Annotated in this window: 56 protein-coding genes (1 of these 56 running past the window's edge); 16 read left to right on the top strand and 40 right to left on the bottom strand. The window is 42.0% G+C overall.

All coding sequences use genetic code 11. From position 1 onward, the window contains the following. From ACA086_RS00280 to ACA086_RS00260, 5 genes are all read left to right on the top strand, one after another. A protein-coding gene (locus ACA086_RS00280) for a LacI family DNA-binding transcriptional regulator (protein ID WP_371001200.1) crosses the window boundary here: on the top strand, window positions 1-601 show its 3' portion. It extends 434 nt beyond the left edge of the window; 601 of the gene's 1035 nt are visible here — the last part of the coding sequence; its start codon lies beyond the left edge, outside the window; it ends in the stop codon at window positions 599-601. A 132-nt stretch (window positions 602-733) separates the two neighbouring features. Beyond that, window positions 734-1390, top strand: coding sequence for a beta-phosphoglucomutase (gene pgmB / locus ACA086_RS00275; RefSeq protein WP_371001199.1), 657 nt, complete (start codon window positions 734-736; stop codon window positions 1388-1390). 3 nt (window positions 1391-1393) lie between these two features. Then, the gene (locus ACA086_RS00270; protein ID WP_371001198.1) at window positions 1394-3703 is read left to right on the top strand and encodes a glycoside hydrolase family 65 protein; all 2310 of its coding nucleotides are present in this window, start codon (window positions 1394-1396) and stop codon (window positions 3701-3703) included. Window position 3704: 1 nt separating this feature from the next. Then, window positions 3705-5612, top strand: a complete 1908-nt coding sequence (locus tag ACA086_RS00265) for a glycoside hydrolase family 13 protein (protein ID WP_371001197.1) — start codon at window positions 3705-3707, stop codon at window positions 5610-5612. Between the two features lie 6 nt (window positions 5613-5618). Further along, window positions 5619-7505 (top strand): alpha-amylase family protein, encoded by a 1887-nt coding sequence (locus ACA086_RS00260; RefSeq protein WP_371001195.1) that lies wholly within the window; start codon window positions 5619-5621, stop codon window positions 7503-7505. 20 nt (window positions 7506-7525) lie between these two features. Here ACA086_RS00260 and ACA086_RS00255 read toward each other — a convergent pair whose 3' ends face one another. Then, complete coding sequence (locus ACA086_RS00255) at window positions 7526-7954, bottom strand: hypothetical protein (protein WP_371001194.1); 429 nt, start codon at window positions 7952-7954, stop codon at window positions 7526-7528. A 248-nt stretch (window positions 7955-8202) separates the two neighbouring features. On the opposite strand from ACA086_RS00255, the gene ACA086_RS00250 reads away from it, so the two are divergent. Both ACA086_RS00250 and ACA086_RS00245 read left to right on the top strand, forming a co-directional pair. Then, window positions 8203-8895: a glycerophosphodiester phosphodiesterase gene (locus ACA086_RS00250; RefSeq protein ID WP_371001193.1), complete on the top strand. Its 693-nt coding sequence runs from the start codon at window positions 8203-8205 to the stop codon at window positions 8893-8895. Beyond that, window positions 8895-10178, top strand: a complete 1284-nt coding sequence (locus ACA086_RS00245) for an NAD(P)/FAD-dependent oxidoreductase (RefSeq protein ID WP_371001192.1) — start codon at window positions 8895-8897, stop codon at window positions 10176-10178. The genes ACA086_RS00250 and ACA086_RS00245 overlap by 1 nt, the downstream gene beginning before the upstream one ends. Window positions 10179-10186: 8 nt before the next feature. On the opposite strand, the gene ACA086_RS00240 is transcribed toward ACA086_RS00245, so the two are convergent. The 3 genes from ACA086_RS00240 to ACA086_RS00230 all read right to left on the bottom strand — a co-directional run bounded on the left by ACA086_RS00240 (window position 10187) and on the right by ACA086_RS00230 (window position 13041). Continuing rightward, the gene (locus ACA086_RS00240) at window positions 10187-10918 is read right to left on the bottom strand and encodes an MIP/aquaporin family protein (protein WP_371001190.1); all 732 of its coding nucleotides are present in this window, start codon (window positions 10916-10918) and stop codon (window positions 10187-10189) included. Window positions 10919-10927: 9 nt separating this feature from the next. Continuing rightward, a complete protein-coding gene (gene glpK, locus ACA086_RS00235; protein ID WP_371001189.1) occupies window positions 10928-12424 on the bottom strand; it encodes a glycerol kinase GlpK in 1497 nt (498 codons plus the stop codon). Between the two features lie 143 nt (window positions 12425-12567). Continuing rightward, entirely contained in the window at window positions 12568-13041 is a 474-nt protein-coding gene (locus tag ACA086_RS00230; RefSeq protein ID WP_371001188.1) for a TspO/MBR family protein, read from the bottom strand. Window positions 13042-13135: 94 nt separating this feature from the next. Here ACA086_RS00230 and ACA086_RS00225 point away from each other — a divergent pair, with 94 nt between their 5' ends. The 4 genes from ACA086_RS00225 (at window position 13136) to ACA086_RS00210 (ending at window position 17026) form a co-directional block, all read left to right on the top strand. After that, a complete protein-coding gene (locus ACA086_RS00225; protein ID WP_371001187.1) occupies window positions 13136-14218 on the top strand; it encodes a diphosphomevalonate/mevalonate 3,5-bisphosphate decarboxylase family protein in 1083 nt (360 codons plus the stop codon). 61 nt (window positions 14219-14279) lie between these two features. Next, the gene (locus ACA086_RS00220) at window positions 14280-15218 is read left to right on the top strand and encodes a mevalonate kinase (RefSeq protein ID WP_371001185.1); all 939 of its coding nucleotides are present in this window, start codon (window positions 14280-14282) and stop codon (window positions 15216-15218) included. Between the two features lie 10 nt (window positions 15219-15228). Further along, on the top strand, window positions 15229-16134 hold the full coding sequence (locus ACA086_RS00215) for a geranylgeranylglycerol-phosphate geranylgeranyltransferase (RefSeq protein WP_371001184.1): 906 nt from the start codon (window positions 15229-15231) through the stop codon (window positions 16132-16134). A 49-nt stretch (window positions 16135-16183) separates the two neighbouring features. Further along, a complete protein-coding gene (locus ACA086_RS00210; protein WP_371001183.1) occupies window positions 16184-17026 on the top strand; it encodes a pseudouridine synthase in 843 nt (280 codons plus the stop codon). A 1-nt stretch (window position 17027) separates the two neighbouring features. Here the strand turns inward: ACA086_RS00210 and ACA086_RS00205 are convergent, their stop codons facing one another. The 15 genes from ACA086_RS00205 to ACA086_RS00135 all read right to left on the bottom strand — a co-directional run bounded on the left by ACA086_RS00205 (window position 17028) and on the right by ACA086_RS00135 (window position 33272). Continuing rightward, window positions 17028-17468: a BLUF domain-containing protein gene (locus ACA086_RS00205; RefSeq protein WP_371001182.1), complete on the bottom strand. Its 441-nt coding sequence runs from the start codon at window positions 17466-17468 to the stop codon at window positions 17028-17030. Window positions 17469-17525: 57 nt separating this feature from the next. Then, on the bottom strand, window positions 17526-18818 hold the full coding sequence (gene argH, locus ACA086_RS00200) for an argininosuccinate lyase (protein WP_371001180.1): 1293 nt from the start codon (window positions 18816-18818) through the stop codon (window positions 17526-17528). A 14-nt stretch (window positions 18819-18832) separates the two neighbouring features. Then, on the bottom strand, window positions 18833-19915 hold the full coding sequence (locus ACA086_RS00195; protein ID WP_371001179.1) for a M20 family metallo-hydrolase: 1083 nt from the start codon (window positions 19913-19915) through the stop codon (window positions 18833-18835). Next, window positions 19912-20691, bottom strand: coding sequence for an acetylglutamate kinase (gene argB, locus ACA086_RS00190; RefSeq protein ID WP_371001178.1), 780 nt, complete (start codon window positions 20689-20691; stop codon window positions 19912-19914). The genes ACA086_RS00195 and argB overlap by 4 nt, the downstream gene beginning before the upstream one ends. Further along, complete coding sequence (locus tag ACA086_RS00185) at window positions 20688-21629, bottom strand: N-acetylornithine carbamoyltransferase (RefSeq protein ID WP_371001177.1); 942 nt, start codon at window positions 21627-21629, stop codon at window positions 20688-20690. Before ACA086_RS00185 ends, argB begins: the two co-directional genes overlap by 4 nt. Next, on the bottom strand, window positions 21626-22753 hold the full coding sequence (locus tag ACA086_RS00180) for an aspartate aminotransferase family protein (protein WP_371001175.1): 1128 nt from the start codon (window positions 22751-22753) through the stop codon (window positions 21626-21628). Before ACA086_RS00180 ends, ACA086_RS00185 begins: the two co-directional genes overlap by 4 nt. A gap of 1 nt (window position 22754) precedes the next feature. After that, window positions 22755-23549, bottom strand: coding sequence for a pyrroline-5-carboxylate reductase (gene proC / locus ACA086_RS00175; RefSeq protein WP_371001174.1), 795 nt, complete (start codon window positions 23547-23549; stop codon window positions 22755-22757). A gap of 29 nt (window positions 23550-23578) precedes the next feature. After that, window positions 23579-24553 carry an N-acetyl-gamma-glutamyl-phosphate reductase gene (argC, locus tag ACA086_RS00170; protein ID WP_371001173.1) on the bottom strand — a complete coding sequence of 325 codons (975 nt, stop codon included), beginning with the start codon at window positions 24551-24553 and terminating at the stop codon, window positions 23579-23581. Next, the gene (locus tag ACA086_RS00165; protein WP_371001172.1) at window positions 24546-25757 is read right to left on the bottom strand and encodes an argininosuccinate synthase; all 1212 of its coding nucleotides are present in this window, start codon (window positions 25755-25757) and stop codon (window positions 24546-24548) included. The genes argC and ACA086_RS00165 overlap by 8 nt, the downstream gene beginning before the upstream one ends. Before the next feature lies 1 nt (window position 25758). Then, entirely contained in the window at window positions 25759-26376 is a 618-nt protein-coding gene (locus tag ACA086_RS00160) for a GNAT family N-acetyltransferase (RefSeq protein WP_371001171.1), read from the bottom strand. A gap of 187 nt (window positions 26377-26563) precedes the next feature. Continuing rightward, window positions 26564-27952, bottom strand: coding sequence for a mannosyltransferase (locus tag ACA086_RS00155; protein ID WP_371001169.1), 1389 nt, complete (start codon window positions 27950-27952; stop codon window positions 26564-26566). A gap of 137 nt (window positions 27953-28089) precedes the next feature. Next, complete coding sequence (locus ACA086_RS00150; protein ID WP_371001168.1) at window positions 28090-29574, bottom strand: cellulose synthase family protein; 1485 nt, start codon at window positions 29572-29574, stop codon at window positions 28090-28092. Between the two features lies 1 nt (window position 29575). Then, entirely contained in the window at window positions 29576-30262 is a 687-nt protein-coding gene (locus ACA086_RS00145; protein ID WP_371001167.1) for a glycosyltransferase family 2 protein, read from the bottom strand. A gap of 68 nt (window positions 30263-30330) precedes the next feature. Continuing rightward, window positions 30331-31911, bottom strand: a complete 1581-nt coding sequence (locus tag ACA086_RS00140; RefSeq protein ID WP_371001166.1) for a 4Fe-4S binding protein — start codon at window positions 31909-31911, stop codon at window positions 30331-30333. Window positions 31912-31925: 14 nt separating this feature from the next. After that, complete coding sequence (locus tag ACA086_RS00135; RefSeq protein ID WP_371001165.1) at window positions 31926-33272, bottom strand: NAD(P)/FAD-dependent oxidoreductase; 1347 nt, start codon at window positions 33270-33272, stop codon at window positions 31926-31928. Between the two features lie 113 nt (window positions 33273-33385). On the opposite strand from ACA086_RS00135, the gene ACA086_RS00130 reads away from it, so the two are divergent. Beyond that, complete coding sequence (locus tag ACA086_RS00130; protein ID WP_371001164.1) at window positions 33386-34390, top strand: glycoside hydrolase; 1005 nt, start codon at window positions 33386-33388, stop codon at window positions 34388-34390. A gap of 24 nt (window positions 34391-34414) precedes the next feature. Here ACA086_RS00130 and ACA086_RS00125 read toward each other — a convergent pair whose 3' ends face one another. Genes ACA086_RS00125 through ACA086_RS00100 form a run of 6 tightly spaced genes read right to left on the bottom strand, consistent with a single transcriptional unit; the run spans window position 34415 to window position 38900 of the window. Continuing rightward, window positions 34415-35125 (bottom strand): TIGR04283 family arsenosugar biosynthesis glycosyltransferase, encoded by a 711-nt coding sequence (locus ACA086_RS00125; RefSeq protein ID WP_371001162.1) that lies wholly within the window; start codon window positions 35123-35125, stop codon window positions 34415-34417. Then, on the bottom strand, window positions 35112-35840 hold the full coding sequence (locus ACA086_RS00120) for a DUF547 domain-containing protein (RefSeq protein ID WP_371001161.1): 729 nt from the start codon (window positions 35838-35840) through the stop codon (window positions 35112-35114). Before ACA086_RS00120 ends, ACA086_RS00125 begins: the two co-directional genes overlap by 14 nt. A gap of 10 nt (window positions 35841-35850) precedes the next feature. Continuing rightward, window positions 35851-36816, bottom strand: a complete 966-nt coding sequence (gene arsM / locus ACA086_RS00115; RefSeq protein WP_371001160.1) for an arsenosugar biosynthesis arsenite methyltransferase ArsM — start codon at window positions 36814-36816, stop codon at window positions 35851-35853. Next, window positions 36813-37628, bottom strand: coding sequence for a purine-nucleoside phosphorylase (locus tag ACA086_RS00110; protein WP_371001158.1), 816 nt, complete (start codon window positions 37626-37628; stop codon window positions 36813-36815). The genes arsM and ACA086_RS00110 overlap by 4 nt, the downstream gene beginning before the upstream one ends. Beyond that, window positions 37625-38245 (bottom strand): TIGR04282 family arsenosugar biosynthesis glycosyltransferase, encoded by a 621-nt coding sequence (locus ACA086_RS00105; RefSeq protein ID WP_371001157.1) that lies wholly within the window; start codon window positions 38243-38245, stop codon window positions 37625-37627. Before ACA086_RS00105 ends, ACA086_RS00110 begins: the two co-directional genes overlap by 4 nt. Further along, window positions 38235-38900, bottom strand: a complete 666-nt coding sequence (locus ACA086_RS00100; RefSeq protein ID WP_371001156.1) for a rhodanese-like domain-containing protein — start codon at window positions 38898-38900, stop codon at window positions 38235-38237. The genes ACA086_RS00105 and ACA086_RS00100 overlap by 11 nt, the downstream gene beginning before the upstream one ends. On the opposite strand from ACA086_RS00100, the gene ACA086_RS00095 reads away from it, so the two are divergent. After that, window positions 38899-40416: a glycoside hydrolase family 32 protein gene (locus ACA086_RS00095; protein ID WP_371001154.1), complete on the top strand. Its 1518-nt coding sequence runs from the start codon at window positions 38899-38901 to the stop codon at window positions 40414-40416. The two genes, ACA086_RS00100 and ACA086_RS00095, sit on opposite strands and share 2 nt — an antisense overlap. Here ACA086_RS00095 and ACA086_RS00090 read toward each other — a convergent pair. Then, window positions 40413-41018 (bottom strand): aminotransferase class IV, encoded by a 606-nt coding sequence (locus ACA086_RS00090; protein ID WP_371001153.1) that lies wholly within the window; start codon window positions 41016-41018, stop codon window positions 40413-40415. The two genes, ACA086_RS00095 and ACA086_RS00090, sit on opposite strands and share 4 nt — an antisense overlap. Continuing rightward, complete coding sequence (locus ACA086_RS00085; RefSeq protein ID WP_371001152.1) at window positions 41002-41958, bottom strand: aminodeoxychorismate synthase component I; 957 nt, start codon at window positions 41956-41958, stop codon at window positions 41002-41004. The genes ACA086_RS00090 and ACA086_RS00085 overlap by 17 nt, the downstream gene beginning before the upstream one ends. 134 nt (window positions 41959-42092) lie before the next feature. Here ACA086_RS00085 and ACA086_RS00080 point away from each other — a divergent pair, with 134 nt between their 5' ends. Continuing rightward, window positions 42093-42797 (top strand): hypothetical protein, encoded by a 705-nt coding sequence (locus tag ACA086_RS00080; protein WP_371001151.1) that lies wholly within the window; start codon window positions 42093-42095, stop codon window positions 42795-42797. Between the two features lie 39 nt (window positions 42798-42836). Here ACA086_RS00080 and ACA086_RS00075 read toward each other — a convergent pair whose 3' ends face one another. From ACA086_RS00075 to ACA086_RS00035, 9 genes are all read right to left on the bottom strand, one after another. After that, window positions 42837-43793: a c-type cytochrome gene (locus tag ACA086_RS00075; RefSeq protein ID WP_371001150.1), complete on the bottom strand. Its 957-nt coding sequence runs from the start codon at window positions 43791-43793 to the stop codon at window positions 42837-42839. Between the two features lie 44 nt (window positions 43794-43837). Beyond that, window positions 43838-46672, bottom strand: coding sequence for an ATP-binding protein (locus ACA086_RS00070; protein ID WP_371001149.1), 2835 nt, complete (start codon window positions 46670-46672; stop codon window positions 43838-43840). Between the two features lie 78 nt (window positions 46673-46750). After that, on the bottom strand, window positions 46751-47521 hold the full coding sequence (locus tag ACA086_RS00065) for a DUF5602 domain-containing protein (protein WP_371001147.1): 771 nt from the start codon (window positions 47519-47521) through the stop codon (window positions 46751-46753). A 345-nt stretch (window positions 47522-47866) separates the two neighbouring features. After that, window positions 47867-48478, bottom strand: a complete 612-nt coding sequence (locus ACA086_RS00060; protein ID WP_371001145.1) for an acyloxyacyl hydrolase — start codon at window positions 48476-48478, stop codon at window positions 47867-47869. 205 nt (window positions 48479-48683) lie between these two features. Next, entirely contained in the window at window positions 48684-49547 is an 864-nt protein-coding gene (locus ACA086_RS00055; protein ID WP_371001144.1) for an alpha/beta fold hydrolase, read from the bottom strand. Between the two features lie 10 nt (window positions 49548-49557). Beyond that, window positions 49558-49806, bottom strand: coding sequence for a hypothetical protein (locus ACA086_RS00050; protein WP_371001143.1), 249 nt, complete (start codon window positions 49804-49806; stop codon window positions 49558-49560). After that, window positions 49796-50338 (bottom strand): DUF4287 domain-containing protein, encoded by a 543-nt coding sequence (locus ACA086_RS00045; protein ID WP_371001142.1) that lies wholly within the window; start codon window positions 50336-50338, stop codon window positions 49796-49798. The genes ACA086_RS00050 and ACA086_RS00045 overlap by 11 nt, the downstream gene beginning before the upstream one ends. Before the next feature lie 47 nt (window positions 50339-50385). Further along, a complete protein-coding gene (locus tag ACA086_RS00040; protein WP_371001141.1) occupies window positions 50386-51249 on the bottom strand; it encodes a hypothetical protein in 864 nt (287 codons plus the stop codon). Window positions 51250-51251: 2 nt separating this feature from the next. Continuing rightward, complete coding sequence (locus tag ACA086_RS00035; protein WP_371001140.1) at window positions 51252-51620, bottom strand: fructose 1,6-bisphosphatase; 369 nt, start codon at window positions 51618-51620, stop codon at window positions 51252-51254. 151 nt (window positions 51621-51771) lie between these two features. Between ACA086_RS00035 and ACA086_RS00030 the strand changes: the two genes are divergently transcribed. Beyond that, window positions 51772-52053 (top strand): hypothetical protein, encoded by a 282-nt coding sequence (locus ACA086_RS00030; protein WP_371001139.1) that lies wholly within the window; start codon window positions 51772-51774, stop codon window positions 52051-52053. 5 nt (window positions 52054-52058) lie between these two features. On the opposite strand, the gene ACA086_RS00025 is transcribed toward ACA086_RS00030, so the two are convergent. From ACA086_RS00025 to ACA086_RS00015, 3 genes are all read right to left on the bottom strand, one after another. Then, window positions 52059-52253 (bottom strand): helix-turn-helix transcriptional regulator, encoded by a 195-nt coding sequence (locus ACA086_RS00025; protein ID WP_371001138.1) that lies wholly within the window; start codon window positions 52251-52253, stop codon window positions 52059-52061. Between the two features lie 2 nt (window positions 52254-52255). Further along, window positions 52256-52711, bottom strand: coding sequence for a hypothetical protein (locus ACA086_RS00020; RefSeq protein ID WP_371001136.1), 456 nt, complete (start codon window positions 52709-52711; stop codon window positions 52256-52258). 162 nt (window positions 52712-52873) lie between these two features. Continuing rightward, window positions 52874-53122, bottom strand: coding sequence for a hypothetical protein (locus ACA086_RS00015; protein WP_371001135.1), 249 nt, complete (start codon window positions 53120-53122; stop codon window positions 52874-52876). Between the two features lie 251 nt (window positions 53123-53373). Between ACA086_RS00015 and ACA086_RS00010 the strand changes: the two genes are divergently transcribed. Beyond that, window positions 53374-54969, top strand: coding sequence for a M81 family metallopeptidase (locus ACA086_RS00010; protein ID WP_371001133.1), 1596 nt, complete (start codon window positions 53374-53376; stop codon window positions 54967-54969). A gap of 37 nt (window positions 54970-55006) precedes the next feature. Here ACA086_RS00010 and ACA086_RS00005 read toward each other — a convergent pair whose 3' ends face one another. Then, window positions 55007-56971 carry a T9SS type B sorting domain-containing protein gene (locus tag ACA086_RS00005; protein WP_371001132.1) on the bottom strand — a complete coding sequence of 655 codons (1965 nt, stop codon included), beginning with the start codon at window positions 56969-56971 and terminating at the stop codon, window positions 55007-55009. Window positions 56972-57671: the final 700 nt, after the last annotated feature.

Here is a 57671-nt window from a genome sequence, read left to right as displayed (position 1 = left end):
AGGTATCCCACTGGTGCTGTTCGATAGGGTAACCGATGAGATTCAATGCGATAAGGTTATCATCAATGATGAGGAAGCTTCCTATAATGCGGTAAAGAAACTCATCGCATCCGGACGCAAGAAAATTGCACTAGTGACCACTGAAAATTATCTTAACGTGAGTGCAAAAAGAGCTGAAGGATATAACAGGGCTTTAAAAGAGGCAGGGATTCCTGTTGATAAAAGCCTGATCCTTCAATTACCCTATCAGCAGCAGGACGAAAGTATGAGTGAGAATTTCTTTCGAAAGCGCGAAATAGATGCCGTATTATGTGTCAATGAAATTTTTGCAGTTAAATGCATGGGGATCGCTCAGAAATTTGGCAAACGTGTTCCTGAAGACATTGCATTTATCGGATTCACAGACGGTATCTTGTCAAGACACTCAACTCCTCCTTTAACATCCGTTGATCAACACGGGGAGCGCATGGGAGAAATTGCGGCACAAATGCTTATCGATAAGATCGAAAGTGATCATGGAGAACAGGATGAAGAGCATTATGAAACAAAGGTCATAAATGCGACCCTGATTGAAAGAGGATCCACACTATCTGGTAGTTGATTAGGACATTTGAAAACGAAACGTCGTCAGTCCTGCTTTATTCTTACTACAACTTTGTATCTTGGCAGCTGTTTAAAATTAAACCTTCTGAGTACCCAAGCTCTCTAAAAAAGATCAAATACCAAGCTCCAAATGCATAACAAAGGCTTTATATTCGACCTGGATGGTGTTATAGTTGATACCGCCAAATATCATTATCTGGCATGGAAACACCTCGCCGATGAATTGGGGATTCCCTTTACCAAAGAACAAAATGAGCAATTTAAAGGTGTGAGCCGCAAACGATGCCTCGAAATTCTGCTCGATTGGGGAAATCTAAAAGTTTCCCAGGAACAATTTAATAACTGGCTGGCGGAAAAAAATGAAGATTACCTCAGTTACATTGACACAATGACTGAGGAGGAAATTCTTCCGGATGTAACCAAAGTACTCAAATATCTCCAAAAACACCGGGTGCCAATGGCATTGGGATCGGCTAGTAAAAATGCACGCGCAATATTAAAAAAAGTGGGACTTATTCCTTATTTTAACACCATTGTTGACGGTACCCAGGTCACAAAGGCAAAACCAGACCCGGAAGTTTTTTTAATGGCCGCGAAAGAGCTGAACATCACACCGGCGAACTGCGTTGTGTTTGAGGATGCTATCGCCGGAATAGAAGCAGCGAACTCTGCCGGAATGACCAGTGTGGGCATCGGACATAAGAATACATTATCTGACGCTCAGTATGTCTTTAAAGATTTCACTGAAATTGAACTCAATTTTATAAAGGAACTAGCAGAACTCTAACATATGAATCAGGATTATATTAAACCAGACCTTTGGTCGATAATCGAAGAAGGATTTGATAAGGAAAATGTAAAATCTTCCGAAAGTATCTTTAGTCTTGGTAACGGGGCTATGGGACAACGCGCCAATTTTGAAGAACAATACAGCGGTCCTACCTTTCAGGGCAGCTATATCGGAGGGGTATATTATCCTGATAAAACCAGGGTGGGATGGTGGAAGAACGGTTATCCTGAATATTTTGCCAAGGTGATCAACGCCCCCAGCTGGATTGGAATCCATGTATTGATCGATGGGGAGCCACTCGATCTATATAAATGTGCCAGTGTAGATCATTTCCGCCGTGAATTAAATATGAAGGAAGGAATTTACTACAGGAGCTTTACGGCTACACTCCAAAATAATAAGACGATTAAAGTAAAAGTTACCCGATTCCTCAGTCTAGACCTCGATGAAGTGGGTGCCATTCGATATGAGGTGACAGCCGCAAAAGAGGATCTTACAATAACCTTTTTGCCCTATCTGGACAGTGGTATCACCAATGAAGATAGCAATTGGGACGATAAATTCTGGAATACCACAAAGGTTTCTTCAGAGGGAAATCAGGCTTTTATCGAAGCCCACACCATGAAAACCAATTTCGAGACCTGCACTTTCATGGAATGTCACCTGGAATACAATGGAGCCATCCACAATAAGGCAATAAATAGTGATAAGAAGGAGCTTTGGGTGGGGCATAGTTACGAACAGGTAGTTGCCAAAGGAACCACTGTTTCATTTTATAAATTCGGAGGGTATACCGTATCGCGAAATCACAAGGGGGGAAACCTCGTCGAAGCTGCTAAACAGGTCCTCGGAAAGGCTAGCAAAATGGGATTTGAGACCCTTTTGGAGGCACAGAAAAAGGCCTGGGCAGGAATATGGGAAATGAGTGATATTACTATTGAAGGTGATACTAAGGCGCAACAGGGAATTCGATTTAATATCTTTCAGCTTAATCAGACATATCTCGGCAAAGATTCGAGACTCAACATTGGTCCAAAAGGATTTACTGGTGAGAAATACGGAGGAAGTACCTACTGGGATACAGAGGCCTATTGTATCCCTTTTTATATGGCGACAAAAGATCATCACGTAGCCAGAAACCTGTTAAAATACCGCTATAATCATCTGGAAAAGGCCATTGCAAATGCCAGGAAATTAGGATTTTCTAATGGAGCAGCACTATACCCAATGGTTACTATGAACGGGGAGGAGTGTCATAACGAATGGGAAATTACATTTGAAGAAATCCACAGAAATGGTGCAATTGCGTTTGCCATTTATAATTATTTCCGATATACAGGAGATTATTCGTACATCCCGGAGATGGGGTTAGAAGTACTTATAGGTATTTCGCGTTTCTGGCATCAGAGGGCTACCTTTTCCAAGCAAAAAAACAAATATGTCATTCTGGGGGTAACAGGGCCCAACGAATATGAGAACAACGTAAATAACAACTGGTATACCAATTACATTGCCCGTTGGTGTATAAAGTACACCCTTGAGCAACTCGAAAAAGTAAAAGCAGGGTATAAAGAAGATTATGACAGGATCATAGGCTACACCAAGCTGAACAAAGCAGAAACTGATGAATGGAAAGAAGTGGCCGATGCCATGTATTTCCCCTTCTCCGAAGAACTGGGGATTTATCTTCAGCAAGACGGGTTTCTCGATAAGGAGTTAGTAACAGTGAAGGACTTACCTAAGTCTCAAAGGCCCATTAATCAGAAATGGAGTTGGGATCGCATCCTGAGATCACCCTACATTAAACAAGCCGATGTTCTGCAGGGATTCTACTTCTTTGAAGATCACTTCTCTGAGGAAGATCTGGAAAAACATTTTGATTTCTACGAGCCATTTACCGTCCATGAATCGTCTCTTTCACCTTGTGTCCATAGTATTCAGGCTGCTAAACTCGACAGGATGGAACAAGCCTATCAGTTTTACCTGAGGACGTCACGCTTAGACCTCGATGATTACAACAAGGAAGTTGAAGAAGGATTGCATATCACATCCATGGCCGGGACCTGGATGAGTATTGTAGAAGGTTTTGGCGGAATGCGGATAAAGAATGATAAATTATCCTTTACCCCCAGAATTCCGAAAGAGTGGGATTCTTACTCTTTTAAGATCAATTTCAGGAATCGAATCCTTAAAATTCTCGTGGATAAATCCGGAGCTCATTTCGAGTTAGAAGGTGATCATGAGATGTCGATCCGGCTGAATGGGGAACGAGTGGTTTTACAACCTGTCGCTAAAAATTCCGTGCAGTAAAATGACTGGTAGGGGGAATGATAAAAATGAGGACCATTACAACATACCTCCCGTCTTTTACTTTTTCCTGCTGATCTTTTCAATGGCAATTACCATGGCAAATGCCCAGATTGAACGTGTAGAACCCCCACATTGGTGGGTTGGATTTAAGGATACCTCCCTGCAGTTGCTGGTGAAAGCCCCGGGTATCGGGGAGTACGATGCCCTGATCAGAAACAGCCGGGTAAAAATCAAAAAGGTACACCAGGGTGACAGTCCCAACTATCTTTTTCTCGATCTCGATATTCCCCAGGATATTACGCCAGGCCAAATAGTAATTGAATTTTATAAAGAAGGAAAATCCAGTATCAAATACTCCTATGAACTAAAATCAAGAGTTCAACAGCCCGGGGATTTTATCGGTTTTTCAAGCAAGGACGCCATCTATCTTATTACACCTGACAGGTTTGCCAATGGAAACCCTGACAACGATATCGACCTTAGTTTAAAAGAAAAGTCGATTGACAGGACGAATGATTATGCCAGACACGGGGGCGACATCAGGGGAATGATTCAGCATCTCGATTATATCCAAGAGATGGGCTTTACAGCTATTTGGCCAAGCCCTTTGTTAATTAATGATATGCCCAAACAATCTTACCACGGGTATGCCATTACCGATTTTTATAAAGTGGATCCCAGATTTGGGGACCTCAATGATTATAAAGAGCTATCGCAAAAAGCGAAGGCGAAGGGGATTAAACTAATAATGGATCAGGTAAATAATCACTGTGGCCTTTATCATTGGTGGATGGAAGACCTGCCTTTTGCAGATTGGATTAATTACCAGCAAGGATATGAGGAAGGGGAAAATATTACAGTGACTAACCACAGGCGCACTGTAAATCAGGATATTTACGCTTCAGATTGGGACAAAGACCTTATGGATTATGGCTGGTTTGTACCTTCTATGCCGGACCTTAATCAGGAGAATCCATTTTTGGCTAATTACATCATTCAAAATAGTCTTTGGTGGATAGAAACCCTTGATTTGGGTGGAATAAGACAGGATACATACCCCTATCCGGACAAAAACTTTATGGCCAGATGGGCAAAGCGAATCATGACAGAATATCCTAATTTTTCCATAGTGGGGGAAGAATGGAGTTATAACCCATTGGTGGTTGGGTATTGGCAACAGGGTGCGAAGAATCGGGATGGATATGAATCGCATCTGCGATCTACCATGGATTTTCCGCTCCAAAAAACCCTTGTTGAGGCGCTTAAAGAGGAAGAAAACTGGGATACTGGCCTTATCAAACTCTACGAAGGCCTGGCAAATGATTTTTATTACGCTTCCCCGGAGGATATGATGTTTTTCGGAGATAACCACGATATGGACCGACTCTTTACGCAGTTGGGAGAAGATACCGATCTTACTAAAATGGCCCTCGCTTTTATAATGGTAGCTCCCAGAATTCCTCAGTTGTATTACGGAACCGAAATTCTGATGGAGAATAGTGAGAAACCAGGTGATCATGGCCTTATCAGGACAGATTTCCCGGGTGGCTGGCCCGGCGATAAGGTCAGTGCGTTTACAGGGGACGGTCTGGATGACAGGGCTGCGGAGATGCAGGATTTTGTAAAAACCCTGCTTAACTTCAGGAAAGAAGCCAGAGTAATTCACGAGGGTAAAACCAAACATTTTAGTCCGGAACAAGGAGTATACATCCTATTTCGTTACCTGGACAAAAAAAGAGTCATGCTCATTTTAAATAAAAATGAAAAGCCGGTAACGCTCAATGCCGATAGGTTTGAGGAGATGGGCATAGGTAATATGACCTTGCGGGATGTATTCTCCACAGATACCGTGGTAATCAAAGACCAATTGAAAATCGGCAACAAGGGAGTATTATTACTGACAAATTAAACTACGATGATAAAAAAATATGTCTTTGCAATAGTAGTGTGCACTTTGCTGCTATGCTGTAATGAGGATAAGACCAAAAGCAAGGACGTAAATAATGAAATTCAAATGAAAGAGGAAGGAAAGAAAGTCATTTACCAGGTATTTACCAGGCTGTTCGGGAACACAAACACCAATAATAAGCCATGGGGTACCATAGAAGAAAACGGAGTAGGGAAGTTTGATGATTTTACGCCCAAAGCGTTAAAGGAGATCAGGGAATTAGGGATTACACATATCTGGTATACAGGGGTGCCTCACCATGCTTTGGCAACCGACTACACGGAGTATGGAATTACCAATGATGATCCGGATGTGATTAAAGGAAGGGCTGGTTCTCCTTATGCCGTAAAGGATTACTACAATGTAAACCCAGACCTTGCCAGCAATCCGGACAAGAGGCTGGAAGAATTTAGAGAATTGGTGACTAGAACTCACAAGGAGGGAATGAAAGTCATTATAGATATTGTACCCAACCATGTTGCCAGGCATTATGAAGGAGCTTCCACCCCCGAGGGGAAAGAGGTCTTTGGTGTATCAGATGATATTACCGTAGAGTATAAGAGAGACAATAATTTCTACTATATACCTGGAACGCCTTTTCAGGTTCCACAATGGACCAATGGATACCGGCCTTTAGTAGGGAACCCACATCCCTTGTCTGATAATAAATTTGTGGAAAATCCTGCCAAGTGGACGGGGAATGGATCGAGGCGACCCCAGCCTGATATGAACGACTGGTATGAAACCGTAAAAATCAATTACGGGGTACAACCTAATGGTTCGCTCGACTTTGATCAATTACCGACTGATTACAGTTTAAAATCTGTAGAAGAACATCTGGCATTTTGGAAAGACAGGTCAGTGCCCGATTCCTGGATAAAGTTCAGGGATATTGCCCTTTATTGGCTCAATTTTGGAGTAGATGGATTTCGTTTTGATATGGCCGAAATGGTACCTGTAGAATTCTGGAGTTATCTCAATTCACATATCAAAGAAAAAAATCCTGACGCCTTATTACTGGCTGAAGTCTATAATCCATCACTTTACAGGGATTATATCCAAAGAGGAAAAATGGACTACCTCTATGACAAGGTTGAGCTTTATGACAGTCTCAAGCATATTATGCAGGGCCATGGCTGGACAGATCATATTCCGGTAGTTCAAAAAGGTCTGTTGGATATCGAGCATCACATGCTCCATTTTTTGGAAAATCACGATGAACAGCGAATTGCAAGTCCTGAATTTGCAGGAGATGCCATGAGGGGAAAGCCGGCAATGGTTGTATCGGCAACTTTAAGTACCTCCCCAACAATGATTTATTTTGGGCAGGAAGTGGGAGAACCGGGTGCAGAAGATGCTGGATTTGGCAGTCCATCAAGAACTTCAATCTTCGATTACATAGGCGTTCCCCATCATCAGCGATGGATGAATGACAAGAAATTTGATGGGGGGCAACTCTCTGAAGAGGAAGAAAGTCTCAGAGACTTCTATAAAAGACTTTTGAATTTGACCATCAGTAGTAAGGCCCTGATGGGTTCTTATGAAGATATTCATTACTACAACAGGGATAATACGGATGGGTACAATTACAGGGTGTATTCATATGTGAGATGGCAAGACGATGAACGACTTCTGATCCTGGTTAACTTCGATGCTGAGACATCATATCAGTTTGAGTTAAAGATACCCCCTGCAGTGGTCTCAGCCTGGGGCCTGGAAGAAGGCTCTGAATATGAATTGTCTGACCAATTGTACGATGATACCCGGGTTAAGCTCAGGATAGAAAAAGGGCAAGGACTTTTTGAAATTAGCCTTGCCCCTTTACAATCCTATGTTTTTAAGTTACAGGATTAGGAAGTTAGTCTGAATCTGACTCAAGCTTCACTCCCTTTAGGTTCAGTAGCCTTGTACATCAGGCCTATGATCGCACCTATTATTCCATAGTAGACAATATCCAATACGGCTTCTACTAGATGACCGGTAAGATCCATAAATTCGGATGTTGCATACCAAAGCAGGCCCATACCTAATCCCATAAAAATTCCAATCCAGACGCCAAATTGGAAACCGCCTCCCAGGCTGTTGTTTCCATTGGCCCATTTCCCGTAAATTGTACTGAGGGCAAAGGCGGCAATAAGGTTAGATAGTACGAGAATTGGAAAATCCGGAGGGTCCTTCATCGCTTTGGTCAGGGTGTGCCCCTCAAAAAAATCAACAGTTGCCACGCCCCAGATCAGGAAGCCCAGCACAAACATGGCAATAGTAGCTACTACCGTTGCCAGAAGATTTTGTTTTGAAAACATAGTTATAGTTGTTAATTGGTTGTTGTTATGTCAAAGATATTAAATAAAAATTGCGAAGAATTAAAAATATTATCACTAATAAAAAGAATATAATATTAAAATCCTTAATTGAATAATAATTTTATGATGCAGAATATTCCCTTAGGTTTTTAGTCTTCAAGTTGTATTTTTGAAGGACTAATGAAATATCCAAAATGAAGAGAATTATTGTCCTTTGTTTAATTGTACTAATATCAGGTTGCACAGAAATGAGCCATAATATCAAAGTAATAGGACATAGGGGAGCTATGGGTCATGAAACAGAAAATACACTGGCTTCTATAGAGAAGGCAATGGAGCTGGGTGTAGATATGATTGAGATCGATGTTTTCAGGATTAAAAGTGGCGAGATCATGGTCTTTCACGATAAAAAATTAGATCGTCTTAGCAACGCTGGCGGCTTTATTGAGGACTACGATTATTTTACGCTGAAGAAGGTGATCTTAGAGGGAAATCATAAGATTCCCACTTTGCAGGATGTACTAAAATTGATTGATGGTAAGGTGCCTCTCAATATTGAGCTTAAAGGAGCCAATACGGCTGACAGAGTTAATTTCATTCTGGATTATTACACCAGGGAAAAAGGATGGAAAATGGAAGATATTCTGATTTCCAGTTTCAATTGGGAAGAACTGAAAAGTATGAGATCGATTAATCCTGAAATTTCCATTGCCGTACTTACTGAAGAGGATCCCCTTCAGGCGTTACCAATCGCAAAAGAGCTGGGCGCGGTGGCAATAAATCCGAATTATAAAAATGTAAATTCAGAGATCGTAAAGGCCATTCAGGATAAGGGATATAAGGTGTATGTCTGGACGGTTAATGAGGAGGAAGAAATCGCCAATATGAAAAAGCTTGGCGTTGACGGAATCTTTACCAACTTTCCCGAAAGGGCAAACTGATGTATGACCTAATTGTAATCGGGGGAGGAGCTGCCGGATTTTATGGCGCAATCCATGTGGCGGAATTGAGACCTGATATGAAAATCCTGATTCTGGAGCAAGGGAAACAGGTCCTTGGAAAAGTGAAAGTATCCGGCGGAGGAAGGTGCAATGTTACCCATGCACAGTTCAATCCTTCCTTGTTGGTGCAGGCCTATCCAAGAGGAGAAAAGGAATTACGAGGCCCGTTTAATTCATACCACCCAAAGCATACGGTCGAGTTTTTTAATAGACGGGGGATCGCTCTGAAGGTAGAAGAAGATGGCAGGATGTTTCCTAAGAGTAATTCATCCCAGACTATTATTGATTGTTTTATGGATGCCGTATCTTCTTCAGGTATCGAGTTGAAAAGGAATTCGGGCGTTGTCAATATTATCCCTGCTGAAGAAAAATCTATAGAAGACAGGCGTTGGGAAGTACAGACTAAAACCCAGACTTATCATACTAGAAATCTGCTGTTAGCCACAGGCAGTAGCATGAAGATGTGGAATGTACTCCGCAGGCTTGGGCATAATATAATCGACCCGGTGCCATCTCTTTTTACTTTTAATATTAAAGATCCTCGAATTGACGGCATACCAGGATTAAGCCTTCATGCCCGGGTAGAATTAATTGCCAGGGATATTCCAGGGAAGAACATTACAGGTGCCATAAAAACCAGGTCAATAAAGTCGGAGACCCTGGTAACCGAAGGACCTTTGTTGATAACCCATTGGGGACTGAGCGGACCTGCAGTTTTAAAGTTGTCCTCCTGGGGAGCTCGAATTTTACACGATTACAACTACAGGTTTAGGATACAGGTCAACTGGATGCCAGATTACCATCAGCAAGGGATGTACTCATTTTTAATGGAAGTAAAGAATATAGAAGCCAAGAAAACAGCTTATAGAACATGCCCGGTTGATATACCTCGCAGACTTTGGGGAAAACTAGTTGTAGCATCTGAGATATTACCCGACCAGAAATGGGCAGATCTCTCAAAGAAGCAGTTACAGGCCCTTGCAGCTCAACTTACTGCATCAGAATTTCTGGTGGAAGGCAAGAGTACCTTTAAAGAGGAGTTTGTTACCGCCGGGGGAGTCGATCTTAAAGAAATCAATTTTAAAACATTTGGCAGCAGGATGCACGAAGGCTTGTATTTTGCCGGGGAGGTCTTAAACATCGATGCCCTTACGGGAGGGTATAATTTCCAAAGCGCATGGTCAGGGGCGTATCTTGCAGCTATGGCAATTTCTGAAAACTAAGGGTCGCTTCAACTCATTAAAATGATGTATAAAGCTGCGGCTGCTGATCCCCCAAGGAAGGGACCTAACACCGGCACCCAGGAATACGCCCAGTCGCTCCCTCCCTTATCTTTAATAGGAAAAAGCGCATGTACAAGTCGCGGACCCAGATCACGTGCAGGATTAATAGCATAACCAGTGGTGCCCCCAAGGCTCAGGCCAATGCTCCATACCAGCAGAGCAACGGGCAGAGCACCCAGAGAACCAAGGCCGATAACCTCTTCGGTGGCCAGTACGGAAGCATCCGAAAAGAACAAAACGGTAAAGACCAGAATAAAGGTTCCTATTATTTCACTAAAGAGGTTGGAGCTGTAATTGCGTATTGCAGGTACCGTCGAAAAAACAACGAGCTTCAGGTTTTTATCTTCAGTAATGTCAAAATGATCCTTATAGGTGATCCAGACAACGGCAGCGCCAAGCATTGCACCGAGAAGCTGTGCGAGTAGGTAAGCAGGTACCTCGGCCCAGTCAAAAGACCCGGCCAGGGCCAGTCCCAGGGTCACTGCGGGATTTATATGGGCGCCGCTGTAAGGTCCGGCTACCACTACACCTACGAAAACTGCAAAGGCCCATGCGGTTGTAATTACAATCCAGCCTCCGCCTTGTCCCTTCGTTTTATCAAGGACAACATTAGCCACTACACCACACCCAAGTGCAATAAGTAGTGCGGTTCCGATCAATTCTGCTATAAATGGTGTCATAAAAGTGCTTTAGTTTTCTCTTGTCCAATATTCAAGGGCATCGATAGCTTTATACCAACCTTTGATTCCTTTTTCGATAGCCGTTCTGTCTTCAACAGGTTCGAATCTTCTTTCGCTTTCCCAGATGGCTTCAATTTCACTTATATCAGACCAAAAACCAACAGCAAGACCTGCGAGGAAGGCAGCACCCATTACTGTCGTTTCTATTACCTTAGGACGAACAGCAACCGTATTCAACACATCTGCCTGGAATTGCATCAGAAGGTTATTGACGGTAGCTCCACCATCAACCCTGAGTTCCTTAATCGACATATCGGCGTCGGCTTCCATTGCTTTAAGGACGTCCATGGTTTGATAGGCAATCGATTCTATAGCGGCCCTCGCTATATGAGCATATGTGCTACCTCTGGTAAGGCCGAAAATAGTGCCTTTGGCATGCTGGTTCCAATGGGGTGCGCCCAGGCCTGCAAATGCTGGGACGAAGTAAACACCATCCGAATCTTCCACTGTACAGGCAAGCTTTTCAACCTCTCCTGAAGAATCGATAATCTTTAGGCTGTCCCTTAGCCATTGGACCACTGCTCCGGCAATAAAAATACTTCCCTCAAGGATATAGTGTGTCTTTCCATTGATCTGCCAGCCAATAGAAGTAAGGAGGTTATTTTGAGAAATTATTGGTTTCTCCCCTATATTCATCAGCATAAAACAGCCAGTGCCGTAGGTGTTTTTCACCATTCCCGGCTGGGTGCACATCTGCCCGAACAAAGCAGCCTGCTGATCGCCCGCTATACCCGAAATTGGAATTTCCCTTCCAAGTATTTCCGTCGTGGTATTGCCGTAAACTTCACTCGAGGCCTTGACTTCCGGCAGCATAGAGACAGGAATGTTAAACATTGTCAGCAATTCCCGGTCCCATTCCAGGGTGTGAATATTAAAGAACATGGTGCGCGATGCATTAGTCACATCTGTAATATGAAGTGCACCCCCGGTTAATTTCCATATCAACCAGCTATCAATAGTGCCCATTAGCAAATCGCCTGCCTCTGCTTTTTCTCTGGCACCTTCCACCTGGTCTAGTATCCATTTAACCTTGGTTCCGGAGAAATATGCATCGATCACCAGACCGGTTCTCTCCCTGATCAAGGGAGAAAGACCTTTATTCTTTAATTCATCGCAATAATCTGCAGTCCTTTTGTCTTGCCAGACGATAGCATTATAGATAGGCTCACCGGAATTTTTATCCCAAACTACGACGGTTTCCCTCTGATTCGTTATTCCGATTGCTGAGATCGCTTCTGCAGATATATTTTCGGAGCGTAGTGCTTGTTTCATCATCTCAGCCTGTGTCTCCCAGATTTGCTGAGCATCGTGTTCTACCCAACCCGATTTTGGAAAGTGCTGATCAAATTCTTTTTGAGCTGACGAGATTATGGCTCCTTTTTTATTAAAAATTAAGGCCCTGCAACTAGTAGTTCCCTGATCGAGCGCGAGTATGTAATTTTCCATGTTAGCCAGGCGTTTTTTAATAATTCAATTTTCCAAACTTCTAAATGTAAACGATTTTTTTAAATTCCCATATTTTACGGATAGTTACTGAATTTATCAAAGGTAAATCCGCATCATCCGGATGATGTCAGCCATTGTCTTTTTTAATTTAATTTCCAGATATTGAAATTTAGGACAGTGGCGAAGCAAACCCATAAGAAATAGGGGATAAGCAAATACGCTGCAGGCCTACTTACTACTTTAAACCATTTGATGGTGGCCAGGATCAGGATCAGGAGTATAACGATAACAACAAGCGCCCAGAAGGGTTGTTGAAAGCCAAAAAATACAATACTCCAGAAGGCATTAAATAGTAACTGGAAACCAAAATAATAAAGAGCAGTCTTCACCCATATATGATAAAATCCCTTCGCCCAGACGATACCGGCTGCAATCCCCATCATGATATATAATAGTGTCCAGACAGGGGCAAAAACCCAATCGGGGGGATTAAAGCTGGGCTTATTTAAAGTGGTGTACCAGGTGCTCACAGAACTCTGGGTAGCAAAACCTGACAAAAACCCAATGAGCAGGCAAATTATAACGGCAATACTGATATATGCTATTTTCTTTTTCATTTTACCTTTCTCAATACCCTAAAATAGGAATTTATTTTAATTGAGACTTCGCGTAAACGCCCTAAGGACTATCTTTGTGGGAAATTGTACTTTCATGAGCGAACAGGAATTTATTCCTGCCGAATTAAAAAATCTGGCTGGCAGTGGGGAAACTACATGGAGGGCACCCAGCAATATTGCCCTGGTAAAATATTGGGGGAAATACCCCGGACAGATACCCGCAAACCCATCCATCAGCTTTACACTTTCAACTTCAGCTACAACAACTGGAATAAAATTTAACAAGCAAGGAGACGGGCGGGAAAAACCTTCGTTTGACCTTCTTTTTGAAGGAAGCCCAAACAGGGCATTTGAGCCTAAAATCAATAGTTTTATTGAGCGTATCCTGCCTTATGTTACGTGGTTACCTTTCTATCACCTCCATATCAATACTTCCAACAGTTTTCCACATAGTAGCGGCATTGCCTCTTCAGCCAGTGGGATGGCAGCCCTGTCGCTATGCATCATGGACATGGAAAAAAAGATGAATCCCGGAATGAGTGATGAACACTTCTATCGAAAAGCTTCCTTTCTCGCCCGTCTGGGATCAGGTAGTGCCTGCAGGAGTATTGAAGGGCCTATAGTGAGTTGGGGAAAGCACGATCATATCAAAGGGGGTTCTGATCTGTACGGAACTGCATTTACAGATCCTGTACACCAGGTTTTTCAAAACTTTCAGGATACTATTTTACTGGTGCACAAAGGAACGAAGACTGTAAGTAGCACTGCCGGGCATGCTTTAATGGATGGTCACGCTTTTGCGGCTCAAAGGTTTGCCCAGGCAAATCGTAACTTAATCTCAATGACGGATGTGCTGGCAAAGGGGGATATGGATCAGTTTATCGAGTTGGTGGAGAGCGAGGCCCTGAGCCTACATGCCATGATGATGACCAGTATACCTTACTACCTTCTGATGAAGCCAAATACCCTAGCAATTATTGAAAAAGTATGGGAATTCAGGAAGGAAACAGGAGAAGCATTGTGTTTTACACTTGATGCAGGCGCCAATGTTCATCTCCTTTATCCGGGAGAAAGTTCTGAAAAAGTTTTGCAATTTATTAAGAATGAGCTTGTTGTGTATTGTGAAAAGGGACAGTATATTTGCGACCACATAGGTGCGGGTGCCAAAAAAATATAATCCCGGAGCTTGTTATCCGGATTTTAGGATTAACTTTAACTAGCGGAATCGCTATTTCAATATGAAGGGACCACTTTTTTATTCAAAAATTCTCTTGTTTGGGGAATACGGTATCATCAAAGATTCCAAAGGACTTTCAATACCCTATAATTTCTTTAAAGGAGCTCTTAAAACGGAATTTCCATTATCTGAGGGGGCTAAAAAATCCAATGAAAGCCTGATTAAATTTGCCACTTATCTGGAAAAATTGCAAAAAAAGGATCCCGGTCTGGTGCAATTCGACACTGACTCCTTAAAAAACGATTTGGAAAAAGGCATGTATTTTGACAGTTCCATTCCACAGGGATATGGAATTGGAAGTAGTGGAGCTCTTGTAGCCGCCATCTACGATAAATATGCCCTTCAAAAAATTACCGTTCTGGAAAATCTCACCCGCGAAAAATTATTACATCTGAAAGCCATTTTTGGCAAGATGGAATCGTTTTTTCATGGGAAATCGTCTGGCCTGGACCCGTTAAATAGCTATCTGAGCCTTCCTATTCTGATCAATTCTCAGGACAATATTGAGTCTACCAGTATCCCATCACAGAATTTAAACGGAAAAGGGGCAGTCTTTCTTCTTGATAGCGGAATGACGGGTGAAACGGCGCCTATGGTCCAAATCTTCATGGAGAAGATGAAAAATGAAGGATTCAGAACCGTCCTGAAGGATCAGTTTATAAAGCATACAGATGCCTGTGTGGAAGACTTCCTTTCTGGGAATGTAAAGTCCCTCTTCGGAAATCTGAAGCAATTATCCCACGTAGTATTGGATCATTTTAAGCCTATGATCCCAAAACAATTTCATCAGCTGTGGAAGAAAGGGATAGAATCAAATGACTATTACTTAAAACTTTGTGGCTCCGGGGGAGGAGGATATATACTTGGTTTTACCCAGGACATCGACAAAGCGAAAAAAGCCCTGCAAGGACACCGACTGGAAGTGGTTTACAACTTCTAAAACATCTTCAATGCTTAGTAGAAAGAACAAACTCCTGCTTTTAAAGCTGTTGAGTTTGTTTTCAATAGTGAGAGGCTACAATGTACTTATGATTGTATTAGCCCAATATCTGGCCGCTATTTATATCATGGCGCCCGATCTACCTTTACGAGAAGTCGTATTTGATCTGCGCCTTTTTGTTCTGGTTCTGGCATCGGCATTGGTTATAGCTGCGGGGTATATCATCAATAGTTTTTACGACTCTGAAAAGGATCTGATCAACAAACCTCGTAAATCTATGCTCGACAGGTTGGTAAGTCAGCAAACCAAACTCAGCACCTATTTCATTCTGAATTTCCTTTCCGTTTTGTTCGCCAGCTATGTTTCTTTTAAAGCCGTTCTATTCTTTGCGGCATATATTTTTGGAATCTGGCTCTATTCACACAAATTGAAACGCCTTCCCTTGCTTGGAAATTTGGTTTCGGCAACTCTGGCGATTACACCTTTCTTTGCAGTATTTGTGTATTACAGAAATTTTGAAACCGTCATTTTTGTCCATGCGATCTTCCTCTTCCTTCTTATTCTTTCCAGAGAATTTATTAAAGACATGGAAAATATAGCGGGGGATATCGCTTTAAATTATAAAACTATACCCATACTGTTCGGAACGAAATACTCCAAAATATCTATAACCCTCCTGGCAGGCCTATCTTTACTCCCCGCTTTTTTGTTGATTGAAATATTTGATGTGGGGTATATGTACCTGTATTTTATACTCGCCATGGCGCTTTTGATCATTTTTATCTTCCTCCTGTGGCGGGCATCCACGAAGAAGGACTACGTCTGGCTGCACAACATCCTAAAATTCATTATCATCGCGGGCGTATTTAGTATTCTTCTGATTGACGTCGACCTGGTTTTAAACCGAATCCTGTAGATTCCCTTCCGGACCCCGGTAAATTGCTACCTTTGGAGAAAATTTAACCATGAGCAGGTCTGATTATAAAGGAGAGGGAAAGTCATCTGGAAGAGGAGCAGGTAATTTCAGGAAGAAGAGTTATACCCGTGGCAACGCACCCATTAAGAAAAAGAGGGAAAATACGCCGACTTCCGATGCCGGCCTCATCAGGCTAAACAAATATGTTGCCAATGCCGGAGTTTGTTCCCGGAGAGAGGCAGATACCTATATCGCAGCCGGAAATGTAACAGTTAATGGAAAGACGGTTACCGAAATGGGATTTAAAGTGAATCGTACTGATGAAGTTCGATTCGATGGCCGACTCCTTAATCCAGAGAAAAAGGAATACATTCTGCTGAACAAGCCGAAGAATTTTATTACCACAACCCGCGATGAAAAGGGGAGGAGAACAGTGATGGAACTGATCAGCAATGCATCTAATGCTCGTCTCGTTCCTGTGGGGCGGTTAGACCGTAACACAACAGGTTTGCTTTTGTTCACAAACGATGGTGACCTGGCCAAGAAATTGACCCATCCCAGATATGGGATCAGGAAGATCTATCACGTAGAACTGAATAAAAATCTCAAGGCAGATGATCTCCGTAAGATTCAGGAAGGTCTTATGCTGGAGGATGGCCTGATTAAGGTGGATGATATAAGTTACCTGAACAATGCCCCCAAAAAAGAGGTAGGTGTTGAGATTCACAGTGGCAGGAACAGGATCGTCAGACGGATTTTTGAACATTTGGGCTATGACGTGATCAAGTTAGATCGGGTAATTTTTGCCGGTCTAACTAAAAAGGATCTCCCCAGAGGACACTGGCGCCATTTAACCCAGCAGGAAGTCATCAATTTAGGGATGACTCAGTAGTCTACTTACCAGATGAGGTTTTGGAGTAAAGTACAGAACCTACATGTTCCCAGAAAACATTTTTGGTAGGATTGTTTGGGGGTATTTCCGTTTTTTGAGAAAGGTATTCCCCTACCAGTAGTCTTAGGTGTGTTATCTGGGTGTTTTCCCCAAAAAAATTCTCATAAGCCATGTCCCATTTCTCAAAAGCCCTTCCTTCTCGTTCTTCATAGCTCAGTAACTCTACATCTTTATGCCTGGGATCTACTTTTATCTTATCGAACAGGGTTAAGACTTTGTACTGGTTGCCTTCAAGATATTGAATAAACTCGCCCTGGTAATAAAGCAGGCATCCGGTAATGCCCTGGTCATGATTAAAATTCTGTGCCTTTACCAGCATTTCCTGGATATGATCCAGGCTAAATCCAGGCCTGGCGACGGACCGATAGACTAAACTGAACATGGTCTGTAGTACTTTGGTTTTGGTTGTTGTCTGTAAAGATAATAAGTCGGAGTGTTCTCAGGAGTCCTTCACCCGATATTTATCCATCTTTTGTCTTATTTCCTCAAGGCAGAGATTGCCAATACTTCCCAAATGCGTATGCCGGGCTTCTTTCGGGGTTTTAAAACTTCCACTCTCTACCTCCTCGGCTATTTGTCGATATGCGTCACGGAAAGGAACCCCATTTTTAACCAGTTCATTGAGGGCGTCAACTGTAAAAAGCAAGTCGTATTTCGGATTGTCCAGAATATCTTTTCGCACCTTTATTTTTCTAAGGGTGAAGGCGGTTATATCCAAACAGGCTTTTAATTCCTGAATTGCGGGAATAAGACTATTCTTTGTAAGCTGCAAATCCCTGTGGTATCCGCTGGGAAGATTGGTAAGCAACATAGACAATTCATTGGGCAGGGCCTGAATGACATTACACTTAGCTCTGATCAACTCAAAGACATCAGGATTCTTTTTATGTGGCATTATACTGCTACCTGTAGTGAGGTCGTCGGGAAAAGAAACAAAGTTGAAATTCTGACTCATATACAGGCATATATCCATTGCGAGTTTAGCCAGGGTAGCTCCAACCCCCGCAAGAGCTGTCGCAGTTACCTTTTCTACTTTTCCCCTTCCCATCTGGGCTGCAATCACATTGTATTTTAGAGTTTTAAACCCTAATTCCCCGGTAGTCATGGCGCGGTCTATAGGAAATGAACTGCCGTATCCTGCAGCGCTTCCCAAGGGATTCTGATCTGCAACATTGTAGGCGGCATTAACCAGGATCATATCGTCAACCAGACTCTCCGCATAGGCAGAGAACCATAGACCGAAAGAAGAAGGCATTGCCACTTGCAAATGTGTATAGCCAGGGAGGAGTACATTCTGATAAGTGCCGGCCAGTTCGAGAAGTAAATCAAATAACTCATTTATTTGCTCATCGATAATCTGCAATTCATCTTTGATATAGAGTTGGATAGCAACCAGGACCTGATCATTTCGCGATCGGGCAGTATGAATTTTTTTCCCAGTATCCCCCAACCGATCTATCAGAAGAAATTCGATCTTGGAATGCATATCCTCAAAAGAATCCTCTATGGTAAATTCCCCTTTTTCCACAGACTTACCAATGGATTCTAATTCGGCCAATAATGCGCGATTTTCTTCCTCGTTCAGTAAACCGATAGAATGCAACATTCTGCAATGGGCCATTGAGGCTTTCACATCGTAAGCAGCCAGGAAAAGATCCAATTCTCTGTCGTTGCCAACAGTAAATCGATCTATTTTCTCATCAGTTTTCATTCCTTTGTCCCAAAGCTTCATAATTCAGATTTTTTTCAGGAGGTTGTTTTTTGCAAAAAACCAATTAGTAAATTAATATACAACTCAATTCCTTCTTCAATTTCAGCCATGTAAATATATTCATCTGCACTGTGGGAGCGGGTGCTGTCTCCTGGTCCCATTTTCAGGGATGGGCAACTCAGGGCAGCCTGATCTGAAAGCGTGGGGGAACCGTAGGTACTTCTTCCCAATGCCATCCCACTTTTTACCAATGGATGATCTTTGGGGATAGCTGAGGAATTCAGGTGAAGAGACCTGGGAGTTAGCTTACAAGGAGCCTGGTCTTTGAGTATTCGGGCTATATCATTATTTGTATAGCAATCGTTCACCCTTACATCAATTACAAGATCCACGCCGGCAGGCACTACATTGTGTTGATTTCCGCCTTTGATCTGGGTGACCGTTAGTTTTACCTCTCCCAGTACTTCAGATACCTTTGGAAAATTGAAGTTTTTAAACCAGCTGAGTACGTCAATACAATTGTAAATAGCATTATTCGAGTTGGGATGTGCAGCATGGGAAGGAGTTCCGCTGACTTCCGCATCAAAAACAACAAGGCCTTTTTCAGCAATTGCCAATTGCATCAAGGTAGGCTCCCCTACTATGGCAACATCTATCTCAGGAAGTATCTCAAGCATAGAATTTAAACCTTTGGATCCTGAGCTTTCTTCTTCTGCAGAGGCAACAATGATGAGATTGTGAGAAAGATCCTGTTTTTTATAAAAATAAGTAAAGGCTGCCAGTAGCGATACCAAAGCTCCTCCCGCATCATTACTTCCCAGGCCGTATAGTTTGCCATCTTTTATCTCTGCCTTAAAAGGATCACGGGTATAGCCGGAATTCGGCTTTACTGTATCGTGATGCGAATTGAGAAGCAGGTGGGGTTTGTTCTGATCATAGTGCTTATTAAAAGCATATACATTATTATTTTCTCTGTGGAATGTAATATCATGATCCCTGAACCATTGCTCCAGAAGAAGGGCCGTTTCATTTTCCTCAGAGGAAAAAGAGGGGGTCCCGATCAATTCTTTCAAAAGGCTAATGGCTTCACCGCTGAGGTTAGAAATTTCTTGCGTCATAGGGTTAATGTTGTAAAAGTGGATGGGTTAGGCCTTAGCATATTGATATTTCCTATACATACTTTATGAACCGAATGGTCTAATGCATGGAAGCAGTTTTCCATCTTGGGAAGCATGCCTTCAACAATGACCTTTTCCCTGACTAAACTGAAATAAGATTGTTTGTTAATATGCGAAATTACGGAACTGTCATTTTCGATGTCTGCCAATACTCCTGGTTTCTCAAAACAATAGTAGAGGGTGGTGGTGTATTCTGAACTAAGGGCGATGGCGAGCTCAGAGGCAATTGTATCGGCATTGGTGTTTAGCAATTGGCCTCCATCGTCATATGTGAGGGCACAAAAAACAGGAACCAAGCCAGATTGTAGTAATTCCTGAAGGGCTTTTGTTCGTATAGAAACAATATCCCCTACAAAGCCAAAATCAATTGATTCTACCGGTCTTTGTACTGATTTGATAAGCCCTGCATCAGCTCCACTCAGCCCAATGGCATTACATTCCAGAGCCTGCAGTTCACTTACGATCGACTTGTTGATGAGGCCGGCATAGACCATGACAGCTACTTCCAGGGCCTGCTTATCAGTCACACGTCGCCCATTGATCATCCTTGTTTCGATCCCTAATTTTTTACTGAGGTCAGAGGCTTTTTTCCCTCCGCCATGAACCAGTATTTTAGGTCCGGAAACTTGCTTAAAAAAGGATAGGAATCGGGATAGTTCTGTACTGTCTCCGATGATATTACCCCCTATTTTAATAATGGACAAAGCAGGTTTCATAGGGATTCCAGTATTTTAAGTAAAGCTACCTGTGCAGCATAGGTTCTGTTGTTGGCCTGTTGGATTACAAGTGAATTATCTCCATCTAGAACCGAATCTTCTACGATCACATTCCGCCTTACGGGAAGACAGTGCATAAAACTGGCCTCTCCCAGTTTATCCTGAGTAATCATCCAATGAGGATCGTTATTGAGCACCTCTCCATAAGGCTTATAGGCACTCCAGTTTTTGACGTAGACAAAGTCGGCATCTTTCAGGGCGCTGTTCTGATCGTATGAAACCGGGACATCTTTTACGATCTCCGGGTTGAGTTCATATCCGGGAGGATGAGTAATACTAAAATCGAATTGAGGATTTTGCCTCATAATGCCGATAAAGGAGTTAGCTACCGCATGAGGCAATGCCCTGGGGTGTGGAGCCCATGAGAGGACTACTTTCGGGTTCTTTTTCTTAGTATGCTCCGAGATGGTGATCAGGTCTGCCAGGGCCTGTAGGGGATGCCCTGTGGCACTCTCCATATTTAAAATTGGGATGGATGCGTACTTCCTGAATCCGTTCAGGACCATTTCGGCTTCATCCTGTTCTTTTTCTGTAAGGGAGGCAAAGGCCCGAACACCCAGCACATCGCAATACTGTGAAACTACTTGTGCAGCTTCCCTTATATGCTCTGCCTTTCCCTGATCCATAATAGTTCCGTCCTCAAATTCGAGAGCCCAGCCTTCGTTGCCAAAATTCATCGTCATACAATGCATCCCTAAATGATAAGCGGCTTTCTGTGTACTCAGCCGGGTACGCAGACTGTTGTTAAAGAACAAAAGTCCCAAAACCTTTCCTTCTCCAAGCTTTTTATATTTAAAAGGCTCCTTTTTGCATTCAGCTGCCAGTGACAACCATGAGGACATAGAATCGATATCATCAATGTGGAGGTAATGCTTCATTCCAATTCCTGTTTTAATGCGGTAAAAAAAGTATCCAGATGGGCTTCGTTGATATTCAGCGCAGGGAGAATACGTAAAACCTTTTTATTTTTCGCACTTCCGGTAAAAATATGTTGCTTAAGAATGAGATTTTTACGCAGCTCAGCTACTTCGAAATCGAATTCGAGTCCGAGCATAAGTCCCTTGCCTTTAACTCTTTTAAGCTGAGGGATTTGCCTTGCACATTTTTCAAAGTACGATCCCAGATCGGCAGCATTAGCTATCAGATTCTCTTCTTCTAAAACCTCCAGTACTGCCAGGGTAGCCGCACAGGCCAGGTGGTTGCCACCAAATGTCGTTCCCAGTAATCCGTATTTTGCCTTAATCTCCGGATGGATCAAAATTCCGCCTACGGGAAATCCGTTACCCATTCCTTTTGCGATCGAAATGATATCGGGGGTAATGTCGTGATGCTGAAAAGCAAAAAACTTTCCACTTCTCCCAAATCCCGACTGTACTTCATCTGCAATTAAAACCACTCCGTTTTGTTTGCATAAGTGGGCTACTTCCTTGCAGAAAAGAGGAGAAGGTTCATCGAGTCCGCCAACTCCCTGAATGGTTTCCAGAATTACCGCACAGACGTCGCCTTTTGATAATTCTTTTGCCAGGGCATCCCTATCTTCAAAAGTCAGAAATGTCACCTGCTGTTGTTGGTTTATAGGAGCATTGATGGCCGGATTATCTGTGGTAGCAACAGCAGCAGAAGTCCTGCCATGGAAGCTGTTTTTAAAGGCAATCACTCTGCTTTTTCCAGTGTGGAAAGAAGCGAGTTTTAAGGCATTTTCATTGGCTTCAGCCCCTGAGTTACAGAGAAATAGGTGATAATTGTCACAGTTTGACAAGGCACCTAGTTTTTCAGCAAGTTTGCGTTGCAAGGGATTTTGAACAGCATTGCTGTAAAACCCGATTTTGTCCAGCTGATCCTTTAACCTTTTGACGTAATGGGGATGCCCATGTCCGATGGAAATTACGGCATGCCCACCGTAGAGGTCGAGGTATTCCTGCCCCTTGTCATCTGTTAATATTACGCCCCTGGCCGAGACCGGGGTAATATCGTAAAGGGTATATACATCAAATAGTACCATACTACCCTTTTCTTATCTGACTAATTTTTTCAAATGAAGCTACAACTCCCCTGATCAGGGAAGAACTAAGACCCTGATGTTCCATTTCATTAAGGCCTTCAATAGTACAGCCCATAGGTGTAGTCACCCTGTCTATCTCTTCCTCAGGATGATTTCCCGATTCTATCAGGAGAGAGGCAGCACCATTGCAGGTATGCATGGCCAGCTCCTGGGCTTCTTTGGCATCAAAGCCCAATTGAATGGCTCCCTGGGTAGTCGCTCTGATCAGCCTCATCCAGAATGCAATTCCACTCGCGCAAATCACAGTTGCGGCCTGCATCTGCGATTCTGGTATTTCCATGGAATGGCCCATTCGATTAAAAATGGCCTTGGCCAGCTCAATTCTTTTGGCCCCCGCATCATTGCTGCATAAACAGGTCATGGACTTCCCTACTGAGATAGCCGTATTGGGCATGCTTCTTATAATATAGGCCTCTTTACCTATAATGGATTCGATCTTTTCAATACTAAATCCTGTAATCGTTGATATGATGACATGCTTATCGGTGAGGTAATCTTTTACATCCTGTAGTATAGCCTCAAAATGTCCGGGCTGAACGGCAAATACCAGTATATCAGATTCCTTAACTGCAAGTATATTATCTGTTGTAACCGTTACATTGCCATACTTTTCATATTCCTTAATGCTTTCTATATGTCTTTTGGTAAGATACATGGTAGTAGCACCATTAGAGTGGAGAATCCCTTTTGCGATGGATACTCCGAGGTTACCTGCCCCTATAATTGCGATTTTCATTGTTTTTTGTTCTGCTTAGATAATGTAGTTTAAAATACACTCGACTTCAGGTTTAATCCTTCACCTTCCGGTAAACCGAGCATCAGATTCATGTTTTGCAACGCCTGTCCACTGGCCCCTTTTAATAAATTGTCAATGGCCGAGGCAATTAGAAGAACCCCTTCGTGTACCATAAGGTGTAAATGACAATTGTTGGTATTGATGACGGGTTTCAGAGCAATAGGATTTTCGGAAACATGTGTAAAAGGAGCTACCTTGTAATAGGCCTTATATAATTCCTGAGCATCTTCCAGGGATCCCTCAAATTTGGTGTATGCGGTTACCCAGATACCTCTGGTAAAATTGCCCCTGTTGGGAATAAACCATAGTGGCCCCTTCCCAGGCTGATGGTGCTCGAGGCTTTCATTGATCTCCCCAAGATGTTGATGGGTAAAAGCCTTGTAATGTGACATATTGTTTTCGCGCCAGCTGAAGTGGGTAGTTGGGGATAGACTCACCCCTGCGCCAGTACTTCCGGTGGTGGCATTGATATGCACTTCCTGATTGAGCAATTGTGCCTTGGCCAGAGGCAGGAGCGCCAGCTGAATGGCTGTGGCAAAACAACCGGGATTAGCTACGTTTTGCGCCTTTGTAATTTGCTCTCTGTAAAGTTCAGGAAGACCGTAAACAAAACCCCTGTTTTTAAAGGTGTTTTGATCCTTTAGCCTGAAATCATTACTGAGGTCAATAATTTTTGTTTTTGTTGAAAAGGAATGTTCCCTAAGGAAGCGGGTTGAATTGCCATGTCCCAGACATAGAAAAATAACATCTGCTTCAGTATTAATGGTGCCGGTGAACTTCAAATCAGTCTTTCCCAGGAGATCGGTATGTGTATCTGATATTCTGGTTCCCGCCCTGGTGGTACTGAATACAAAATCAATTTGTACACCAGGATGATGTAGTAACAACCTGATGAGTTCACCGCCGGTATAGCCCGAGCCTCCTATGATACCTGCTTTAATCATGGATTTTATTTATCTGACTGGCAATTTTGCCAGGGTTGGACAATATTTTAATAAACCCTTTGGCATCTTCTGCAGTCCAGGCCTTGTTTATTTCTCCATAGCTGCCAAATTTAGCAGCCATCAGATCGTGCTCAGACCTGATACCGTTTAATTCAAAGCGATAGGGATATAAGGTGATAAATACATCACCGCTAACATTCTTTTGAGAATCAAGAAGAAAGGCTTCGATATTTCTCATTACCTCATCCAGGTAATTTCCTTCATGTAATAACATCCCGTAAAAATTGGCCAGTTGTTCCTTTTGAAATTGCTGCCATTTACTAAGGGTATGTTTCTCCAACAAATGATGCGCCTTTATGATCAACAAAGGAGCTGCTGCTTCAAAACCAACCCGACCCTTAATACCAATAATAGTATCACCAACATGTATATCACGGCCAATAGCATACGACGAGGCCATTTTTTCCAGTTTTTCAATATTTAGGACCGGGTCATCAGTTGTCCCGTCAATTGCAGTCAGTTCTCCTTTATTAAAACTCAGCGTTATTTCCTGTGGTTGTTCCTTTTTTAGCTGACTGGGGAAGGCTTCCTGCGGGAGACCTTTATCAGATGTCAGGGTCTCTGCACCTCCAACGGAAGTACCCCATAAGCCTTGATTAATGGAATACTTGGCTTTTTCCCAGGAATAATTTACCCCTCTTTCCTTGAGGTAGTTGATCTCTTCTTCCCGGGATAGTTGCCCATCGCGGATGGGCGTAATAATTTCTATTTCAGGAGCGATAATCTGAAAGATCATATCAAATCGTACCTGATCATTTCCGGCTCCTGTACTTCCGTGGGCAATAGCTGACGCACCGGTTTCTTTGGCATATCGTACAATTTCAATAGCCTGGACAATTCGTTCAGCACTTACACTTAAGGGATAGGTATTGTTTCGAAGGACATTTCCGAAAATCAGGTATTTTACCACCTTGTTATAAAAGCTTTGAACAGCATCTATGGAAGTATAGGAATGGGCTCCAAGGTTTAATGCCTTTTTTCTGATTTCTTCTATTTCCTTCTGAGAAAACCCTCCCGTATTTACACTTACCGCGTGTACTTCATAACCCAGGTCCTGTGACAGGTGCATGGCACAGTAAGAGGTATCGAGGCCGCCTGAATATGCGAGTACCAGTTTTTTTGATTTGATGTTTTTAGTATTCATCCTATCCTTTTTTCTTTTTAAGCAATAATTGCTCTTTTATACTTTTAAGTCGGCTGAAGGTCTTATTGTTGAGCTTCCTGCTTTCATATTTTTTTGAATGCGCAGGGTCATACAGCATTCCTGTACAGAGACACATTTTTTGTTCAGTTCGCGTCAGGATATCAAAATTCTTACAGGTCTGACATCCTTTCCAGAATTCGGGGTCATCGGTAAGTTCTGAAAAAGTCACGGGTTTATACCCCAGTTCGTAATTCATTTTCATTACTGCTAGCCCTGTAGTAATTCCAAAAATCTTGGCTTCAGGGAATTTCTTTCTTGAGAGCTCAAAGATGGCTTTCTTGATTTTTTTTGCCAGTCCCTGGTTGCGGTAATCCGGATGTACAATTAGTCCGGAATTCGCTACAAATTTCTGATGGCCCCATACCTCGATATAGCAAAAGCCGGCAAATTTATCACCGTCTAATGCGATGACGGCATTTCCGTTTACCAACCTTTTGATGATATATTCCGGAGTTCTTTTGGCTATACCGGTGCCTCTCACCTTAGCTGAATCCGAAATGGTTTCACTGATGACAGTAGCGTATTTTATATGAGATTCGTTAGCAATTACAATATCCATTGCTGTAAAGATTATTCAAAAATGTATTGGACTGAAAGTTCGATGCGGAAATGGACTCACCTATTTCCATGAGAGAAGTACACCCTTACGGGCGGCGACGAGATGGCACAAAAAATCCGGCCTGAGCAGGCTTAAGATTTAGTGTTAGGATGTGACCTATCGCATTCATGAGAGTCAAATGTACAAATTAAATTGGATTAACACCCTTGCCCCCATATTTTTTGGGAATTAGTGATTTAAAACTACCATGCTTAAATAATTCGTAGATCAAAAACCCATATACCGATAAATATTCAATGATGAGAAATCCTATGGACTCTTCTGTGGCCGGGTCCCTGTATGCGGTATAGCTGAAAATAATTGTCGCTGACCAGACCAGTGGGAATCTGTAATCGGTAAATATGGATAAGGCAACCAGTGTAATAATATACCAGGGGTGTACGGTAGGTGTCAGAAAAAAATACAGGGCCAGAATAAAGAGCATTGATTGGATTAGAATGTGCTGAGAGCTATTTTTTCGAAAAAGGGTCAGGATTCCCACCCATACAATGACAACTAATGGGATCAGTTTCCCATAGCTTTTAATAAGCTCCCAGGGTTTTAGATCAACTCTTTCGCCCAGACTCTTAACCACATTGTAGATACTGGCATTAAATTCAAAATTTGAGAACCACAGGGATAGTGTTGCCATATAATTTTCTGCAAATGCAGGATTGTAAAAAGGCAATAAAGTAGCAGCAACGATCAAAATAACAATTGTGTTGAAAATAAGTCCTTTTTTAATTCCAAGAGCTTTGAAGAAAAGGGGTAAGAACATCAAAGGGATTAGTTTTACAGAAATTGACAGGGCCATGGGCAATGCGGCTAACATCCATTTATTTATAGTTATAAGATGAAGTGTCAGGAGAAGAAAAAATAGCATCACTCCTTCAAAGTGAAGATTACCGCTTAACTCTATTATAATCAAAGGATTTAAAAAGTACCAGAAGATAAGGTGAGGAGATTTATTGACAAACTTCAGAAGTTTACGTCCAAAATAGAAAATCCCCAGATCGGCAAAGAGTAAAATCAATCTGATGGCTATAACTGATCCCAGGATCTTTCCACCCCCTAACCATACCGAAAAGCCAAATATAAGCTGGCTTAGCGGAGGATAATTACTGAAGTTGGAAGCACTCAGGGATTCCATCCCTTCAACCAGATATCCGGCTTGTGGAATAATGATATCTGAATTTCCAAGCAGCTCAGCTGGAAGATATAAATATGGATTTTCCCCAAGTAAAACCAGATGTCCATCCCATATAAAGCGATAGAAGTCTTGTGACAGGTTGGGGATGGCAAAGAGAAAAATTAATCGAAATACAACTCCCAGGAAAAGGAGAAATTTATAGTTCCATTTTTCAAATTGAATCAGTTTGTAACACAGGATAAAAAGTCCCAGATATAAACCAAACATTCTGGCGAAGTCTGAGCGTTGAAGATGGTAGGCAAAGGTGTAATAAAGCAGCCCGCAGAGGATGGAAAGTAAAATGGGAACTTTGTGGAGTTTCCAATACGTCAGAACCGCGTTGGGCATGGTTGGTAAGGCAATTGGTTTTTACAAATAACCGAAAAAAAAGGGGATTTCCGACAAAAAAACAAGGAGCCTTCATGGGTAGACGAAGACTCCTGTTTGCTATTTAATTGGTGGCTAATATTAAAATTTCAATTCTGTTATACCTTTGCGGTAAGTGACTTAAAGAATACAAAGCCAAACCCGAGGAAAAGCATAAAATGGAATGGGAATAATCCAAAATCATTTAGTGGGATGGCGCTGTACATACCGAATAAAAAGTAAACCATAAGGGCAAACTCCAGGATCATATTCGGAGAGAGCTTTGTAGCCAGGTATTTATTCCCTTTCCAGCTATCCGTAAGGTTATTGATGTTGAATTTCGGTGTTCTCACGAATTCACTTCGCTTTCCCATATGTCCTTCCAGAACGGCGACAGTATTGTGCAGGGAGAAGCCAAGGGCTACAGAGAAAAAGGTAAAAAACAATTTGATGTAGTCGATAAAATTATCAAAACTGCTTCCCTGAATACTTTTGTAGGTGAACCAGTAACAGATAAAAAGGATGATTGTTGAAACGATAAAAAAGCTGGTTGCTTCAAAAATCCAGTCCAGATGCCCGTAAGTGTTTTTGATGTACAACATCGGAATACTTAAAATAGCAACCAGAAATACAAAAAGGAACATGGAACTGTTCAAAAGGTGCATTACCCCGTGGAACTTTGTTTTAAAAGGAATATTCTTTGCCGTAATCACATTGAGAACTGTTTTTCTGAAATTCTCTGCCCCACCTTTATTCCAGCGGAATTGTTGAGAACGGGCTGCGCTGATTACCACAGGAAGTTCGGCCGGAGTTTCTACATCTTCGAGATACTTAAATTTCCAGTTTTTGAGCTGTGCCCTGTAACTTAGATCGAGGTCTTCAGTTAGGGTATCTCCTTCCCAGTTACCTGCATCCAGAATACATTCTTTTCTCCAGATCCCTGCAGTTCCGTTAAAATTGATAAAATGTCCTTTGGCATTACGTCCTACCTGCTCAAGGGTGAAATGAGCATCCAGGGCAAAGGCTTGTATACGGGTGAGTATGGAGTAATCGCGGTTAATATGTCCCCATCGGGTTTGTACCACTCCTATTTCTTCGTCCTTAAAATAAATCACTGTTTTTTTAAGCCAGTCTGAATCAGGTAGGAAGTCGGCATCAAAAATAGCGATGAAATCGCCTTTGGCAATTTTCAGACCTTCTTTCAGGGCACCGGCTTTAAATCCCTGCCGGTTTTCTCTTCTGATATGCTTTATGTCGAGACCGCTTTCCCGAAGTTCTTCAATTCGTTTTGCTGTTTGATGAACTGAATCATCGGTAGAATCATCGAGTACCTGGATTTCCAACTTGCTTTTTGGATAAGCAATTTTGGCGATGTTGTCCAGCAATCGGTCCACTACGTACTCTTCATTGTAAATGGGCAATTGAATAGTAACTGAAGGTATTTCTTTTGGATCTAACAGATTGAATTTTGGGGCTAGCTTCTGGGTTTTCTTGTACCCCAGGTAGTTGAGCAACAAATTGAGCTGGGCAAGACTGTAGAAAAATATCAGGAGTAGTGCAAGGCTGTAAATTCCGATAATGATGTAAGCAATAGTTAGTCCCATTTTATTTTAAACTGTATTTAAATATCCAAGTCAGGATTTTTATGCCGGCAAATATAGTACCTTTTACCGTACCTGACACTTTTGAGATACCAATTCTTTTTTTGTAACGAACTGGTACTTCGGTATATGCTATCTTTTTCTTTAATACTTTTAATTGCATTTCAACTGTCCAGCCATAGGTCTTATCTTCCATTTTTAAGGCCATGAGCTGTTCGTAACGAATAGCTCTGAATGGCCCAAGATCTGTAAAATCAGATCTGAAAAACAACCTCATCAGGAAAGTGGCCAAGCCGTTACCAAACCTTTGTTGTGGTGTCATGGAACCTTTTTCCTGTAATGCTTTTGAACGTGCACCGATCACAAAATCTACATCTCCATCCAAAATCGGCTTTACAACTTTGTGGAGGTCTTCCGGGTAATCGGAATAATCTCCGTCCATAAATACGACAATACCAGGGGGTTTGGATCGATTCTGTAAATAATTTATCCCTTTGAGGCAGGCATAACCGTATCCCATATTTTCTTCAAAGAGTACTGTAGCGCCTGCAGCTTCCGCTACTGAGGCCGTATTATCAGTTGAATTATTATTTACAACAATGATTTCTGAAACGGAGCCGGGAATCTCTGAGATAACATGGCTAATAGACCGGGCTTCATTAAAGGCAGGAATGATGACTACGATTTCCATTAGCTGCGACTAAGCCATACAAAGGTTAGGAGATATGACCAATCGGGTGCAAAAATAGCGGAATGCTTTTATTTATCATTAACAAGGTGCATTAAATCCACATCATTCCCCAGCAGGACCTGAGTGGGATTGATCCTTCCTTTCTCAGGACCATTTTCCAATTTAAGCACTCCCCTGGGGCAAACTGCTGAACAGATCCCACACCCAACACAGCTCGAACGGATGATGTTTTCCCCCTTCTGTGCATAGGCTCTCACATCAATCCCCTGCTCACAATAGGTGGAGCAATTGCCACAGGAAATACATTGCCCGCCGTTGGTGGTGATTCTGAATCTCGACTTAAACCGCTGTACAAATCCCAGATAAGCGGCCAGTGGGCAACCAAATCTGCACCAAACCCGATTGCCAAAAATGGGATAAAAACCGGTGCCGATCACACCTGCAAAAATAGAACCAATAAGAAGGCCGTAGGTGTTTTGAACGCTTGAAGTTTTAATGCCCAGTACCGTTCCGGTTTCCGAAAAAAAGCTGTAGAGTGTCATCAGGGTCATCCCTACCGCAAAGACCAGTACCCCATGGACTAACCACCTTTCCACCCGCCAGGATAAAAGCGTTTTGCTCGAATGTTGCCTGTATGGATCCCCCAGTGTTTCTGCAAGTCCGCCACAGCCACACACCCAGGAGCAATACCAGCGCTTCCCGAAAAAATAGACCATCACCGGAACAATAACCAGGGTAAGTACCGTTCCCCAAACTAAAATAAAGATCCCAATTCCGCCGCTGTTTATCAGGGAGCGTAAATTCCATTGGAAAAAGAAATCGTAATCCAGGGGGAAGGCATTTTTAAAATCGTAGTATGGCATTTGCAGGCGAACCATGATCTCAGGGATGAGGAAGGCGAAAACGATCTGGAAAAACAATACAGAGGTGGTTCTGATCGTCTGATATCGATTATGCCTGTATTTGATATACATCCTTACTCCCATAACGGTCATAACAGTACAATACATAAAGCCATAAACAAACCAATGCCCGGCAGGATTACCACTGAGGGATTCACTAATCGGATCAACCAGATAGGTCCAGTTCACCGCATATTGCGGCCTGAAATACAATAAGAGGTAGAAAGCGATCAAATAAAAGAACACCAACCAGGCTATCCATCCACGGTTAGTTGCATTCGCATGATAAATTCCGTTATTTTTTATCCCTTTTTGTCCCAGCAAAATTACATTTGGGAGGATAAATAATAGAGCGCCGACAATACTCAAACCAAAGGTTAGCCACCACATCAGGCCTTTGTTTTCGGGAATAAATCCAGTCCCGGCCCTTTTCCCTAAATCGGCAGAAATATCGTGAGCTTTCGTATAAATTATCTTGTTGTATTCCTTATTCTTTCGATGCGTGCTATTGGCTTGGTCCAGTGCCGTTGCAATGATAGGGGAAAGATTGTGCATCCCGGAAAAACGCTTTCCTACCACTTCTTTGTCCAGGGTTTCAAGGAACAATTCACTTTTAATGCCTTTCTCCTCAACCCATTGTTTAAAATCGGAATCCTTAAGCGAATAAGTACCAATAAATGGAAGTACCGTAAAGATGCCCAGTCCTGCTAAGAAAAGAATCAACCCGATATGTTTTGTCGTTTTCATACTGATTTCAGGTATTAGGCAGATTTGAAGATGCGTTTCCAACTTTTCTTTTTGGGCTTGATATTTGTACCGAAGGTACTGTTGTAATTGTCAACTATTTCCTGCTCATATTGACCGTAAAACTCAGGATCGAAGTTGGCATCCCTGAGGTGTTCCATTACATAATCAATGGTGCGACCCTCGGTGAGCCATCGATCAAACATTTCATGTCTCATCCTTATACCGAAGGTGTTGATTCCCAGGAATTTTTTATCGGAAGAGTGGAAGGCCATCGTTATGCATATCATTTCCTTATCATGCCTCCAATGGAAGTGCTCTTCAAATTCCCTGCGATTCCTGTCGCTGAATACCCATCCATAGGTCTGGTATTCAATATCCAGAAATTTGGCTGAATTGAACCAATGTCCGGGATTGTATTTTCTTCGCTTCCCGCAAATGCTATGCGCAACTGTTTCCCCCATCATTCGGCCGGTATACCAGACGGCCTCCACCGTACGTCTGTTGCCAATGGCCTTTTCCTGTTCGGCACAGTCACCTATAGCGTATATATCAGGAATATTTGTTTCCAGATATCGATTTACCCTGACTCCTTTTCCCAGTTCAATTCCTGAATTCTCCAGAAAAGTAATGTTAGGTGTAACCCCAGCAGTTAGTCCTACCAGATTACAGGCAATAGTTTCTCCCTTGTCTGTGACAACTGCCTTCGCCCTCCCTTCTTCGTCAGCGAGGATTTCCACAAGATTGGTGCTCAGGCGTAAATCGATATGGTGATCGCGGATGTGTTCATTGATCATTTCAGACTCCCCCTCTGGCAGAACGCCATTCCAGAAACTACTTTCCCGAACAAGGAATGTCACCGGGATATCCCTGCTTCTCAGCATTTCGGCCAGTTCAATACCTATCAGGCCACCACCAACGATTACCGCTCTGCTGCAAGCTTCGCTATCCGGTGCATCAATTTCCAATTGTTCCAGTTCCTGTTTTGAATACAGACCCTGAACCCCTTTAAGATCCTGACCAGGCCAGCCAAATCTGTTAGGTTTGGAGCCAGTAGCTATGATAAGTTTGTCGTAATTAATGGGATCGCTGTCCTTTAGAATCAACTGTTTGTTCTCATGGTCTACTCTGTTTACATATCCCTGCACCAACTCGATGCGGTTTTTCTTCCAGAACCAATTTTCATAGGGTTGGGTATGTTCAAACTTCATATGCCCCATATAGACGTACATCAGGGCGGTACGGGAAAAGAAGTACTCGCTCTCGGCTGAAACGACTATAATTCGTTTATCAGATAATTTTCTGATATGTCGTGCGGCGGTCACCCCAGAAATTCCATTTCCAATGATTACAACGGTTTCCATGAATTCAAACAGATTTTTACCTTGAGTCGGTTTAAATATAAGAACTTAACAGCCCATTAAGATTCTGCCGACTTTAAAAAATTGTAAATTAGAGTTTGTAACGCCAAGTGAAAATGAAAAGATCGTGTTTCTTTTTTTTATGTCTTCTACAAATTTCCTGTGGAAGCCAATTTGTAGGGAAGATCAATGGGGTGAGTTTTGTTGCATCTCGCGATGAAGTAAAACAGGAGCATATTAAGCCTGTTAAACAATTGTATGCAGACCATGCCGCTGTAATGCCATTTGGATTTATTCGTGAGGTCAACTCTCCCGAGATCATCTTTGATACAGAACGTCAATGGTTTGGCGAGACTCGAGTTGGTGCCAAACAATACATTGAACTGCTCCACAAGAATAAAATTAAGGTGATGCTTAAACCTCAAATCTGGATTTGGCGGGGAGTATTTACCGGGGAATTGGAGATGCAGAGTGAGGCCGACTGGCAGAAGCTGGAACAATCCTACGAAGCTTTTATCCTAACATATGCCAGCCTCGCGGAAGAGTCAAAAGCTGAGATCTTCTGTATTGGCACCGAATTGGAACGGTTTGTAAGTCAGCGACCAGAATTCTGGAAAAATCTGATTCTTAAAATAAAGGAGCGTTACAAAGGGAAGCTTACATATGCCGCAAACTGGGATGAATTTGGAAGGACTCCCTTTTGGGCGGATCTAGATTATATAGGCATTGATGCGTATTTCCCCTTGTCGGAGGCCAGGACACCAACTGTAGAAGAACTAAAATCAGGATGGAAACCGTGGAAGGATAAAATAACATCAGTATCTGAGTCGGCCAACCGACCTGTCCTCTTTACCGAGTTTGGATACAGGAGCATGGATTTTACAGCCAAGAAACCCTGGCTGGTAGACAGAAACGAAGAAACTGTTAATCTGGAAGCTCAGGTCAATGCCAAAAAAGCCATTTTTGAATCCTTTTGGGACGAAGAATGGTTTGCAGGAGGTTTTGTCTGGAAATGGTTTATCAACCACGAAAAATCTGGTGGCCCCCAGGACAACCGATTTACCCCACAAAACAAACCTGCACAGGAGGTCATTAAGACTTTCTACAAGGTTTATCAATAACCTTTATTTATCGCTTTTAGCCTGTTAATTCGGTTTAACATGCCTGGTGTAATAGGCGTAAAGAACTTCTGGACGAGAGCCTCTGAAATACAATAAATGAATCCTTGCAAAGTGATATTGCAGTTTTAAAAAACCGTTCAACCTGTACTTGCGTGCTGAGGTCTTTATTTTCTTCGGTAATACTTTAAACTTTGATTCGCGGTAGATTCTGCCTATAAATTCATTGTCCTCATAAACCCTGTATCTTTCATCAAAACCTCCGAGTGAATAGAATAATTCTTTTGTTATAAAAAGGGATTGATCTCCTCCGCGACAGAGAAGAAAATTAAAGCGGGAGAACCAGGCAAAAATACTAAGGAATCTACTAGAGCTGTCGAATTCGAGCCTGAAACAACCTGCTGCAGACTTTCGGGAATTGGCCTTTCGGATCAACAGGTCGAATGCCTGAGGAGGAAAACTATCCGCGTGCAGGAAATAGAGAATATCCCCTTTTGCTAATCGTGCACCCTTGTTTAATTGAAGTGCCCTTCCCCGGGGGGAAATCTCAACAACAGCGCCCAGGGAAGTGGCGATCTCAACCGAACGATCTGTACTTCCCCCGTCCACAACGATGAGTTCGATTTTTTCAGGGGATTCCGCTGCGGTTTTCAAATACGGAATCAGCCTTGAAAGGTTTTCTTCCTCATTGATCACCGGGATTACGACACTTATGTCTGGGATTTCACTTTTTTTCATTCAGGCTCCAGTCGTAGGGAAGATAAGACAACTTTATATTTTCCTGAAGATCGATTTTTGTATATGGTTGAATAAAACTGATCAGACTTCTTTTTTGCATAAAATCACCCCGGTACCATTTAAATATGGGAGAGAGATTTAATTCCTCCTTAGTAATTTGATTTTTTGTCTTGTCGTTAATAAAACTCATGGTCGCCTGTTGTAATTGCAACTCCATACCTTTGGAGGTGTATGCCTTATTCATCAGTTTAGGACAGGAATAGGAAGCGCAATTTATGGCGAAATGTATACGGGGTTCGTTCATCTTACGTAAAATTCCGAATTCAATCTTGCTAAGGGAAACCATGTCATTACCCAGGCGAATTCGATTCTTGCCCCAGGGGCTATCTATATCCTTGATGCTCTTTAAGGGATAATTTTCCAGGATCAGCTGAACGGTTGCCGCATTGTAGAGGTTGATGTAAAAAGCCAGTTTCTCATTCTTCGACTGCCTTGCGCTCGGCTCATTTTTGCCCAGGTAGCTGAGATATTTTTCGAGCTCAGCTTTTCTCTTCATAAACCCGGGATAGTCTACAAAACCGTCTTCTGAAACATTTTCCTTTAGCAATACGGTCCATGCCGAATGGTCTAATCCCTCACTATCCTGAAAAGTGATCAAATTTTGAGGCGCACCAAAAAGGGTGCTTATCCAAATTACAAATAGAGTGATATTCATTTCTCGTTATTTAGCAGCATCCACCCCCGTCATAATGCCAGGTACTTTCACTAATATGAATGGGTTTTTTTAAGGCTGCCAGTGCAGCAGCGGTCTTATCACAAACGGCTAAGGGCTGATTTTGAAGTAAAACATGACCATTTTTGTCGTCGAGATAGGGTTCACCTCCATAATAAATCGCCGTTTTTCCCGTGAACACACAAGGGCCATCTTCGGGCATAGGATCTTTAATGGCGGCTATTTCGATAGATTCAATATGGATTAATTCCTCGGTGGGATAGTGATTGGGGGAGAGTATTCGGTATGATTTTCGAGCCCGAATCTCAATGGTGCCAAAACCGGCATCAGTTAAAACTTTTACATAGTCTTTAATAGGAATACTTCCGCTCAGGCAAAGTGCCCGAAGCCTGTCGTCGTTACGCAAGGTTTCGTTCATTGGTTGTTCGCATACCGGATCACTCATAACAAGTCTTCCATGTGGCTTTAAAACCCGGTACATTTCTGCAACTGCTTTTTTCAGATCTTCAAGCTTAAAGATATTAAACAGGCAATTCTGTGCGGCCACATCGATGCTTTCACTTTCGATGGGCAAATTGAGGGCATCGCCTTTTAACAGCTTGACGAACTCGCTCCTAAACCAGGGGTTTTCCTCTTCAGCAATTTTAAAATTTCTATTACAGGCAGAAAGCATTTCATCTACTACATCCACCCCGGTAACACCCCCTTTTTGCCTTGAGAAATAAGCAAATTGAAGGAGTTCCATTCCTCCGCCTACACCAACATAAAGGACTTTCGGGTCATTTACAAGATCTGAAGCCGAAACGGTACTGCCACAGCCGTAATTCATTTCCTGCATGATAGTCGGGATGGACAAGCCCGGGAGTTGCCATACGGGGTTGGTTGTACAGCACAGCCCCACATCCGGGGTTAATGCAGCCTGTTTGTAAAGATCATTGGTCGCCTCTAAGTAACTCATAACAATTTTATTAATTCGGTGAATAAAGTAATCATTTTTGGTTCAGTTTTCCCGGCCACTTCAATTATCTCAGCAACATTTACCGGTGCTAAGTTGTCAGGGTCGCATTCATCGGTCAAAACTGATACTGCTATAACAGGTAGTCGTAAATGATTGGCAATAATTACTTCAGGTACTGTACTCATCCCTACGGCGTCGGCCCCGAGAGTTTTTAGCATACGGTATTCGGCCTTGGTTTCAAGCTGAGGGCCCACTACTGCCGCATACACTCCTTTTTGTAATGAGATATCCAACTTCTGTGCTATACTTTCTATTTTCTTTCGCATTTCCGGATCATAGGGTTCACTCATATCCACGAAGCGGTCTCCGAATTCCGCAACATTTTTAAAAGCCAGAGGCGAACCTCCCTGCAGGTTTAAGTGATCTTCGACCAGCATAATATCTCCTTTTTTAAAATTCAGGTTGACCGCTCCTGCGGCATTGGAGATAAAAAGTTTCTTGATACCGAGTTGTCTCATCACCCTGATAGGATAGGTGACATCGAAAAATTCATAGCCTTCATATAAATGGAACCTTCCCTGCATCACCACAACCTTTTTGCCCTCCAGGGTTCCATAGACCAGTTTTCCCGAATGGAATTCAACAGTAGCCAGAGGAAAGAAAGGAATATTGTGGTAGTGTGCTATCAGGGAATCTTCTATTTCATCTACCAATTTCCCCAATCCAGTGCCGAGCACGATTCCAATTTCGGGATTATCAAATCCCTTGCTTTGAAGGTATTCAGTAGATTCGTTTAATTGCTTTTGTGTCATATTTTATTTTTTATAAAGGGCTGGAAGGCAGGAATTTCTTCAATATCTTCCAGTACATCCACATCGTTTTTCAAAGGTAAGAGGGTAAATGTTTTGTCCTCCAGATCGGCGAGGGTGTCTTTTAGTACTGAGGGGGTACCCCAATTTTTGCCCTCAAAAAGGTCCGGAAAAAAGCGCTTCATACCCAGTAAATAATAACCGCCATCTTCGGCAGGGCCCAGGACGAAATCATCTGTGCTTAAATTTTCAAACGCCTGTTGCAGATCATCAGTACTGAGGTCGTACAAGTCGCTTCCTATAACGATGATACGTTTATAACCGGCTTTAAATCCTGCCTTAAAGGCGTTGGCCATACGCTCACCCAAATCATCTCCCGTTTGTAATTCCTTGTGAAATTTATCCTCATCCCACAGGTCGTTCACCCCAATTTTGTCTGAATAATATACCCATTTACAAACCTTTAGTGGCAAGGTTACTGCGACGGTATGCTGTAAGAGGAAGTTATAGATGGCCAAGGCAGATTCATCTCCGATGGAGGCCGCCAGTCTGGTTTTACACTTCCCTAATTCGGGGTTTCGGGTAAAGATCAGGAGGAGGTTTTGCTGTTTACCCTTCATCGCTGTGATGGTTTTCGGGCTCGTAAACTTTTTCCCCTTTACTGAGGAGTAAACCCCAGATTCTATTATAGGCATGAACCTTCCGGGTCTCATTCTCATCAGCATCCACCACCGGATGATCTTCTTCTATCCATTTAAAGATGCCTCCTGACATGTTCTTTACATTTTTATAACCCATTTTCTGGAGTTTCTCCGCGATTTTCCCAGATCGGATGCCTACAGAACAGTAAACTACATAAGTAGCATCCTTATCCGGAAATAGGGAATTAAATTTCCCGGTATCAAAATCTTTATATCCAATATAATGGGCATTGGGCAAATGACTTACTTCAAATTCTTCCTTTTCCCTCGCATCAAGTCGTGTATAGGAAGGATTAACAGCAACCTCAGTAACTGATGCCAGAGGGATGTCCTGGGTTGAAAGCTTTTCGATAATTTTCTCCATTGTTCTCTGGCTGAAAGAAGTAGTTGACATAAGTACGACTCCGGTAAAAAGGATCCCTTTTAGCATATAGACAAAGATAGTATATTGAAGAGGATCGATAAATACGCCCTCACTTTTCCTCCTGAAAAAATTAGTGTATTTTGAAACAAATATTAGCAATATGCCCAGATGTACTACAATACTCCTTTGTTTAATTTTAAGTACTAACATGGGATGTAAGGATTCGAAAGATGTAAAGAAGGAAAGTGAAGCGGAAGGTACTTTTTACACTGAACCTTTCAGACCTCAATATCACTATTCTCCTCCGGAAAAATGGATGAATGATCCCAATGGCCTTGTATATTATAAAGGGATCTATCATTTGTTTTATCAGTATTACCCAGATGATATCGTATGGGGGCCTATGCACTGGGGGCATGCCACTAGCACAGATATGTTACACTGGGAGAATCAACCGATCGCTCTGTATCCTGATAAAAACGGACTCATTTTTTCAGGAAGTGCGGTGATAGATTACGATAATACTTCAGGTCTGGGAACTGCTGATAATCCACCACTTGTTGCTGTTTTTACCTATCATGATATGGAGAAGGAGAAAGCAGGAGGAACCGATTTTCAAACGCAGGGGGTGGCATACAGTCTTGATAATGGGGAGAGTTTTGAGATGTTTGAAGGAAATCCAGTTATTCCCAATACGGAGTTCAGAGATTTCAGGGATCCAAAGGTGTTTTGGGATGAAGGTTCCAGAAAATGGGTGATGGCTTTGGTGGCCGGAGATCATCTGCAACTGTACCGCTCGGATAATTTATTAGACTGGACGTATATGAGTCGGTTTGGCGCAGAACAGGGTGCCCACGGTGGGGTATGGGAATGCCCGGATCTATTCGAATTGCCGGTTGCAGGGACCGATGAGAGCAGGTGGGTTTTGTTGATCAGTATCAATCCCGGAGCGCCCAACGGAGGAAGCGGTACTCAATACTTTATAGGGGATTTCGACGGAACCAGCTTTACTTCCGATCAAGAAGAAGCGCGATGGCTTGATTGGGGGACCGACAATTATGCTGGGGTTACCTACAATAATGTACCAGATGACGATCGTATTTTTATCGGGTGGATGAGTAACTGGACATATGCCAGGGATACACCCACTGAAGTTTGGAGAAGTGCAATGACCCTGCCCAGGAAATTAAGTCTGGAAAGGATAAATGAGGAGTACACTTTATTTAATTATCCAATTTCAGGAATTATAGAGCTCTTAAACGAACAGTCAGGCCTAAGGGTTGAGATTCCACCTAATTCCAGTGAGGCCATCGTTCTCGAAAATGGCAATCAAAGCGCTATTCATTTTGTTAGTCCGTTGACAGATCTTACTGTATCATTTAAGAATGAGGCAGGGGAGGAATTGCTTTTAGAACTAGACAGTGAGGAAAGCCTGCTTGTACTCGATCGTTCAAAAAGCGGCATAGTTGATTTTCAGGAAATGTTTGCCAACATTCAACAGATGCCCCTGGATAATTTGCAGGAAGGAAACTTAGAATTTGATATTTTCCTCGATGCTTCCTCTGTAGAAGTATTCGTAAATAAGGGACAATTTGTAATGACCTCCCAATTGTTTCCTACCAAAAGTTTTGACGAATTGATTATCAGGAATGACGGAAACAGTGTTTCAATATATCCTGAACTCAAGACGTATAGTGTAAAAAGAATATGGAAGAATGGAGACTAGGAAATAATCCTTTTGATTTGCTCAATTTGATATTCAGGAGCTTCTTCCCAGCTGATCATCGCATTGATGCATTTGAACTTTTGGAATTTGAATATATCTCTCTCCCTGATAATCCTTTCTTTGATAAGGTTCGCTTTTAACAACCGCGCTCTTTGTGTTCCTTGTAACAGCGGGTGTTTAGGTGTTACCCATTGGTTGCCGTCAAAGAAAACCAGATTTGCATAGGAGGAATCAGTAATTTCTCCATTTCTGCACATGATTATTTCATCCCCTTCCGAATTGTGTAATAGATCCATGATCCATTGCCTGTCCTCAAACTTGTAGGGGTAGTCGGCAGATCCAATGTCTACAAGACTGAAAGTGCTTAGCTTTTTAATATGATAAGGGACAAATTCTACTGAAACTTTTCCTTGCAAATCGTAAACAACCCTGCATTTAAAAAGGTCATTCAGATATTCTTCCGGTACGGAGATGATTTCATCCAGCAGGAAAGGATTAAAGTGGCCAAAATGATTAAAGGTTTTGTTCAAACGAAGTTGATGCTCTTCTAACAGAGGAAACTTGCCATTTTCCAGGCGGATGGACTCAATAAACCGGTACATATACTTTGTCTATCATTTCCTGGTATTCACTTTCTAACGTACTCTGGGCCGTAATCCCTCCGCCACTTTTAAACATTCCATTCTGATCAATATAGCGTATAAGTACACAACTATCCAGGGCTTTGCCGTCAAAGATACCCGCTACACCTGTATAATATCCCCTGGGTAATCCTTCAATTTCCTGGATTAGCTCGCAGGTTTTTGGTTTAGGCGCGCCCGAAATGGAGCCTGCTGGAAGCATCTCCCGCAAAAGATCGCCTATGGCAGTCCTGAATTCAGGCAAGAGTTTACCACGTATTTCAGAACTCACCTGCCCGATCTCCTTTCCTTCAGATCGAAGTACTTCGTAATATCTGTATTTAGTAACCTCCACACTTCTTGCAACTTTGCTGAGATCATTTCTCATCAGGTCAACGATAGTTGCGTGTTCCGCGGCTTCCTTGGCATCAGCCAGAATAAGTTGTTTCGCTTGTGGAATATCCGCGTTGATGGTGCCTTTCATGGGATAGGTGTAAATATATCCGTCATCAATTTTTATAAAAGTCTCCGGACTGAAACTAACAAACTCATTTTCGAGGTAAACGGCGTATTTTGATCTCGATCTGTAGAATACGGTTTTTAGGTCTGTATTCGTTTGAACAGGAGTAGAAACCGTCAGGTTGAGAAGATAACTATTGCCTAGTCTGAGTTCCTTCTGAACAGCTGAAAATTTTTGCTCGTAGGCTTCAATGGATATAGGATGTTTTTGAAAGTCAAAAATTTCTGAGGCCGGAAAATCAATCCGTTTTGTATTCGATCTTCCATTAAAGTCGAACAACACCTCCCTGGGAAGCCTGTCGAGCGTCCAGGCCAAAGGATGTATTTGTTCAAAATCGATTATAAATAAAAAAGGAATGCCTTCCTTCCCCCAGGCATTCATCTTTTCCCATATTGATTTCATCAGCACAATTTGAATTCACAAAGAAAAGAAAAGCAATCTAAGGTTAGAGGATGAGTTGTCAAATATTGATGGCGAAGAACAAATAATTCTTTTAAATTCAGTAAATTAGGGTAATAACCAAAACCACCCTTAAAATGAAAAAGCTATCAATACTTATTATTCTATTCGCTACCATTCACGTCAGTGCTCAGGAGGCGTATTTTACTTCTTATAATTTTATTGTGGAACCCTCCCAGCAAAATACGGTTGTAAAATTGATTTCCGACTATTTCACCGCACATAAAACAGAAGGGGTTACTGTGTCTCTGTGGGAAAACCATTTTAATGATCCGGGGAATAATTTCACCCATATGATTGTCTTTTCCGGTTCTCTTGATGCCATGGGAAATCAGTATTCTAATGATGGGGGAGCAGAGTGGATGTTATTTATGACTCAGATCAACCAGCATATCAAGGATGGTTTTAGTTCATCCATGGGGAGGCGACTGGCCAGCTGGGGGGATATGGAGGCCTCCTATCCTGTTCAGAATTATTATATCGTACAGGTTGAAAATTCAAATGCATTCAGATCGGCCTATGAAAAATACCAATCCTCGGCTGTTCGGAGAGGATGGATGAATATGTATGGTGCATTTACTACAGGCGTAGGACCTGATGGTGGCTCACATTGGATAATAACTGGTCACAAGGATTTTAAAAGCGCCATGGGAGGCTCCAGTGCAGTCCTGACGGAGTCTGAAAAAAAGACAAGAGACAAGGCCTGGAATACTTTTAGAGAAACCAATGGGGGTGCTGATCTGGTCAGATCAGGAACCCGTGTTATGCTAGGCACGTGGTAAATATAAAACCCCTCTCTTGAAGAGGGCTTTTACTTTCAATTAGTAAAGCGATCGTTCCACTTTGTTTTTAACCGGATCAAGCGTTTGAAGGTATTCATAGATTGCCCCGGCCTCCTTTTCCGTAAGCTGGGTGTAGGGCATCATAGGATAACTCAGGGCTGGTTCCCCTTCAATTTGCCCGTACTTTACTGCCAGGATAAATTGTTCCTTTGTCCATTTTCCGATTCCGGTTTCATCATCAGGGGTCAGGTTGGCAGTTAGTTTAACACGGCCTTCGAAATCAAGGGGTTTGTTCCCTCCAGCAAAATAGCCTTCACTTAGTTCTGGTTGTAGAAAATTATTCGTCTTAAAATCTGCAGAGTGACAGGAAAAGCAATCGAGGTTATGGGCGAGGTATTTACCCACGGCTATTGTATTGGTTGAATCAGGTAAAGAAATGCTCTTAACAGGCATTGGTAGGGGTTTCCATTCCAGACGACTCAGCATTTTAGTGAGAAAGGATGGTTTTGACGGGGTATCAGGAGTAGGATCAGGGTTTACCAATGGATCATCCGACCTTAAAAAAGCGATAATAGCATTCAGGTCCTCGTCTGCCATCACAGGGAGTTTGGCCATATAAGGCGGACTGTATTGTCCGTCTTTTTTAATTCCAGTTCGCAAGAGGTATAGCAATTCGGCATCCGTCCAGTTGCCAATACCTGCATTTTCGTCCTGGGTGATGTTCTGGGAGTAGATTTCCCCAAATTCCGGCGGGGCATCCAGCATTCTTGTACCTGTTAGCTTTCCTGTGCTTTTATTCATATGACAGTTGGCACATAACATAGTGGTTAGCTTTTTACCGCGCTCTAGGGCCTCAGGGGTAGTTACCGCAGCAAATTCAATTTTCTCAATTTCATAGGTGGGAATATCATTGGCACCGATATAGAGGCCAATAGCGATCAGAACCAAAATGAGGATTCCCATGGTCATACCGAAATACTTTAATATTCTTTTCATTTTTTAGTTTGATTTATATGGTTGTTGCAAGTGTGATTAACGGTTTAAACTTTACTTGGTAAAATCCCGAATTTATCCTTAAAGCTTTTTGTGAAATAGGACATATTGGAATAGCCCACAGAGTATGCAATTTCCGAAACGGTTCCCGCCTTATGTTCGAGCATATGATGCGCCTCATTTAACCGAATTTCAGTGATAAGTTGGTTAGCCGATTTGTTGATCAGGGCTTTTAATTTTCTGTGGAGCTGTGATCGACTAAAACCGACTTCCCGACTGAGGTCTTCTACGGAAAAACCCTCATTATCCAGATTTCCTTTGATAGCCTCAACAACTTTGTGCAGAAATGAATCATCCATAGACGTTAATTTCAAATCCTTGATAAGCAATAAATCTGATGCCTTAAAATGCTCCCAGATCTTTTTTCGCGACTCGATTAGATTCCTCATTTGAAGAAGTAACTCTTTTTCATCAAAGGGTTTGGTTATATAGGCATCCGCACCCTGGGTAAGACCCTCAAGTTTGTTGAGCTGGCCAACTTTGGCAGTAAGCATGATGATGGGTATATGGCTGGTCTTGGTATTGTTTTTAAGGCTATGGCAAAGTTCATATCCATCTTTTCCGGGCATCATCACATCACTGAGGATGATATCAGGTATATGTTCAATGGCCATTCGTTCCCCCTGTAATCCATCCTTTGCCGAGAGCAAGGAGAAACTATCTTCTAGTATATCCTTGATGTAAGACCTCAGGTCTTCATTGTCTTCGACTACGAGAGCCACAGGCTTATCATCTTGTTTTGGAGATTCAAGAAGGTTTGTTTCAAGAGGTTCTTGTATTAACTCAACCTCCGCGTTATTAACTGGATTTTGGTTTCCGGAAACAGGTAAGAGGTTTAGGGCTATAGGGAGTCTTACCGTAAAGGACGTGCCTTTACCCTTGGTGCTCTGAACCCTGATCGTACCATTATGAAGGTCTACCAGTTCCTTGGTTAATGCCAAACCGATGCCGGATCCCTTTTCTTCCGATCCTTCTACCCGGTAAAACCGCTCGAAGATTTTGTGCAACTCATCGGTTTCTATCCCTTCCCCGGTATCCCGAATTTCAATTTTAAGGTAGTTATTATCATTCTGAATAGACACGGAAACTGCACCGCCCATAGGGGTGTATTTAAAAGCATTGGAAAGTAGATTGGTTATAATTTTTTCCAATTTATCCGCATCATACCAGGCCAGAGATAGATCTTCGGGAAAACTGGTACTCAGGCTTATGTTCTTCCGTTCTGCCAGGCTTTCAAATGAATACACCAGGGTACGTAGAAAGCCAATCAGGTTGCCCTGTTCGAGCTGGAGCTGAAGCTGGCCCCCTTCCAGTCTGGAAAGGTCGAGAAGCTGGTCAACTAAAGTTTGTAATCTAAGTGCATTCTTTTTTAGCAGGTGAAAGTCTTTCTTTTCAAGAGCAGTTTTTGGCTCCTCAGGGGAATTCCTTTCGGCCTTATTAAGAGGTCCTAGAATCAGGGTTAGGGGAGTTCTGAATTCATGGCTGAGGTTGGTAAAAAAGCGTGTTTTTATTTCGGCCAGATCTTTTACTCTATTCATTTCATTTCTGGATTCCTGCATGGCGAGTTGCTGTTCCTGTGCAGTTATTGTAAGTTGTTGTTGCCTGTAGGCAATTCCAAAAGAGTAAGCGATGGTCTGAAGCAAAATACCCACTGTGTATGGAGCAAATGAAAGTCTTATATAGCCTTCGGACCAAAGTCCACCTAAAAGTGTAAAAGAGGTAGCTATTATAGCTCCAATTCCAAAATATCGTGCGAACCTATCTCTTTGAAAGGCAAGGATAACAGAAAGGATTAAACCAAAGAATGAATAAAGGATAATGAACTGAAAATGGAAGGAGATGTTCTTGTTCATTACTGCAGGTGTTCCTACAGCAGCCATTAACAGTGACGCTACTATAGCTATGATCATAATAATGGGCAGTGCCAATATAACCTTATCTAATCGGGGGAATTTCCTTTGGGTATTGGCAAACTCCCGTCCAAAGAACCAGAAAGTAAAAAGCATGGAATTGGGAATTAGTAGCCAGACAGAAAAGCGGAGCGAGGGGGCATTGCCCAATAGGTATTCTGCATCCAGGCCGATAGCCATGGCCTGAGTAAGTGTGCAAAGTAACAGCCAAAGGGAAAACCAAAAGAAGATACGCTGACGCAGGTAGAGGAATTGCAGGAAATGGTACAGGAAAATGATAAAGGTTACCCCAAAAACAAAAATGTCGAAGGAAGTATGAAACGCAAATAAGGGATGGTAGTTTTGAAATGCCGGTTTTCTCAGGCTGGGGTTAAAATAAGGAAACCAGCCGAAACTGTTTCCCTGAACCCGTATGTACAGGGTTACTTTCGATTCGGCAGGGATATCTAAATTTACCCTGTTCAGGATCCATTTTTCAGGGATATCCCGCTCTGATTTGGGATAGCCAACTCCAGTCTTTTTATGGTATAGCAGCTCCCCGTTTACGACAGCATAAACATCCACTTTACCATTACTTCGAATCCATGCAATGTCTCGGGGTCTGGGATCTTCTAAGTGCAACTCCCAATCTACTAGTGCATGCTGAGTTTCAAGCTCAATCTTACCCCAATATGTTGTACCAATGTCAAGATTTTTAGGAAAGTTTTCGCGGGGTCTGAACTCTAGGGAAGTATCTCTGAGGATTTGGGTTACCTCATAGCTGCCTTCCTCTTCGGGAAGTACAAATAGATAAGGTTTCAGATCGTGAACCGGATGAATCGTATCCAGCTGATAATATTTCTGATCTTGTGCCTTTGTGGCAAGACTCAGCAGGAATATAAGCAGGAGTATAAACGTATTCGCAACTCTCATTTTTGTCTTGGTCAGGTTATTTTAGTTCGGGCCGTACCTCAGGGATAACAGGCAACGGCCCTCGCTAAAAATAAGGTACTAAAATTTTGTCATTTCCTTTAGAATGATACTATATATCTCTGTACTGGCATCATAGTTTATTGTATATCGCTTCGGATAATATCCTGCTTGCTGCCAGGATGCCGGCTGCCTGATTTCCTGATCTACGGAGGCCTTACTATCCAGGAATTCCCTGGTTACCATAGGCTCCAGGAAATTTATCTGAGCATCGTATTTACCATAGATGAAGGTATGGGTGAAAATGTCTGTTCCTGCAATTTCAGGGGAGAGCAGATCAATAATATGTGCGCCCATTCTCGGTACTCCACCAGGAGTTTCAAGATACATTGGAGGCAGGTAATCTGCAGCTAAAGGCGCATTGAATTGAATACTATCTGTAGGACTGATCAGATTTCTCTCTGCCATCGACATCAAATAAAAGTGTATATCGAAGTGTGGTCGGTCATACACATTCATTGGCTCATGGCCATGCTCATTCCAGTCGAGAGTGACATGGTCATAAGGAGCGACGGAAATCTCAGATGGAAGGTCCAGTACAAACTCATCTGCATGCATACTCCCGGAAGGCAGATTTACAAGGGCACTGGCATTAAATTGTACTCCAATCTCCAGAGGATTTTGGCTGGTGTCGGTTCTAATATAAGTCCACGCTTCTCCATTTCCAACAGGAACCCTGCTGCCAATAAACTCGGTTACTTGAACAGGTTTCTGTACTGGGTTTTCGTCTTTGTCACAGGAAAAGCATAATCCTGCCATTACGAATACTAAAAGTTTTTTTGATGGTTTCATTTTATTGAGGTTTTTGTTTCCTCAAAACTGCTTTTAAATAATAGATAGGAGATAAAATATTAACTCAATAAATAACAATTCTGTGTCATTGGAAAGTGGGTGCAACAATTGTGTTAGAGGGTGCTGGAATAGTATTAATTGATAACAGCATTGCATAGGAATTCCATAAAACCCGTAGGGTAGAAGTAGTTAATTGCTTGAACAAACTCTCCTGAAGAAATCAGGGGTAAATAGTAAATTATTCTGAACTAGTGTAAGGGTTGTAAACAGTCTGTTCCGATTCTGGGGAAGTGAATATATTTTTGATTAAAAGGAATATTTTCTTCACCGGATTCTCTGCAGCATTCATCTCAATTTAATCAATAATCCTGCGCTGAGGATCACATTATCAACCCCTCCATTCCTCGGTTTTATACGGGCATTACTCATATGACGAAGTCCTAGTTTTAGGTTGAGAAACAGATTATCCAGTAGTCCTGAGAGAATTCCAATGGCTATAGAATCAGAAAAAATAAAGCCGGCATCTTGTCTATCCGGAACCCCGGAAACAAAATGCGGTCCAAACGCCAGTTGGAGATATGCATCCAAATTATTTTTTACAATATATTTCCTGAATTGGAGACCACCACTAAGGCCCAGTTCATGACCGTAGTTTTTGGGACCGTGAAAATTGAGTTTGTATTTGGAAAAGCTGAATTGAGGCAATAGAAGGAAATCCAAGCTCCAGGTTCTCTTTTCAAGTAATTGAAAATTATACTGCCCCTGTAACATCAAAACCTCATAGTCGTGTTCCGAATCAATTTGTAGTCCGCCAATTCTTTGATTACCATAACCCACATTCAATCCCACCATCTGGTCAGAAACTGTGAAAATTCTGTATTCCTGGGCACATAAAGAGATGTTTGTGATACATAGTACAAACAATAAAAAGTATGTAAGGTGATTTAGTCGGTTCATTTAGGCACTCGTTAAGTCATATCATAAGTGTAGACAATACGAGTCTCCAGGCAAGCAAGTACGTGATCCAATCAGGGCTAAAATCTTAAGAAAAAAGGCTAAGTAATTGAAAAAGAGTAGGTAATATAAGAAATATTGTGGAATATGGGAGTATAATACTATGAATCCGATTCTTTCGAAAGCGGAATTTAATATCGGATGAAGGTCATGTATTTAAATGATTTAAAACGGCCTCTTTAATTTCGGGATACCTTGTTTGTATCAGCCAGTGGCCCGCATCCAATTCGAGGAAGGTATAGGGGCCTTTGCAATACTGATGACCTTCTGAAACCCCATAGCGACCTATGGCCATGTCCTTGTTTCCCCAAATAAAAAGCGTGGGAACCCTTATTTCTCCAATTTCTTTGGTCTTGGATTTTCCCAAATTGGCCCTGTAGTAATTCAAGGCCGCAGTTAATACTTTTCTCTTTCTAAAAACAGAAAGATAATCATCGAGTTCTTCTTTAGTGCTGGATTTCCAAAGCTTTCTAAACGCCTCAAAATCATTCTTCCTGATTGCGTATTCTGCTATGAACGGAACGACGAGTTTTTTGATGTACCGACTTCGATACTGTTGGTCTTTATCAGTTTGTAGCGCCTTGTAGAATCCTTTTAAATGGGGAACGGAAAGAGCCGTATAACTAATGAGGCTATCCGAAAACGTATAGGCAAGTTGCCACCCTATGACTGCGCCCCAGTCATGTGCAATTAAATGGAATTTACTTTTTCCTAAGGCATTGGCCAAGTCTAATACATCTTTAACCAGTAGTTCAATCTGATAGTTTTTCTTGCCTTTTGGACAGGCATTGATGCTATAGCCTCGCATATTGGGCGCGAGGCAGTAGAATCCTTCGGAGGAGAGATCCGTTATAAGTGATCGCCACATGAATGAGGTTTCGGGGAAGCCATGGAGCAGGACCACCAGATCGTCCTTTTCATTCCCAGCCACCAGACAATCGAATCGTAACTTACCCAGGGCAATTTCTTTTTGTTCAATTTTTGGGCCTTGTGGTTTTTCTATTTCCGACATTTACCTGGGTTTAAGATGGAAGAAACCAATATACATAGCCACAGGAATCACAGATATAATTTTCGGCTTGCTTATTGGCCCAGTCGAGCTTAAAGAAGGTCATCCCTTTGGTATTCATCAGGGTTTTTCGCATCCAGAAAGTATCATTTTCACAGATCGGGCATTTAAGCTCTTTTCCCTTTATAGTTCTTTTTGATGCAATAGGTCGGTCTTTCAATTTTTTTAAATATTTAGTTTGAGTAGCAGGTCTATCCTGCATTTTCATATGCTTCCCTTATCCAGTCTTTAAGTTCTGCATCCACCTCTTCGGGCTTTTCTAATCGAACCCTGTGCGTGCACATGGTGCCGAACGGACCCGAATTTTCAAGTCGGTTTGTAGTAGGTTTACCTTTGATCTTCAGGCCGAGGTCGAGGCGCGATTTGGTTGCGGGACTAACCAGGGCGAATTGTTTTTTTCTGATAAAACTTACGGTTGTCTTTTTTTGTGTGATGGTAACATCATCCCCTAAAGTAGCCACAAACACCTTTAACTTGTCGTAAATGGGCAAGAGGTGTTCCTTCCCTTTATACTGAGTAGATAAAAGGTCGTCAGGGGATGAACCCTGATCCTTGGACAAGTGAACAATAGTGTTTGCAAATCCATGAGTGACACCGTGTTGCTTTTTGAGGAAGGAGACCGCTTCAGAATGTTTTACAAAGGATTTGGCCTTCAGTATTTTTATCCATTCTTCCAGCGATTTGCCTGTCTTTTCAGGCATATTTGCAATCATGGTTTTAAGGGCTGCGTCCATAAGTGAGAGGATATTAAAAAAGTAATTAATCTACAAAACTTCCTCTTTTATAAGGACGGCTGTTTAAAACAAGTTGCCATGGCCTCTTCCAGCGTAGTTCTGTCAATGGTCTTTTTAAGCGTTTTCTTTCCCTTTTCTACAGTAAGCAAATCCAGGTTCACGGACATAAATTTGTAATAAAATGTAAAAATGATGTCCTGTAGTTTCTCAGTACAGGGTAAATCCTTTTTTCCGGATACCACTACAACTACGTGATGAGTGACGAAACGTTGCAAGTAAATTTGATATCCTTTAAAAGGGATCAAATCCAAATGTTGACTTTCACCACCTGTGCTTTTTGATACCCTGGATTCTATGAGATCTAATATTTTGTTTTGAAGTACCACCGTGAGCCTGTTTGTTTCAGAATAACTGGCTCTTAATTCCCCATTTCTTCGATCGATTAAAAATACCTGCTCGATTCGGTTCGACTTTAACTGTTTCTGGAGTTTTTGTTCTTCAGTAGTTGCGCCAAACCTCGATTTAATTTCTTCGCCCTGGAATTTTAGATATCCGAAAGGTCTTAAAAGGGCATCAAGTAAAGCGTGTCTTCTTTTTTTCCGATGAATTTTTAAGAGAGTTCCCATTAAGGGAGAGAGCAATTCAGACATTTTTTCAGGTTCTTCCCGGATATTTTTTTCAAGGGTAGCATAGAACGAAGCACCTATGTTTTTGTCAAGAGCCTGAAGGTGAGCATCCAATTTCTTTTCTATGATCGGATCTACTTTTTCTCTCAACGTCTCCTCATCCTGCAACAATTCTTCAAGGAGCTTCAATCTGGATGAGATGTCTTTCAAAGCCATGTGTTCTTCGGGGAACAATATGTCTTTGAGCATTTCAATCCGGTCTTGTTGCTCTATTTTCTGTTGCATGGTCAACGCTCTGATTTCTTCACTTTATTCCCCATTTCAATCAGAAGATCTCCGAGTTGAGATGCATCCAATTGTTGCTTTTCGATGTTCTCGAATCTGTCTTCAAGTTTGTCCTCCAATTCTGTAATGCGAATATTGATATCAGTGGAAACGTCGTTTACCGCCATCCGCAGGTCTGTTCTCACGGCTTCAATAAGTTCTTCAAGCTGCTTTTTCTTACTGATTATATCCTTTTTAAGTAGCTCAAATTCAGAATCATAGGCCTGTATATTTTCTCCGAAGATGAGGTTTTTGATCAATTCTATTTTGGAAGCAGTTTCCAGATCTTTCTTTTTATTATCGCCCAGGGAAGAGAATTCCTTGTTGGTCATATAGTTTGTATTTAAGTATGTCTGTCGGGTATTCAAGCGGATGAAAAGGCCATTGAACCGAAAGTATCTCAAATATATTAAAAATAATGGGGACCTTGCGAGAGATCATAGCAATTGCTAATTTTAGGAGGCAAAACGAAAAAGTTGACCTATGGTAAAGGGCTTAATGATAATGTTGCTGGTTTTTCTTGTGGTGGCAATCATAGGATGGGTTATGCAATTATTAAGTAAGGCTCCTGAGGAGAAAAAGAAGAAATACCGAAAAAATCTGCTGATTTTCTACGGCCTGTTTTTAATCATACAGGGTTCCGTTACTTTCTATGAAAGCGTTGAATTTGAAGTCCTCTCTATCGTTCAGTTACTTGCAGGAATAGTTTTATTTGGTGCAGTGACCTTTGGGAAGTATGAACAAAACTTGAAATCTGAGGGCTAGAAATCTTATTCTTCAAGACTGAATAATTCTTCCACACTACATTTAAAGATCCTCGCTAATTTTAACCCCAATTCCAGGGATGGAAAATATTTATTGTTTTCGATGGCATTGATGGTTTGTCTGGAAACCTCAAGACGCTGTGCCACATCTTCCTGTGTCATCCCATGTGTAACTCTATGTATTTTGATCGTGTTTTTCATACTTACGATTTATAGTGTTTATAAAGGGAAAACCGCAACTTCAGATTAAAGAAGAGGATGATGGTAAACAGATTAAAGATCAGCACGTTAAAATACATGATGTCATAGATCAGTATGGTGGCAAGAATTACTACGCTGTAATTTACATAGAGGGACCAGATCAGGGAGTCGAGACGGAGTTTGCTAATGAGCTCATCTTCGATTTTTTCCCTGCTGAAACTGTGGATCAATCCCGATATAATGATTAGAACCGTAAAGAGCTCATCCAGGATACTATTTTTCATCCAGCCATTGCCGCTGCTGAACATACTGTCTGTTCCGAACAGGTCGGGAACGGAAACTACAAGAACTTCGTCAAAACCGTCTGTGATCCAGAGGTAAAAACCGATTATCAGGGCGAGGTAAAAGATCCAGCCGGAGATTACTTTTAATCGATTAGGAAAAAGATAATTTTTCATGATTACTGAGATTAGTTAAAACAAATGTATAAAAAATATTACATAATGTAAAAAATATTATACATAAAGTAAAAAATAATAGACTAATTAACAATTCTTTTGCTGCGTTTACTCTCTATAATTACTATTAATCGCCTATATCGATATTGGATTAAGCGTAGATTACACTAGTTGATTCTTTGTGAAGTATTTGTAGAGTGCATAGGCCGAAACCGCTGCCCAAACCCCCTCGAGAATAATAAAGGGAATGTAATTGATAAGGAAGGATGCCAGACAGGCCAGACTAGCCCCGATTAAATTTAATAGGATATAGGAGAGCTGATTCCTGGAAAGTTTACCCGTGATATTCAGGGCAAATGCCAGTAAAATCATCAACACACCAAAAGAACCGATCCAGTCTGCGAAGTTCATAATAACAATATTTGAATTGGGTTAGATATGGTAAAGGTACATCATCAGCAAACAGCTGTATTGGTGATCTCCTTTTCTCTAAAATCAGGGATCACCAAATTTTGGTAAGTATCCATAAATCCTGTGTTCGAGTTGTTAGGAGGAAAAGAAAGTAAATAGTCAGTTTTAAGTAATCTCTGATTTTTGTTCTATATTATCACTACGTTATTTTTTTAAAATTATCTGAATAAATCACAAGCTAATAAATTGTCATGATCTCTATAAAAGTGTTACTAAGAAATATCAATTATACTTTAATCACATTTAGCCTTTTGATTACAATAGCTTGTAATCAGACGGGGGCCAAACGAAGCAACGAATTACCCCGTATTGCCATCGCAGGCTTGGCCATTGAGTCGAGTACCTTTTCTCCGGCACAATCCCAGGTTGATGCTTTTCACGCACGTAGAGGGGATGAGGTTTTTTCATATTATCCCTTTATGCACCAGGATTCAACAACGAGAAAGCGAGCTGAATGGTTTCCTGCATTACGTGGCCATGCCTTACCCGGGGGAATCGTCACCAAAGAAGCTTATGAACAGTTAGTAGGTGAGATGATAGAAAGATTAGAGGAAAATGCCCCATACGATGGATTGTTTTTTGATATCCATGGAGCTATGAGTGTTGTAGGTCTGGACGATCCCGAAGGAGATATGATTAGCCGTATCCGCGAAGCATTGGGAGAAGATATGTTGATTTCCACATCTATGGATTTGCATGGCAATGTAACCGAGCAACTGGCTCAAAAAACCGATTTAATTACGTGTTACCGTATGGCTCCGCACGAAGATGCCATAGAATCAAAAAAGCGCGCTTTGGTTAACTTACTCGATAGAATTGAAAGTGGAAAAGGAAAGCCAAAATACAAAGCCTGGATTCCGGTTCCTATTCTCTTACCCGGAGAGAAAACGAGTACCCGCATCGAACCTGCCAAAAGTTTATACGCAAAAGTACCTCCTTTAGCTAATCAAGAAGGAGTTATTGACGCGGCAATTTGGATTGGTTATGCCTGGGCAGATGCTCCTCGAAATCACGCAGTTGTAATGGTTACCGGCGATGACAAAGAAAAAGTAACTACTGCTGCTGAAGAATTGGCCCAAAGTTTCTGGGCCGTTCGTGAGGAATTTGAATTTGTAGCCCCGGTAGCCACCTTGGAAGAAAGCCTGAATATGGCAATTAAAAGCGAGAAAAAACCTTTTATGATTAGCGACATGGGGGATAATCCAACGGCTGGTGGTGCCGGCGATGTAACATGGACATTAGAGCAGATCCTGGCCCGACCTGAATTTAAAAAGGATGATGGCCCATCTTTAATTTATGCTTCCATTCCAGGACCTGAGTTTATTGAAAAAGCGGTGGACGCAGGAGTAGGCGGTGTAATTAGTGGTAAAGCTGGTGCTGCTGTTGATGCGCGTTATGCTCCACCTGTAGAATTAAGCGGAACCATTGAGGCAATAGAACATGGCGATAAGGATGCCGAGACCGAAGTTGTAGTAAAAGTGGGGAGCGTGCAGGTCATAGTAACCAAGAAGCGCAAACCTTACCATCACGAAACAGATTTTACCCGATTAGGGCTAAATCCGAGAGAATCTGACATAGTGGTGGTTAAAATTGGCTACCTGGTACCCGAGCTTTACAATATGCGTGGAGATTGGATTATGGCCTTAACACCGGGTGGCGTCGATCAGGACCTTCATCGATTAGACTATAAGCATATTAAACGACCTATGTTTCCACTGGATGAGGATATGGAGGATCCTGATTTGTCGGCTAGGTTGATTCCGCTTAGCAATCGAATAAAGATGTGAATCCATTTTATAGATGTGAAATTCTCGTTGATATTCCTTAGCGTCTTAATGAAAAATATCCGTTTGCAATTTTTGGTGTATCGTCTTCTTTATATTCAACTTGAAACCAGTAGGTGTCAGAAGGCAGGTCTCTACCGTTCCATGATCCATTCCATTCTGGCTGATTATCAGTAAGTACGGTAATTAGAACTCCTAATCGGTTAAAGATATAAACAGTCATATCCGTAATGCCGGGGGCTCGGCTTACACTCCAGGTTTCATTGATATTATCCCCATTTGGAGTAAAAAAGCTAGGATACCCAAGGATGACGAAGGTTGTTGTCAGGACCTCGCATCCGCCTTCAAGGGTTATTTCCAAGCGATGAGATCCGGGGAGAACATTTTCAAAAATCGGGGAGGATTGAAATGGGCCACCGTCTAAACTAAAGGAATATATAAAACTTCCACTTGTATTTACAGTCACTTGATAATTACTACCAAATTGTGTTGGCAGCGTACGGATTTCCAGATCTGATGGGGGAGATGCAAGAAGAACCTCCACAGTTTTTGTAAAAATACAACCCGTTCTAAAATCTTCAATCAAGACATCATACCTCCCGATCTGGTCCGTCTCAAGGAAGGGTTCTTCAGCCAAGTTAATGGGTACATCATTGAATAGCCAACTAAAGGAATAGTCGTTTTCAGACAGTCCGGTTTCCAAAAATACCACTTGATTTGAAGTATTCGGACAGATATAATATTCAGACTTCAGGCTGATCTCGGGCTGGGTATAAAAAATAAACGGAATCTCTGCAATGGCAGGACAATCGCTTTCTGCTGAGCTGGCTCGGACAAAAAGGCTGGTACTTTGACCCAGGCTGAGGGTATTTGGAATTGGATTTAGCCCTGATTCGGCATCCTCCTGTGAGCTGTGCCAGGTTAGTTGAAGGTCTAACTGTCCCTCGGTCAGTTGTTCGTTTATTAAGTTGAGGTCTATTTCAGCAGTTCCATTGCCCACCCCACAAGCTAAGACTTCTGAGACAGAGTTTAGAATTGGAGAAGCGATGACCTGTATTGAAAATTCTCCTATGGAATAAGCTCCTGTCTCTGTATCGATTAGTCGGTAGTAAATTAATTCCGGACCTCCTGTACTGTTATATGTTTCAGAATTAAGAGTATTTCGATTGTTGATAGCATCATCTGATGAAGAATAGAACAATAGTCTAAGGCTCTCTCTCCCATTAAATATACTTTCATAACGATCCGACAGACGAAAAGACACCACGCCATCTGAATCCGAATCACAGGCGGTCAAGTCTGAAACCGGAAAGATATCAGGAATTCGATTTACGTAAATTAAAAAACTATCAATTGCGCTATACCCCGTCGTTGGATTCTCCAATCGACAATAAATCGGTTGTGGATTTGTCGTATTGGAATGCATTGGATCGAGTGGATTGAAACCGCTTGAGGCATCCGCTTCATTAGAGTAATAGGTTACCTCAAATTCAAAAGGACTAAGTCCATTAAGAACGGCACCATCGTTCTCAGTCAAATCAAAGATTTCAATTTCATCCCCACTGGGGTCGTCGTTTCTAAAAAGATCCTGCGGTTCACCAGGTTCAATTACAGGGGTAAAGCAACTTACTGAAGCGAACCAGCCCTCATAGGGGTTGGGGACTGACATCATTATGGAGGTAAAAGTAACGGTAAGACATCCTTGAGGATTCCCTTGAGAAGCCTTAACAAGAGTGCGTTCAAAGTCTAAAGCAGTTATGTTATTTATGGTTAGCAAGAGAGGGGCATGAACGGAGTCTCCATCGTAGACTTTTAGAAAATCACCAGCTTTTATATCGGCAGAAATAAAGTCGATTTGAATCCGGTCTCCGTCAGTTTCCGGGCAAAAAGTAAGTATGCCATTTTCATTATTTTCGTAGGGATTAGGACCACCACTGTCGAAAAAGTCAGAACTACATGTTACAAGACTAATTTCGAAGCCCGGACTGTTATTTCGGGGGGGCATGTTGATAGTTTCAGCCTGTCCGAAGAGGGAGGCAGCGTTGAACACTAGTAATATAAGGCAGCATCTAGAAATCAAACCTATTCAGATATTAGTAAAAAAGGACTAGACTTTAGTATTTAAATTTAGTAGAAGTAAAAGATACATACAAAACCTTATTCTACATCTCGATTGCTTTGAAATTCAAGAATAGTAGCTAAACAGTTGCCGTGGATACGCTAAAACACTGCAAACCTGCAGAAAGGGGCCTTAATTGTTTTATTTCCTTGACATGTGGCAGGATTGATGTACTCCTAAAGTCCCTCTCCTGAAAATACTGCAAAGCTCATTGCCTTGCGGCAATGCTTTTTCCAATCGTAAAATATGTTGGAGGTAATGAATCCAGGATTAACTCGCTCCACTCATTGATCCTATGTTTTATCCAGGATTGCCCGAAGTGCGCTTTGCACTACTTCGGGCTTCCTTTGGTTCCTCACCTGAAAACCTGCCTGCCTATTGGCAGGTACCAAAGCTCATTGCCTGGCGGCAATGCTTTTTCCAATCGTAAAATATGTTGGAGTTAATGGATCTAGGATTAACTCGCTCCACTCATTGATCCTATGTTTTATCCAGGATTGCCCGAAGTGCGCTCTGCACTACTTCGGGCTTCCTTTGATCCCGCTGCTGAAAATACTGCAAAGCTCATTGCCTTGCGGCAATGCTT

Source organism: Muriicola sp. E247 (assembly GCF_041358175.1).
GTDB lineage: Bacteria > Bacteroidota > Bacteroidia > Flavobacteriales > Flavobacteriaceae > Muriicola.
Note: the sequence above shows the minus strand (reverse complement) of the source record. Positions and strands in the feature narration are given on the sequence as shown.

Coding starts and splice junctions, on each gene's coding strand:
- ACA086_RS00135 (WP_371001165.1), bottom strand. CDS start 33,272: ATGGAAACCGTTGTAATCATTGGAAATGGAATTTCTGGGGTGACCGCC.
- ACA086_RS00035 (WP_371001140.1), bottom strand. CDS start 51,620: ATGACCAACAAGGAATTCTCTTCCCTGGGCGATAATAAAAAGAAAGAT.
- ACA086_RS00185 (WP_371001177.1), bottom strand. CDS start 21,629: ATGAAGCATTACCTCCACATTGATGATATCGATTCTATGTCCTCATGG.
- ACA086_RS00205 (WP_371001182.1), bottom strand. CDS start 17,468: ATGTTCAGTTTAGTCTATCGGTCCGTCGCCAGGCCTGGATTTAGCCTG.
- ACA086_RS00045 (WP_371001142.1), bottom strand. CDS start 50,338: ATGGACGCAGCCCTTAAAACCATGATTGCAAATATGCCTGAAAAGACA.
- ACA086_RS00105 (WP_371001157.1), bottom strand. CDS start 38,245: ATGAAGGGTAAACAGCAAAACCTCCTCCTGATCTTTACCCGAAACCCC.
- ACA086_RS00025 (WP_371001138.1), bottom strand. CDS start 52,253: ATGAAAAACACGATCAAAATACATAGAGTTACACATGGGATGACACAG.
- ACA086_RS00245 (WP_371001192.1), top strand. CDS start 8,895: ATGTATGACCTAATTGTAATCGGGGGAGGAGCTGCCGGATTTTATGGC.
- ACA086_RS00080 (WP_371001151.1), top strand. CDS start 42,093: ATGAAAAAGCTATCAATACTTATTATTCTATTCGCTACCATTCACGTC.
- ACA086_RS00005 (WP_371001132.1), bottom strand. CDS start 56,971: ATGCCCCCCCGAAATAACAGTCCGGGCTTCGAAATTAGTCTTGTAACA.
- ACA086_RS00095 (WP_371001154.1), top strand. CDS start 38,899: ATGGGATGTAAGGATTCGAAAGATGTAAAGAAGGAAAGTGAAGCGGAA.
- pgmB (WP_371001199.1), top strand. CDS start 734: ATGCATAACAAAGGCTTTATATTCGACCTGGATGGTGTTATAGTTGAT.
- argC (WP_371001173.1), bottom strand. CDS start 24,553: ATGATTAAAGCAGGTATCATAGGAGGCTCGGGCTATACCGGCGGTGAA.
- ACA086_RS00110 (WP_371001158.1), bottom strand. CDS start 37,628: ATGACACAAAAGCAATTAAACGAATCTACTGAATACCTTCAAAGCAAG.
- ACA086_RS00120 (WP_371001161.1), bottom strand. CDS start 35,840: ATGAATATCACTCTATTTGTAATTTGGATAAGCACCCTTTTTGGTGCG.
- argB (WP_371001178.1), bottom strand. CDS start 20,691: ATGAAACCTGCTTTGTCCATTATTAAAATAGGGGGTAATATCATCGGA.
- argH (WP_371001180.1), bottom strand. CDS start 18,818: ATGAAGCTTTGGGACAAAGGAATGAAAACTGATGAGAAAATAGATCGA.
- ACA086_RS00240 (WP_371001190.1), bottom strand. CDS start 10,918: ATGACACCATTTATAGCAGAATTGATCGGAACCGCACTACTTATTGCA.
- ACA086_RS00225 (WP_371001187.1), top strand. CDS start 13,136: ATGAGCGAACAGGAATTTATTCCTGCCGAATTAAAAAATCTGGCTGGC.
- ACA086_RS00015 (WP_371001135.1), bottom strand. CDS start 53,122: ATGAACTTCGCAGACTGGATCGGTTCTTTTGGTGTGTTGATGATTTTA.
- ACA086_RS00130 (WP_371001164.1), top strand. CDS start 33,386: ATGAAAAGATCGTGTTTCTTTTTTTTATGTCTTCTACAAATTTCCTGT.
- ACA086_RS00085 (WP_371001152.1), bottom strand. CDS start 41,958: ATGAAATCAATATGGGAAAAGATGAATGCCTGGGGGAAGGAAGGCATT.
- ACA086_RS00020 (WP_371001136.1), bottom strand. CDS start 52,711: ATGAAAAATTATCTTTTTCCTAATCGATTAAAAGTAATCTCCGGCTGG.
- ACA086_RS00075 (WP_371001150.1), bottom strand. CDS start 43,793: ATGAAAAGAATATTAAAGTATTTCGGTATGACCATGGGAATCCTCATT.
- ACA086_RS00160 (WP_371001171.1), bottom strand. CDS start 26,376: ATGGATATTGTAATTGCTAACGAATCTCATATAAAATACGCTACTGTC.
- ACA086_RS00050 (WP_371001143.1), bottom strand. CDS start 49,806: ATGCAGGATAGACCTGCTACTCAAACTAAATATTTAAAAAAATTGAAA.
- ACA086_RS00140 (WP_371001166.1), bottom strand. CDS start 31,911: ATGAAAACGACAAAACATATCGGGTTGATTCTTTTCTTAGCAGGACTG.
- ACA086_RS00090 (WP_371001153.1), bottom strand. CDS start 41,018: ATGTACCGGTTTATTGAGTCCATCCGCCTGGAAAATGGCAAGTTTCCT.
- ACA086_RS00145 (WP_371001167.1), bottom strand. CDS start 30,262: ATGGAAATCGTAGTCATCATTCCTGCCTTTAATGAAGCCCGGTCTATT.
- glpK (WP_371001189.1), bottom strand. CDS start 12,424: ATGGAAAATTACATACTCGCGCTCGATCAGGGAACTACTAGTTGCAGG.
- ACA086_RS00215 (WP_371001184.1), top strand. CDS start 15,229: ATGCTTAGTAGAAAGAACAAACTCCTGCTTTTAAAGCTGTTGAGTTTG.
- ACA086_RS00270 (WP_371001198.1), top strand. CDS start 1,394: ATGAATCAGGATTATATTAAACCAGACCTTTGGTCGATAATCGAAGAA.
- ACA086_RS00125 (WP_371001162.1), bottom strand. CDS start 35,125: ATGAAAAAAAGTGAAATCCCAGACATAAGTGTCGTAATCCCGGTGATC.
- ACA086_RS00195 (WP_371001179.1), bottom strand. CDS start 19,915: ATGACGCAAGAAATTTCTAACCTCAGCGGTGAAGCCATTAGCCTTTTG.
- ACA086_RS00180 (WP_371001175.1), bottom strand. CDS start 22,753: ATGGTACTATTTGATGTATATACCCTTTACGATATTACCCCGGTCTCG.
- ACA086_RS00165 (WP_371001172.1), bottom strand. CDS start 25,757: ATGAATACTAAAAACATCAAATCAAAAAAACTGGTACTCGCATATTCA.
- ACA086_RS00060 (WP_371001145.1), bottom strand. CDS start 48,478: ATGAACCGACTAAATCACCTTACATACTTTTTATTGTTTGTACTATGT.
- ACA086_RS00030 (WP_371001139.1), top strand. CDS start 51,772: ATGGTAAAGGGCTTAATGATAATGTTGCTGGTTTTTCTTGTGGTGGCA.
- ACA086_RS00100 (WP_371001156.1), bottom strand. CDS start 38,900: ATGTTAGTACTTAAAATTAAACAAAGGAGTATTGTAGTACATCTGGGC.
- ACA086_RS00010 (WP_371001133.1), top strand. CDS start 53,374: ATGATCTCTATAAAAGTGTTACTAAGAAATATCAATTATACTTTAATC.
- ACA086_RS00250 (WP_371001193.1), top strand. CDS start 8,203: ATGAGCCATAATATCAAAGTAATAGGACATAGGGGAGCTATGGGTCAT.
- arsM (WP_371001160.1), bottom strand. CDS start 36,816: ATGAGTTACTTAGAGGCGACCAATGATCTTTACAAACAGGCTGCATTA.
- ACA086_RS00220 (WP_371001185.1), top strand. CDS start 14,280: ATGAAGGGACCACTTTTTTATTCAAAAATTCTCTTGTTTGGGGAATAC.
- ACA086_RS00150 (WP_371001168.1), bottom strand. CDS start 29,574: ATGGGACTAACTATTGCTTACATCATTATCGGAATTTACAGCCTTGCA.
- ACA086_RS00265 (WP_371001197.1), top strand. CDS start 3,705: ATGACTGGTAGGGGGAATGATAAAAATGAGGACCATTACAACATACCT.
- ACA086_RS00040 (WP_371001141.1), bottom strand. CDS start 51,249: ATGCAACAGAAAATAGAGCAACAAGACCGGATTGAAATGCTCAAAGAC.
- ACA086_RS00255 (WP_371001194.1), bottom strand. CDS start 7,954: ATGTTTTCAAAACAAAATCTTCTGGCAACGGTAGTAGCTACTATTGCC.
- ACA086_RS00055 (WP_371001144.1), bottom strand. CDS start 49,547: ATGTCGGAAATAGAAAAACCACAAGGCCCAAAAATTGAACAAAAAGAA.
- ACA086_RS00260 (WP_371001195.1), top strand. CDS start 5,619: ATGATAAAAAAATATGTCTTTGCAATAGTAGTGTGCACTTTGCTGCTA.
- ACA086_RS00210 (WP_371001183.1), top strand. CDS start 16,184: ATGAGCAGGTCTGATTATAAAGGAGAGGGAAAGTCATCTGGAAGAGGA.
- ACA086_RS00065 (WP_371001147.1), bottom strand. CDS start 47,521: ATGAAACCATCAAAAAAACTTTTAGTATTCGTAATGGCAGGATTATGC.
- ACA086_RS00070 (WP_371001149.1), bottom strand. CDS start 46,672: ATGAGAGTTGCGAATACGTTTATACTCCTGCTTATATTCCTGCTGAGT.
- proC (WP_371001174.1), bottom strand. CDS start 23,549: ATGAAAATCGCAATTATAGGGGCAGGTAACCTCGGAGTATCCATCGCA.
- ACA086_RS00155 (WP_371001169.1), bottom strand. CDS start 27,952: ATGCCCAACGCGGTTCTGACGTATTGGAAACTCCACAAAGTTCCCATT.
- ACA086_RS00230 (WP_371001188.1), bottom strand. CDS start 13,041: ATGAAAAAGAAAATAGCATATATCAGTATTGCCGTTATAATTTGCCTG.